A 41947-nucleotide genomic window follows, 5' to 3' on the forward strand; every position below is an offset into this window, starting at 1 on the left:
ATTTTATATTAAAATCATAATAAATAAGAGAGGTGCTTTTTATGGAAAAGGTAACAACGTTGTTTTTAAAATTAGAGGAGGTATAACTATGGACATTAACAATTTGATTGTTGAAAATATTGATAACCCTCATGAGTTGGAGAGAATGTATAGAAAAGACCCGAAAGCCTTTAAAAAGTCATTCTCACAAGCATGGGACCAAAACCCGGATTCTCAGGTTCTAGGTGCTTGGTATGAAAGGTTGCATTTTAAGGAGATGGCAAATACAGAAAAAAAATCTTTGTTTCAAAAAGGTTTCTTATTTATGGGCATTCTAGCTATTCTAGCCGGGTTAAGCACCAGAATCATTTTCCACTTTGTCGAACAGGAAGCAATTGCTCCGATTAACCTGGCTTTTGGTATAATTCCCTTTATTGCTGCCTATTTTGTTTACAATAATACTCCGAAAAAAAGTGTTATTTATTCCCTTGCAGCGTTGTTCCTAATTTCTGGGCTTTATCTTAATATGCTGCCATTAAATTATAAAGACAGTATTATCCTTGCTTATTTCCACCTTCCTATATTCTTATGGGTAGTGGTAGGGCTTGCGTTTACAGGAAATGAATATTCAAAAGGCAGTACAAGATTAGCTTATATTAAATTTAATTTGGAATATTGTATTCTCTACGCCAGCATGGCAGTTAGCGGAATGATACTAGCAGTATTAACCATGCAGTTATTTAGGTTTGTTGACTTGAATATAGAAGACTTCTATTTTAGTAATGTTGTTTTATTTGGTGCTGCCGCTCTTGCTATTGTGGCTGCATACCTGGTATCAATGAATCTGAAACTTGCTAAGAATATTACACCATATATAGCTAAAATTTTTAGTCCTCTTGTCCTGATCACATTGTTGCTCTATCTAATAACGGTTATATGGGTCGGAAAAAATCCATTCTTGGACCGCAATTTCCTGATAGTCTTCAACGGAATACTCCTTGGTGTATTGGCCGTTACCATATTTTCCATTATCGAGAGCGACTCAGACGAGAAAAAGAACATTTCAGATTATATAAATTTTGCCTTAATTGTTCTTGCGCTTATCGTTGACAGTGTGGCTTTGTCAGCCATCGTGTTCAGACTTTCTTCTTATGGGATTACGCCTAATAGACTTGCTGTTTTAGGAGTAAACATACTTATTTGGGCAAATCTAATTTGGATTATGCTCTCCTATATGCGTTTTCTACAAAACAAATCCGGACCTTCAGCTATCCAAGATGCTGTTACGAAGTATTTGCCAATCTACGGACTTTGGGCAGCGTTCGTTATATTTACTTTTCCTATAATTTTTAATTAGAAAGGATCTGTTAATATAACGAAAAGTCAATCTTCTATAACGTATAAAATCTTTAGAGCCGATAATTCAATTTTGCATTTATAGAATTTCTCGACAATAAAAAAACGTCCCAAAGTGGGACGTTTTTTTATTATGCGTATTGCTGCTTTTTCTTAATAAGCAACAACACTTGTGAAACACAAGCAAGTACTGGCAACTCAATCAACGGTCCGATAACGAGTGCAAGTGCGATAAGAGGCTCGTCTGGAAAAGCAGTCACAGCAATAGCGAGCGCAACAGGCGAGTTTCTTGCTAATGTTGTTAAGCTTAAACTTACTGTATCTTTATAAGATAAATGCAGGATGCGCCCGATAAATTGTCCTAGTAAAAAATTAATGATGAAGAACAATAGAACAGGAATGAGTAATAATAAAACAACATTCATATTTTGGAGTAAATATTTACCTTGTGATGCAAACATCGCTACAATTGCCAAACTTAAAAATACAATTTGAGCAGAGCTGAAAAACGGAATAATTTTATTCTCGAGTGTTTCAGCTTTTTTCATTTTATTCATAATGAATTTTGTAGCATGTGCAAGTAAAAATGGTAAGACAATTACGATAACGATACTTTCTACTAAAACAGAAAACGCTACAGTCTTCATTACACCGGCAAATAAAAATAAATATACGGGTAGCAATAATACTTGTAAAATTAAATTTACAGGCAAAATTGCTGTGGAAAGTGCTACGTTTCCTTTCGCTATTTCAGTAAATATTAAGTACCAATCTGTACATGGAGTAACCATTAACATAATAAAGCCAACCCAAAGTGCTGGGTGATCTGAAAGAAATAACGCGCCTAATCCCCAAGCGAGAAAAGGTGTCCATATAAAGTTAATACCTAGGCTTGTTCCGGCGAATTTTAAATTGCGAAATCCGTTTTTAATTTCTTTCAATGGGATGATTAGGAATAATCCATATAGCATGAAAAATAAGAAGGGGACAATAAATTTGTCTGAATACATATGTATGATATTAAATTGTCCGAGTACAATGCCGCATGTAACAGCAAAAAGAATAATAAAAGTTTGAATCTTTTCTATAGTGCTCATGAATAAATCCTTTCTAAATATAAATTTCCCTCTCTAAGTTTATTATACAAGTAATAAAGTTGTATTGGCTGTTTAATTGTATTTTAGTTATTGTTTTTAATCCGAGATGTTATATTTAATTAAAAGTTACTTGACTAAAGTAAGTGGCTATATTACAATCACTTACATAAGGTAATTAAATAATAAAAAGTTTTAGGTTCCTTAAATGAAGGTATCTATTGGAACTTTTTCTTAGAATAAGAATTTTTATGATGATGAATAATGAATATGAAAAGAAAGATTAGGTGAAGAAAATGGGATTATTTAGCTCATTATTTGGTAAAAAAGAAGAAATTACGAAAGTAGAGGAGAATAAAACAATGTCAAAAGTATTATTTGTAAGAGCAAACGATCGTCCAGCGGAGCAAGCAATTAGTTCAAAAATGTATGAAACATTTGTAAGTACTTATAAAGAAGCGAACCCAAATACAGAAATTACAGAGTTAGATTTATTTGCATTAGATCTTCCTTATTACGGAAATATCGCAATTTCAGGTGGATATAAACGTAGTCAAGGAATGGAGTTAACAGCTGAAGAAGAGAAGGCCGTTGCTACAGTAGATCAATATTTAAATCAGTTTTTAGAAGCTGATAAAGTTGTATTTGCGTTCCCATTATGGAACTTCACAGTACCCGCACCATTAATCACATATATTTCATACCTTTCTCAAGCCGGAAAAACGTTTAAATATACAGCGAATGGTCCAGAAGGTTTAGCTGGTGATAAGAAAGTAGTTGTACTAGGTGCTCGTGGTTCAGATTACTCTTCAGAGCAAATGGCTCCTATGGAAATGGCAGTTAATTATGTAACAACTGTACTTGGATTCTGGGGAATTACAAATCCAGAGACAGTTGTAATTGAAGGACACAATCAATATCCAGATCGCTCACAACAAATTGTTGAAGAAGGTTTAGAAAACGTTAAAAAAGTAGCTGCGAAATTTTAATTAATGATAGTAAATGGAAAAACCAACATGGATGACCATGTTGGTTTTTTAGTCTATATTCTATGTTAAAAAATGTATATTTATAAAGTAAAAGAAAAGTTTGAAAATAGTATTGCAAAATATTATATATCAAACTATAATGAGTTCAAGAATAGTTAATACTTAAATTAAATATTCAGAAAATTCAATTAGTTAAAATTGGAAAATGAGATAAGGAAATTTGAATGGGGGTTATATTATGGCGAATAAAGTACCGTTTTCGTTCATAGTAGTTATTGGATTAATGTTGTTTGCACTATTTTTTGGAGCAGGGAATTTAATATTCCCAGCGATGCTTGGTCAATCGGCAGGCGAAAATGTTTGGATTGCTAACGCTGGATTTTTAGTAACAGGAGTGGGGTTGCCACTACTTGGTGTATTAGCATTTGGGATTTCAGGTAAAGACGATTTACAGTCATTGGCAGGTCGTGCTCACCCAGTATTCGGGATTGTGTTTACAACAGTTTTATACTTAGCGATCGGTCCGTTATTTGCAATACCAAGAACGGGTAATGTTTCTTATGAAATTGGTCTTAAGCCGTTCATGCCAGAGGGGTTAGGTTCTACACCTTTAATTCTTTTTACAATTATATTCTTTAGCATCACTTGTTTTTTTTCGCTAAATCCTGCGAAAATTGTCGATATTGTTGGAAAAATATTAACGCCAATTAAATTGACATTCATCGGTATTTTAGTAGTCGTTGCTTTTATTAATCCGATTGGAGAAATGCAAGCACCAGTTGAAGGATATACATCACATGCATTTTTCAAAGGATTCCAAGAAGGATACTTAACAATGGATACGCTCGCATCATTCGTATTCGGAATCATCATCATTAATGCAATTAAAGAAAAAGGTGCGAAAACGAAAACACAAATTATGGTCGTTTGTGCAAAAGCGACAATCATTGCAGCATCTATTTTAGCAATTATCTATACAGCTCTTTCTTATATGGGAGCTTCAAGTGTTGCGAAGCTTGGACATTTAGAGAACGGCGGAGAAGTATTAGCGAAAGTTTCTAACTACTATTTCGGATCATATGGCGGAGTATTATTAGGGTTAATGATTACAGTTGCTTGTTTAACAACTAGTGTGGGACTTGTATCAGCATGTTCTTCATTCTTCCATAAGTTATTCCCAAATATTCCTTACAAAGCAATTGCAATCACGCTATGTGTATTTAGTGCAATTGTTGCAAACGTAGGATTAACACAATTAATCGCAGTTTCTGTTCCAGTATTAACAGCAATTTATCCGCTAGCAATCGTGCTGATTTTCTTAACATTCTTCCACTCGTTATTCAAAGGTAGAGCTGAAGTTTATCAAGTGAGCTTAATCGTAACATTTATCATCAGCTTATTTGATGGATTAAGTGCAGCTGGAGTTAACATTGAAGTGGTAAGCCAAGTGTTCACTAAATTCCTTCCGATGCAGGAAGTAGGATTAGGCTGGATCTTCCCAGCGATTATCGGTGGATTTATCGGATATGGCATTAGCGTTTTAAAAATGAAAAATCAAGTTCAACCAGCAGCTAGAGCAAATAAGAAAATAGGTTGAATTTAAAAAGTTATAGAATTTGATTCTATAACTTTTTTTGTTACTATTAATAATGAGAAAAAATAAAGTAGTAGGGGAAATAAAATGAAAAAAACAATTGATCATATCGGCATTGCAGTTCGAGATATAGATAGTACGATACATTTTTATGAAAAGGTTTTATCAGGAACTTTAATAGATCGATACGTAAGTGAAGCACCAGGTGTGGAAAGCGAAGTAGCTATTCTTGAAGTTGATGGTGATAGAATCGAATTACTTGCGCCAACGAATAATACAACTTCGCCAATAGCACGATTTATAAAGCAAAAAGGGAAAGGTGTCCATCACGTTGCGTATCGTGTAGATGATTTAGATGTAGCTTTAGAAGAATTAAAGGAACAAGGTATTCGAACGTTAGAACATACGCTTCGAATGAATAAACATGGTAGAAGGTTAATTTATCTTAACCCAGCGGATACGGAAGGGACAATTATTGAATATTGTGATTATCCGGAAGTGAAATAAAGGAAGTATATTTTTGTGAAAGGTGTTACGTACTAATGTAACGCCTTTTTATTTGTATACTTTTCAATATTTCGACGAAAGTATTTCGGAATGTTGAATATATATTATGAGAAGCTATCCACTATCCTGTAGGAGTGGGCATGATTTTTTTTAGTATTTGCGAGCAAATGGAGCCGACTATAGGCTAAGAAATCCTCATTTTGCACAGTAATATATGAAAGAAAAAGAGTGCTTTATAACCAACTATATATTTTATGCAATACGTATAATATAAATTGTGAATTTCATGTATTGGAGAGTGGTTATCTGTGGAGATTTCAAATAGTGCTGAAAATTTTAACGTATTATTTGTTACATCTAGTGTTCCTGTCTATTTTCCGGTGCTAGAGGAATCTATATATAATAGTTTGAAAAAGGCAATTCGTAATGTAACGATGGTAACATACGAAAACTTGGTGAAAACGGCTTTAAAGATAAAACCGGCACTCATTATTGTATTTCATGGTTTTGAAGAAGGGATAAGTAAGGGCATTCAAGATTTAAAACAATATAACTTTAAAACTGCACTCTGGCTTACAGATGACCCTTACTTTACAGATGTGACGAAAAACTTAGTGCTTGATTATGATTATGTGTTTACGCAAGATACAGGATGTATTGATTTTTATAAAGATTTAGGTTGTGATAATGTATATTATTTGCCTTTAGCAGCAGAACCTCCTGTATATACGCCGATACTTAGGGAAGAGGAATACATATTTGATATTAGTTTCATAGGGACTGCTTTTGATAATCGGCTCGCATTTATTGATTCAATTGCAGAGTACTTAGTGACTAAAAACACTCTAATTATAGGTTGTAATTGGGATAGACTAAAAAGTTATGAGTTATTGAAAGATAAAATTTTACTTTTACCATTTTTGGTTTACGAAAACAGTATAGAATATTACAAAAAAAGTAAAATCAACATGAATATACATCGCTCGATAGAGGATTTAACATTTAATAGAAATAGAGTAAAAGTAAATGCTTGTTCTATTAATAATCGTACATTCGAAATAGCTAGTACAGGTTCTTTTCAAATGACGGATATTCGTTCAGATTTAGAAAAGTGTTATATTCCAGGGGTACAAATTGAGACATTTACCTCAGCGGTTGATTTTATAGAGAAAGCTGAAAGATATTTATCGAACCCGGCACAAAGAAAGAAAATTGCGATGGAAGGGCTGAAGAGAACGCTAATCGAACATACATATGATAAAAGGGTACAACAGCTGTTGAAAATAATTGAAATGAACCCTAAAAAAGAAAATGAAATTTAAAAATAGGGAAAGAATGTGTTGAAACACAGCATATTTAAAGAACAAGGTATTTGAATGGAAGAGCATACACTTCGAATGAATAAGCAGGGTAGAAGATTAATTTATCTTAACCTAGCGGATACAGAGGGAACGATCATTAATTATTGTGATTATCCGGAAGAGAAGTAAAGGAAGTGTATTATGGAGAAAGGGTGTTGCGTAATAACGTAATACCTTTTTTATTTATCCCGCTATTTGTTGGCAATAAGATTCCCACTTCAAAAGTCGGAGAATGCGAGGGAGTTAGGTGGGAGATCGAATGCCCGTAAAAGTCCCACTGATTAAAGTTTCACTTTATGTATTTCACATTTTCTTCACAAATGATTCACGATAACTTTTCTTATGCGGGAGATAACATAAATATATTTTATGTTATAATAACAATCAGCTTTAAAAATATAAGTTATATATATGAAAGTAGTTACTATTATATTAGAAGTTCAGAGGTGAGGGGTAACTTAAGAGTCGAACTGTATAGAAATTTATACTTAATCAAGTTAACATTTTGCCCTGGATTCAAACTTGAGAAGTAAAAGTAATGAAAGTGTAGCAATGACGAAGAAAGAAGTGAAATGAGTGTGAAAGTAATGAGAAGGATAGGGACATGGCTATTAATTGCGTGCGTGTTGATCATATTGATACCAAAAAGCGCATCTGCTCATGCGTATGTTGTGAAATCAAACCCTACGGAAAATGAAAAGTTGAAGAAAGCACCATCTGTTGTGAAAATTGAATTCGATGAGGATATTCAAGTTTCACATTTTAATACATTGTACGTAAGAGATACCTCAGGTAAAAGAGTAGATTTAAAAGATGCTCATATTGATAAAAGAAATAAAAAATTATTAGAAGCTGGGTTAAAAGAGAATCTCCAAAATGGTCTCTACTCTATTCAGTGGAAAGTTATTTCAGCTGACGGACATCCAATTCAAGGGGTTATTCCGTTCCAGGTTGGATTAGCCGAATCGGGAGCAGAAGATGTACAAGTAGAAGAGATGGGGTATATCCCGCAGGTCGATATGATTATGGGACGTGGGATTCTATATACAAGCTTCGCACTATTTTTAGGAGTTCTATTCTTTAATCTTATTATGTATAAAGAGAATGCAATAGAAGTCCGATCGAGAAGTAAAAAGATAATTTGGATATCATTATTTGGTATATTCATTAGTTTACTATTCAATCTACCATTGCAAGCGAAAATAAATGCTGATGTTTCATGGTTAGAAGCATTCGATCCTTTATTATTAAAAGAAACATTACAGCTTTCTGTTTTTGGTTATGTATGGAAAACTCAAATGGTTCTTATTAGTATGCTTATGATTGTTACATATTTTGCGGTGAAGCGTGAGAAGCTTTCGTCGTTTAAAGTATGGAGCCTTCCAATTGTATTGTTTATTGGGTTACTCGTTATGAAAGCCTTTAATAGTCATGCATATGGTTCAAAGTTTAAAGATGTTGCTGTCGTTATGGATTTTCTACATTTATTCGCAGCGTCATTATGGATTGGTGGTCTATCATCGATTATTCTTCTTTTACGTAAAGAAGATGATAAGTGGACTAAGTATTGGGATGCGATTAAGCGTTTTTCACCATGGGCAACAGGTGCTGTTATTGTGCTATTAATAACGGGCCTTTTTAATAGCACATTTTTCATTCCTGCAATCCATTCCCTATTTGATACGAAGTATGGGTTAGCTTTATTAACAAAGATACTTTTATTCGTTTGCATGGGGATATTAGGGATTTTTCATTATGTGAAAGGGAGAATGGGAGCTCAGAAAAAACTAGGAGCTACGCTGAAAGTAGAGTTTATTGTCGGAATGATCGTTTTCGTAATCGTAGCCTTTATGACAAATGTACAAACCCCGCCGATGCCCCCTGCTGGACCATATACAGAGAGTAAGCAATTAGATAATGGCTATGAACTTACTCTAAATGTAAGTCCTAATAAGGTAGGACAAAATACATTCCATATTACTTTAAAGGATGAGAACGGACAGCCTGTTACTGATATGGAACAAATTGTATTGACGACTCAATCGTTAGATATGAATATGGGCAAAGGTTCATTTAAAGTTTCGGTAGTTACACCGGGAGAATATGAAACGGAAGGGATGTATATTAACATGACAGGAAACTGGAATATACATGTTCATGGATTAACAAAATCTCTTGATAGTTTCGATACAGATTTTAAATTTATTGTAGGCGGCAGATAAGCAGAAGTTATGTATGAAAAGGAGTAAAAGAAAATGAGACGTATAAAAAAATTAGGAACAACAATGATAGCGACAATAATTGCAATGGGGATTTTTTCGTTACCTGTTAGTGCTCACGTAACTGTGCAACCAGCAAATTCGGATGCTAACTCATGGGAAACCTACACAATAAAGGTACCAGTTGAAAAAAATGTGGCAACAACAAAAGTCACACTAAAAATACCGTCCGGCGTTGAGTTTCAACAGTATGAACCAGTGTCAGGATGGAAAGTGGAAGAGCAAAAAGATGGAGCTGGAAAAGTTAAAACTGTAGTATGGGAAGCGACAGGGGAAGGGATTTTATCTGGTCAGTTCCAACGATTTACTTTCGTTGCTAAAAACCCAGATAAAGAACAAAAAATAGCTTGGGATGCATATCAACAATATAAAGACGGAGAAATTGTTGAATGGACAGGCGATGAGAAAGCTGAAAAACCGCATTCAGTTACTACAATTGCAAAAGGTACGTCCTTAACTGGAGAACATGGAGAAGTATCTAGTGTGGGAAAAAATGAAGGTACAAGTAATATATCAACAATAGCAATTGTGTTATCAGTTTTAGCGATTGTATCTTCGGTGGGTACGTTTGTTTTTGTAGTACGTCGTAAAAAGTAAGGTATAAGAAAGAGCCTACAAGCAGTAGGCTCTTTTTCACGTTTATTTATTTCACTTCAACTTGCTGCCTTACAGCAAGTGTTTTCGGCTTTATATTCACAAAACAAATACTCACCACAATAAATAATAGTCCGATGAATAAGCTAATTGTAATGGCCTCATGTAAGAAAATTGAACTTACAATAATAGCGATAAGAGGGATAAGGAATGTATAAGCCCCAACTTTACTTGCCTCACCAGCTCCTACAAGTGTGAAGTAAGCAAGCCACCCCATTGCAATAACGAAGAATGAAATAAAGAGTAGTACACTTACAAATGGTATACTCCAAGCGATGTTAGACCAGCTCTCAAATTCTGAACCAAATCCGATTAAGCAAAATCCGCCAATAATAAGCTGAAGTGTTACCATCCAAATGGCATTAACGCGGTGTCCGGTTTTCTTAATAAATACTGTGCCGAGTGCCCAGCCGATAGCGCATCCTAAAGCAAGTAGTACACCGATAATAGAAATATGTCCAGTTAAACTACTAGAGCTAATAACCCCAACACCAATAAATCCAAGAATAAGTCCGAAAATTTTCAAGCCATACATTGCCTCTTCAAGCCAAATCCATGAGAAAATGCCGAGTAAGACAGGTTGGAGAAATACGATTGCGGAGAAGAGTCCGGCGGGCATGTATTGAAGTCCGACAGTTTGTAGTCCGTAAAACAAAATAATATTGAGTAAAGATGAAATAAAGTATAAATGCCAAGTTTCCTTTAAATTTAATTGTTTGTATTTCGGTAATGCGAAAATAAGTAAGATAAATCCTCCTATTAAAGTTCTAATCCCTGCAAAGAGTACGGGTGGTGTGTAATGCAGAGCGAATTTAGATAACGGCCAATTAATTCCCCACATAATAACGAGAAATGTAAGGATTATTGTCGCTTTAGTTCGAGAAAGCTGTGTCACTGTAAGACCTCCTTGTTGTAATTCATTTCCCTATGATATGATATCGAGTGTAATAAATAAAATGAATCTTTTTTATGGGGAGTATAAGTAATTAGTTATGACCATTACACAACTTCAAGTTTTAATTAAAACGGTTGAATTAGGAAGTTTTACGAAGGCTGCTGGGATGTTGAATATGACGCAACCAGCTGTAAGTCATGCAATTTCAAGCATTGAGTCAGAATTAGGGGTTACCATTCTTATACGTGATAAACGAAAAGGGCTAATCGTTACAGAGGTGGGAAACCGAATTCTTGTACATATTAGAGAAATTTTGAACGGTGTGGAGAAGATTGAGCAAGAAGTTGCGATGGAGAAGGGGCATGAAGTTGGAACGATTCGAATCGGGAGTTTTCCGAGTGCTTCAGCATATTTCTTACCTAAAATGATTAATATCTTTCGTGAAAAGTATCCGAATTTAGAATTAGTTCTTTGCGAAGGTACACTTAAAGAAGTAGAAGATTGGCTATTATCACGAGTAATTGATATCGGAATTGTTATTTTGCCTAATAAAGATATGGAGATCGTGCCCTTAACGAAGGGGAAAATGGTTGTTGTCTTAAGAGAGGATCATCCTTTGTGTAAGAAGAAATCTATTACAATAAGTGATTTAGAGAATGAACCAATCATATTATGTAAGGGTGGATATGAACCTCCCATTATTGATATGTTTAAACAAGCGAACGTACCACTTCGGGCTGAATATGTAATTTCGACAGTTACAACAGCTTTAAATATGATTCAAGAAGGATTGGGAATCGCAATTTTGGCTGAGTTATCTTTAACGAGTTTATCAAAGAATATACAAACGAGAGAATTGGAACCACAAGTATGGAGAGAAATTGCTTTAGCTGTTCCTTCATTAAAGGATTCTTCACTCGCTGTACAGCTATTTATTGAAGAATTCCAAGAGTTATTTGCAGAATAAAAAGAGGTGTCTCATATATCATAATGGGACACTTTTTTAATTTGCTTATAAAAAATCTATAAAAAGGATTGACTTATTTTTCGGTTGTAACTATAATGATTACATCGGGTGGTGATTACGATGAAAATTAGTAGCCGCTTTTCTATAGCTGTTCATATTTTATCTATTTTAAAAAACAATCCATCTTCAGTTTGCACTTCGGACTATATGGCCGAAAGTGTAAATACAAATCCGGTAGTCATTCGTAAAATAATGTCTTACTTGAAACAATCTGGATTTGTTTACGTAAATCGCGGACCAGGTGGCGCGGGATTATTAAAGGATTTACATGAAATCACATTGTTAGATGTGTACCATGCAGTGAATGTAGTAGAAGAAGACAAACTATTTCATTTTCACGAGCAACCGAATCCAGATTGCCCAATTGGAGCGAATATTCAAGCGGTGTTAGAAGTTATTTTAATTCAAGCACAATCCGCGATGGAAGAAGTTTTGAGAAATATTACGATGGGGCAGTTATTTGAATCTTTACAACAAAAAATGAATGCATAATATGATAATCGCAAGTCTCTAAAAGAGAATGCATATTTTTTTCTTAAAATTGTAACTGTTATGGTTACATCTGAAAATAAAAAGAAGGTAAGGTGCAAATAATATGGCTGTGAAAATGAAAGTATACTCAGATTTTATATGTCCGTTTTGCTTTTTAGCAAAAGGTCCATTAGATGAAGTAGCGAAAGAGAAAGATGTGGAAATTGAATGGATGCCATTTGAATTGCGTCCAAGTCCATATTCTAAAATAGATCCTTGGAACGAGCCAGATAAGTTGGGTTCATGGGATTCTTTCATTCTTCCTACTGCAAAAAAATTAGGGGTTGAAATGCGTCTGCCACGTGTTTCACCGCATCCATATACACATTTAGCTTTTGAAGGATGTGAATTTGCGAAAGAACGTGGACTAGGAAATGAGTATCATCACCGCGTATTCACCGCATTTTTCCAAGAAGAACAAAACATTGAAGATATTGATGTGTTAACAAAACTAGCGGTAGAAGTAGGGCTTCCTGAAGCTGAATTTAAAGATGCTTTAGTAACTCGAAAATATAAAGAAAAACATCAAGAAGCAATTCAGCATGCATATGATGAAGCGAATATTATGGCGGTACCAACTGTCATGATTGGTGATGAAGTCATTCAAGGGCTTGCTAGTAAAGAAACGTTACAAAGAGTAATTGATAAAGAAATCGAAAAGGATAAAACAAATTCATTTGAAGGTATGCAATGTAATACGGATGGATATTGCTAATTCGTTTTGCATGAAAGAATCAAGTTGATTTGTTTAAATAAAAATAATAAAACATATATTTGGAGGAATTAAAATGTCAGCAACTACAACAAACTTAAAAGAAGCAATCGTGAACCGTCGTTCAATTCGTAAAGTAACAAAAAGCGATGCAATTACGAAAGAAAGAATTGAAGAAGTTTTAAAAACAGCTTTACATGCACCAACATCTTTCAATATGCAAAGTGGCCGTATGGTCGTATTAATGGATGGAGAGCATGAAAAATTTTGGGATATCGTAAAAGAAACGCTTAGATCACGCGTACCAGCAGAAAACTTTGAAGCGACTGTAGAAAGACTAAAAGGCTTCCATGCAGGTGTAGGAACAGTACTATTCTTTGAAGATCAAGCAACAGTAGAAAAAATGCAAGAAAATGCACCATTATATAAAGATCAGTTCCCATTCTGGTCTCATCAAGGAAATGCAATGTTACAACATACTGTATGGATGCTATTATCTGCTGAAGGAATTGGAGCGTCATTACAACATTACAATCCAATCGTAGATGCTGAAGTGAAAGCAACTTGGAACATACCAGCAGAGTGGAGCTTAGTAGGACAAATGCCATTTGGTGAGCCAAATGAACAACCAGGGGAAAGAACATTCTTACCTACTGAAGATGTAGTGAAATTTTATTAAGAAATACAATTCAAGATCAAAATTAAAAAAAGTTAGATAAATGAAAGGACAGTACATATTAGTCAAATATAATATGTACTGTCCTTTCTTATTTAATATTCACGCCCGATTTGGGAAAATCTTATTGAAGATAAGTATCCTTTTAGCTTAATAATGAAAGGGTTACTGCGAGAACAATTCCTATAATATTGATGGATGTCTTCTCCTACAATTAAAAATCTATTATGTTTATTTTGTCGAAATGACAGTAAACATCCCAGTCATGTTTGGTGAGTAATCTTTAAAATCATATTTTTCATAGAAAGATTCTTTACCTTGTGATGCAAACAAACCGACAAACGCCTTATCAGGGGCATTCTGATTTAAGTATTCAACCAAAATATGCATTATTTCTTTCCCAATACCATTTTTCTGATAATCTGGATGAACCACTATATCTTGAATATAGAAGTAGATAGCCCCATCACCAACAATTCTCCCCATGCCCACAATTTGTTCATTATCCTTGACTGTGATGCAATGAATAGAATTCTTCAGTGATGTTGCCACCACTTCAAAATTCATATAATTAGTCCATCCAACAGACTCGCACAAATATTTGTACTCTTCCAATGTTGGAATGCTATTTTTAAACTCATATTTCTTCAAAATGTATCCTCCAAGTTCTCAATTTCAACAAATAAATAAATTCGACATTTTTTTATCTATTCCTCTTATGCAACTAAACTCCCTTTAGCTATTGAACATAATACCCTCTGTTTAGTCTATTTAATTTAGTACAGCTTATTTGTGTTAATTTATAAGAGTTTAGGGAAGAAATATAAGAAATGATCTGGTGAAAAAGGGAGTGGAAATATGAGTGATGCGAAAAAATATACAGTGGTAGGTACTGATGTCGAGGAAGTAAAACGTTTAAACAGAAATTCAGGGTTAACGTATAACCAAGTGAAGGAATTGTTAGCGAAGCAATTGCAAAAAAGAAATGATTAGATTGAAATAATTAAGCTTTCATTTAGCATTTTTCTAGAGAGAGTTAAGTAATAGATAACTCTCTTTTTTCAATATGAAAAATCTACTAAGGAGCAACAGTTTAAAAATAGACGTTCTCCTAAAATATAGAGTGGAAAAATAGTTTTTAGAAAAGTATTAGATGAAAAATCAGACATAAAAAAAGAAAAAAAGGATTCTTCCTAATTAGTAAGAAAGATTGTCTATAGAAGTTCATAAAATGTAATATATCCAATTTCCATCCATTGAAGGGGGAGGTTAATTTTTAATGAATGAAGTGAAAAATTTCTTTCGAAGTAGAGGGTTTCAACGGTTTCTCGTTTTAATAATATTAGTGCTTGTATTGTATGGATTAAAAAGTATGATTAATTTAATATTAATTACGTTTATTCTCACGTTTTTGATGGATCGATTTCAAAAGTTTATCTCGAAAAAATTGAAAGTAAATAGGAAAGTGGTTATTGCTGGTTTATATATTGTGTTAGTGACGTTTATTGTAACTACACTATATAAATATTTACCTGTACTAACGATACAAATTTCACAATTAATTTATCAATTTAAATTGTTTTTTCAAAACCCACCTGATAACGAGATAATTAAATATGCACTTTCAACAATTAATGGTATGGAAGTATCGAAATACATCGAACAAGGTGTAGATGTCATTTATCAATCGATAGCAAACATAGGAAAAGTTAGTTTACAAATACTACTTTCTCTTATTTTAAGCTTATTTTTCTTATTAGAAAAAGAACGCATTATAGCATTTACTTCGAAATTTAAAGATAGTAAGCTGAAAATTTTTTATGAGGAGATTGCATATTTCGGTGAAAGGTTTGCAAGATCGTTCGGAAAAGTGATTGAAGCACAGTTTTTAATTGCGGTTGTAAATTGTGTGCTCACTGTAATTGCACTTGTCATTTTAGGATTTCCACAGCTTCTTGTATTGGCTGTCATGGTCTTTCTACTCGGTTTGATTCCAGTTGCTGGTGTTATTATTTCCTTGTTTCCACTTTGTATAATTGCCTATAACGTCGGCGGGGTTATGTATGTTGTATACATACTAGTGTTCATTACAGTGATTCACGCTCTTGAAAGTTATTTTTTAAATCCAAAATTTATGTCTGCAAAAACGAATTTGCCAGTATTTTATACATTTATGATTCTTATCTTTTCAGAGCATTTCCTCGGAATATGGGGGCTTATTATCGGAATACCAATCTTTATCTTTTTATTAGATGTACTTGATGTAAATAATGATGAACCGATTAAAGACAATAAATGATAGAAAATGACCGATGTTTTCTCTTGATGAAAACATCGGTCATTTATTATTTTTTCTTTGGCGGAGGTAGCTTAATGAAGGTATTTGCAATTAAAGCTATAATAACAGCAGCAAAAATAAACAATGCAATTACGCCAACTCCCATACCTGCCCATCCGCCTATAAGGAAGATACTTATCGGTATTGCTAACAAGCTTAAAATAATTAGAATCAATCCGAGATTCTTATCATATTTTTTAGTTGGAAATAGCGTTCTGATGATTAAGAAGAGGAAAAGTATTAAGGATGCTACAGCTAGCAAGAGGATTGCAATTGTCCAAGAACCATTCATGAAATCACTCCTTTTTATAGATAATATTACCGTTTAAATTGAGGGGGAACTATAAAAATATAAAAAAGCAATCCAATATAAATCGGATTGCTTTTTTGATTGAAAAATATGATTAAAGAACAGGGGCCATTGTTTCTTTCAATACTTGAACAGAGTGATCGAATTTTAATTCTTCCTCTTCACTTAGTTCAACTTCTAAAATTTCACGAACACCGCCGCGGTTTAAAACAGCAGGTACGCCGATATAAACATCTTGTTGGCCGTATTGACCTTCAAGATATGCTGATACAGTTAATACGCTGTTTTCATTGCTTAAGATTGCTTTCGTAACACGTAAAAGTGACATGCCGATGCCGTAGTATGTAGCACCTTTTCGTTCAATAATGTGATAAGCTGCATCACGAACGTTTACGAAAATATCATCTAAATCTTTTTGGTTATATGTGTTGTCTTTTTCAAGAAGCGTTTGTAGTTTTTGAATACCAATTGATACGTGACTCCACACCGGAAGTTCTGTATCACCGTGCTCTCCGATAATATAAGCGTGAATGTTATGAGGTCCAATATCGAAGTACTCACCTAACATATAGCGGAAACGAGCAGAATCAAGAGTTGTACCAGAACCGATTACGCGTTCTTTCGGTAATCCAGATTCTTTCCAAGTTACGTAAGTTAAAATATCTACAGGGTTTGTTGCAATTAAGAAGATACCGTCAAAGCCGCTATCCATAATGCTCCGAACAATTTGCTTGAAAATTTTAGCGTTTTTCTCAACTAAATCTAAGCGTGTTTCACCTGGCTTTTGTGGTAATCCAGCTGTAATTACAACAAGATCTGCGTCTTTACAATCTTCATAACTACCTTTCCAAACCTTTGTTGGAGCAGGTGCGAAAGGAACGGCATGGCTTAAGTCCATTGCTTCTCCTTCAGCTTTTGCTTCATTTACATCAACTAAAACAAATTCTTCAGCTACAGCTTGGTTAATCATACAGTAAGCATAACTACATCCAACTGCTCCTGTTCCTACTAATACAACACGGTTAATACCTTTTTTCATTTCAAAATTCCTCGCTATTTCATAAATTTTATTATGTAAGATAATACGTCTTACTTCTATAGTTTCATATCTATTTTATTACATTTTATAAAAGATATTCAAGTGATTGAAAATGTATCCACTCAATTACTTGAATGAAACATAGGAATTCTGCTAAACGAATATAATTCAGTAAAATCCTTCGTAAAAGGGGAATTGGCATGGGGAATCCATTATCGATGGAAAAAATGCTTCAAATTATTCATGAAGGGCTTGCCAAAACGAATAACCCCAAACAAATTACAGTTGCCGGTGCAGGGATATCTGGATTAGTTGCAGCATCTTTATTAAAAGAGGCTGGGCACGAGGTAACGATTATAGAAGCAAATAACAGAATAGGTGGCAGGGTGTATACGATTCGTGAACCATTTAGCGCAGGATTATATTTTAACGCAGGTCCTATGCGTATTCCGGATACTCATGATTTAACTTTAGCCTATATTCGTAAATTTAAACTACCGTTAAATCTTTTTATTAATAAAACTTCTTCAGATATAATTTATACGAATAACATTAAAACGAGATTGAATGTGTTTGAAAATGATCCAAGTGTACTTGAATATCCGCTTTTGGATAAAGAAAGAGGAAAAACGGCAGAAGAGCTAATGCTTGAGGTATTAGAACCAATACTAAATTATATTAAGAAGGACCCTAATAAAAACTGGCTTATCGTTGAAAAAAAGTATAAAACGTATTCGCTCGGTGCATTTTTAACCGAGTATTATTCAGATGGAGCAATAGATATGATCGGAGTACTTCTTGATATGGAAGCATATATGGGAATGTCTTTAATTGAAGTATTACGAGAAATGATTTTTTTTACTTCAACGGCGAAATATTACGAGATAACGGGCGGGATGGATGCATTACCAAATTCATTTTTGCCGCAGCTAAAGGATAATATTTTTATGTCCTATAAAGTAGAAAAAATAATACAAGAAGATAATAAAGTAATGATGCAAGTAACACATGAACAAACGTTAAATTCATTTATAGTAACTGGTGACATCGCTATTGTCACAATTCCATTTTCAGCTTTGCGATTTGTAGAAGTCCAGCCATATCATTTATTCTCTTATTATAAAAGGCGGGCGATTCGTGAATTAAATTATATTGCAGCGACTAAAATTGCGATAGAGTTCAAAAGTAGATTTTGGGAAAGAGTGGGGCAGTGTGGTGGGAAATCTATTACGGATTTACCGATACGTTTTACATATTATCCGAGCTATGGCATTCAGTCACCAGGGGCAGCTATCGTTATAGCAAGCTATACGTGGGCAGATGAAGCGTTAACGTGGGATAGTCTCACGTATAGAGATCGTATTCGTTATGCATTGAAAAATTTAGCGCAAATTTATGGGAATGTGGTCTATAGTGAGTTTATTACAGGGGAATCTTTTAGCTGGAGTAAGAATCCGTATTCTTGCGGAGCATTTACAGCTTTTGAACCAGGGCAAGAGCTTGAATTATTTCCATATATTACGCCGCCAGCTGGCAGGGTGCACTTTGCAGGAGAACATACGACGTTAACACATGGATGGATGCAAGGAGCGATTGAGTCTGGAATTAGAGTTGCTCATGAAGTGAATGAAAATGAAACGATAATCTAGCAGTTTTGTTTACAAATAGGTATTCTTTTAATAAAATGATAAGTATAAATCGTAATAATTACGCTTTGAAGAAATTTGAAGTAGAGAAATGGATGGTCGGTCGAATGAGTAAAGTAGAAATTCATATATTAGGTGGTTTTTTAGGTAGTGGAAAATCAACATTGCTGCAAAATTTATTATTAGCAGAAAAGAAGAAAAATCGAAAAGTTGCCGTGTTAATGAATGAAATCGGTGAATACTCGGTAGATACAGATATTATTGGAAAAGAGAATGTGTTAAGGGAACTTCTGAAAGGATGTATTTGTTGTACGTTGAAAGAAGAGCTTGAAATACAATTACATTCTTTATATCAACAAGAAAGACCAGATGTAATTTATATAGAAACAACAGGTGTCGCACATCCAATTGAAGTGTTAGATGCATGTGTATCACCAATTTTAGCTCCTTTCCTTGAAGTGAAATCCATAGTAGTCGTATTAGATGCAGTAAGATGGTTAAACCGAAGTATATTAAGTGCAAATGTACAACAGCTATTACATGAGCAAATGAAATATGGAAGTCATATTCTTATTAACAAATCAGATTTATTAACAGATGAAGATAAGAGAAAAGTATTTGAAGATGTAAAAGCAATAAATAATCATGCGAAATTGTTTGAAACAAAGTATTGTAATATATCTTTAAATGATATAGAAGAAGCTGAATTTGCGAGTGGTGGAGAACATGAGACACTTCATGTTAAACAGCATTTACATATACAAACAATGACGTATCAATTTACGAAATCGATTGATCAAGACAAATTATATGAATGGCTTTCGAATTTACCAGATAGTATTTATCGTGTGAAAGGTTTTGTGAAATTCCATGGAGATAAATACCCTCACCTATTCCAATATTCATTTGGGGTACCGACTTTATTGGAACAAGACTTCGGTTACCCGACAAACTTGGTAGTAATAGGGGAAGGGTTAGATAAGAAGCAATTGGTTGAGGGGTTAGAGAAAGTCGAAAAAAATTAATCATTTTTTTAGGTAAGCTGCAAATAATTGACTTAATGAATTAAGTTAATTATTTGCAGCTTTTTGCGTGATGATTACTGTAATGAAACAGTAATTTCATTTGAACAACGGAATATATATTGATTGTATGTCCGTTTCCATTTAATAGGAAGGTGATTATAGATTTGTGCCGAATGTAGAGGTTACTACAAGAGTTTTCCATTACCAATTTTAAAGACATGATTACAGACAAGGGAATTTGTCGTGTTTGATTCTATCAGAAAGTAAAGTATGGGGAGGATCACAATGTCGATGAAAAAACGTAAATGGCAAAGAACGGTGGTTACTGGTTGTGTTTTAGGGTCGTTATTAGTAACAGCAGCTTGTTCAGGAAAGAAGACAAGTACAGAAGATGAAAAAACGATTAAGGTAGGGGTTCTTGCTTCGTTAACAGGTCCACTAGAATCGTATGGAAAACAAACGGTAAATGGATTTGAATTAGGGTTAGACTATGCAACTGGTGGAACAGGAAAAGTAGAAGGAAAGAAGATTAAGTTTGTTGTAGAAGATACGGAAACGAAAGCAGATGTAGCGGTTAAGAAGGCTACGAAATTATTAGAAGAAGAGAAAGTTGACTTTTTAGTCGGATCATCTAGTTCAAGTGATACATTAGCAGTTTTACCACTAGCTGAAGAGTATAAAAAGATTATGGTTGTAGAACCGGCAGTTGCTGATAGTATTACCGGGAAGAACTGGAATAAATATATTTTTAGAACAGGAAGAAACTCTTCGCAAGATGCGATTGCTGGGGCTGCCTCAATTGCTAAAAAAGATGTAAAGATTGCGACGTTTGCTCCAGATAATGCTTTCGGTCGTGAAGGAATTGCAGCATTTAAAGCGGGAGCGAAGAAATTAGGGGCGAATATTGTAAACGAGCAATACGCAGATACAAATTCAACTGATTTCACTGCAAATATTCAAAATATTATTAGCTCAAAACCGGATTATTTATTTATCGTTTGGGCAGGTGCGAATTCACCGTGGAAACAGTTGAAAGATATGAATGTGGAAGCACAAGGTATTAAAATTTCTACTGGTGCACCTGATATACCAGCATTAAAAACGATGGATGCGCTAATAGGAATGCAAGGGTTTTCCGTTTATTATCACTCACTTCCAAAGAATAAGGTGAACGATTGGCTAGTAGAAGAACATAAAAAACGTTTTAATGGTGCTGTTCCAGATCTGTTTACAGCAGGAGGAATGTCAGCGGCAATTTCTATCGTCGAAGCTGTAAAGAAAACGAAGAGCGATACAGATGTAGATACACTTATTAAGAAAATGGAAGGGATGGAATTTGAGACACCGAAAGGAAAGATGAAATTTAGAGAGAAGGATCATCAAGCATTACAAACTCTATATTCTATAACGCTGAAAAAGCAAGATGGTGTTGATTATCCAGTACCGGTGTTAGAGAGAGAATTAACGATGAAGGAGACAGAACCGTCAATTCAGAGTAAATAGACTGAATTTTCTGTTGTTTTTTCGTATAAAGAGGGGACACCCTCTTTATACTTATTTCTTTCATAAACATGGCTTTCAGTGGGAGGGATTTCATGACACATTTGTTAGAGACGAAAAATCTTTGTGTATCTTTTGGGGATCATCATGTTATTAAGGATGTTAATTTAACGGTACAAAAAGGAAAGCTCATTTCAATTATTGGACCGAATGGTGCTGGAAAGACAACACTATTCAATTTACTAAGTGGGCAAATTTCTCCGACGAAAGGTGAAGTTTATTTTAAAGGGCAGGATATTACAAAATTATCAATTTCAGATCGAACGCGCTTGGGGATTGGTCGCTCTTTTCAGTTGACAAATATTTTTCCAGAGCTAACAGTACTTGAAAATGTGCGTCTAAGTGTGCAATCGTTTGTTCAGGATTATTACAGTTTCTTTCCGAATGCAGCCAAGTTAAAGCAGCAAACTGGAGAAGCGAGACGTCTTTTGAAGACAGTACTCCTTCACGAGAAAGGGGACGTATTAGCTAAAGACTTAGCTCACGGAGAAAAAAGAAAGTTAGAGCTTGCTATGTTGTTAGCATTAAAGACAGATGTATTACTACTAGATGAGCCGACGGCAGGTATTTCAGTTGAGGAAGTTCCGGCTATATTACAAGTAATCGAAAATATTAAAAAGAATCCAGAGAGCACAATCGTACTTATCGAACACAAAATGGATATGGTGCTAGATTTGTCAGATCATCTTATCGTTTTATTTCATGGCGAGTTATTGGCTGAAGGATTGCCGGAAGAAATGATGAAAGACGAGCGAGTACAAAGTGCTTATTTAGGGGGATTATATAGTGGCACTACTACAAGTGAATAATATAGAGACGTATTTAGATCAGTTTCATATTTTACAAGGAGTGTCCCTTTCGGTTGAGAAGGGAACGATTACAGTATTGTTTGGAAGAAATGGAGCTGGAAAAACAACAACATTGCGCTCAGTTATGGGGTTTCACCGGATAGCAAATGGAGAAGTTTATTATGATAACACAAAAGTAAATGGATTATCTACACATTTAATTTCCAGAAAAGGTATAGGTTATGTACCAGAAAATCAAGGTATTTTTCATGATTTAACAGTAGAAGAGACATTCGCACTTGCTAGGGGGAAAAATGGGGAAGAAGCTGAAGAGAAGATAGAATGGATGCTCGAACTATTTCCAGATTTAAAGCAATTTTGGTATAAAAAAAGTGGGCTATTAAGTGGGGGACAAAAACAAATGCTGGCAATTTCAAGAGCATTTATTAATAGTGATGGACTATTGCTTATTGACGAGCCGAGTAAAGGGCTATCTCCAATTATGATAGAAAAATTAATGGTAGCTATTTTGAAAATGAAGGAAAAAACGACTGTTTTACTTGTTGAACAAAATTTTATGATGGCTAGTCAAATCGGTGATTATTTTTACATTATGGATAATGGGCGTATTGTGCATAACGGTTTCATGGAGGAACTGCGAGAGGATAAGGAAACATGTCATAAATATTTAGGTATTTCTTAACATTGATACGGGGGGATAGAACGTGGATGTGCTAATTAACTTATTTGTAAACGGCGTTTCGACAGGGATGCTTATTTTTTTATTAGCGTCTGGTCTATCGCTTATTTTCGGTTTAATGAGCGTACTAAATTTTGCGCATGGCGGTTTATTTGCATGGGGAGCATTTACAGGCGTTTGGTTATTTAATATGACAGATAGTTATTTATTAGCGCTAATTGGCGCAGTCGCTATGGGTATGTTTCTTGGTTTCATTTTAGAAAGATTTCTTATTAGACCAGTGTATGGAAACCATGTTCGGCAGCTTCTCGTTACACTCGGAGGAATGCTCGTTCTTAGCGAGTGCATCAAAATATTTTGGGGCCCTAATCCAATTGCTGCAAAATTACCGTTATGGCTTCAAGGAAGTTTTACATTTGGAGGAGTTATCTTAATAAAATATCGCCTATTCGTTATTTTAGTTGGGATACTAATTTACATCGCTTTACTATTGCTGCTGAAAAAAACAAAGATAGGACTCATGATTCGCGCTGGTGTAATGGATAAAGAGATGGTTCAAGCTCTCGGAATTAACGTAAAAGCGATATTCTCGTTTGTTTTTTTATTAGGAGCAGGGATGGCGGCGTTAGGTGGTTTTCTACTAGCACCATATTCAGGAGTTATTTTCGCTGAGATGGGTATGCAGTATGCAATTTTAGCCTTTATAGTAGTTATCATTGGAGGATTAGGTAGCGTACAAGGTTCAGCGCTCGCTTCTTTAATCGTCGGATTAGCCGGTGCTTTTACAGCGTATTATGTGCCAGATTTATCTCTTGCAATCAATATGTTAATGTTACTATTTTTCTTAATAGTGAAGCCAACGGGACTCGTTGGTGAAAAGGGGTGACATGGTGAACAGCATATCGGGTCGAATTAAAGTATACTTCGGAGTATTTATGCTCATTTGTTTAAGTGTATTTCCATTCGTAAATGATTCACGGAGCTTGTTAATTTTGTTTACTCAAATCTTCATCTTTGCTATTTTCGCTATGAGTTTTGATGTTCTCCTTGGATATACAGGTATTGTTTCATTCGGTCATTGTATGTTCTTTGGTATAGGGGCGTATGGGGTGGCACTCTTGTTTGATCGGCAAGGAGTATCCATAATGAACTTTTTCATAGGAATAGTAGCCGCAATTATTGTATCAGCCATCGTTAGTTATATAATCGGTATGCTTTCATTACGCTTGAAAAGTCATTTTTATGCAATGTTAACGCTCGCTATTTCTCAGCTGTTTTTTGTACTTGCTGAAAAATGGCGTTCGCTGACACACGGAGGAGATGGATTTACATTTCGTGTACCAGATATATTCCGTGATCGTTTTACATTTTATTATATAACATTTATATGTCTAATCGTCATTTTCATCTTGTTACGTCTTTTCACAAAGTCTTCAATTGGAAAAGTATTAAAGGCCATTTCACAAAATGAACAACGTGTTGAAGCACTTGGATATAAAGTTCTTCATTATAAAATTATCGCAAGTGTAGTGGCAGGAGTAGTAGCGGCAATTAGCGGTGGTTTATTCGTTATCACATTGCGTTTTGTAAATACGACGGTATTTTCAATTGAAATGACGCTAAACGCATTATTGATGACAATGATCGGGGGAGTAGGAACGTTAATCGGAGCAATTGCTGGAGCTGGGATTATTGAATCACTGAAATACTATTTATCAGAACTGGCAACGGAATATCCGATTTTTGAAAGATGGACGATTATTCTAGGGTTATTATATATTATCGTTCTACTAGTTTTTCCGAAAGGATTAGTTGGAACGATTAAGAAGTTGAAAAATTTTAAAAGGGGTAAGAAGGAGAAGAGTGCAGGAGTGGAGCAAAACGTGTGAAAAATCGATAGAAGAGAATGTAAGTGGAGTAAGAAAATAAAAATCCCTCCTTTAAGTAAAAGGAGGGATTTTTATTTTCTAGAAAAGTTATAACATATATAATTCGTGAAATTGTTATTTTGTAAAAAAACATTGTTCTAGTTGAATAGTTCAATTGGAATCTTTTTATCGAACTCTCGATTTGTAAAAAAATGAACAGCTAATTTCTCTATTGGAACATCTTCAATTGGAACTAATTTATCATTTCTAATCGGTAAAAAAGCTATCCCATTTCCCTCAACAATAAACTCTTCAATAAGCGAATAAGAATCTAACTGTTGAAGTTGATGCTGGGATAGATTGTTTTCTTTTAGAAATTGTATTGTCATATTTCTAAAAGGGCACTTTTTATCGTTACTAACAAAGAAAAGTTCTTTCGAAAAGTCAATGTTACACTGTTCTTTCGCTTCTAATAAGCCTACAGAAATTGAAGTGGTGAATACTTTTTTAAACGCTGCGTCGGGATAATCCTCATAAGTTATGACCATATCAACTTTTTGTTGCTGTAGTAGTTTTTGTAAATGGCTACTACTTTCTATATATATTTGATAATTCCTGAAATTTTCTTTAATACGCATACTTAAATAATTAGTCAAAATAGATTGTGACGTCGCTATTACATAAGAAGAAGCACTTGTTTTAATTTCATCTTTGGCTTCTTCTAAAAGAGCTAATATTTTATTCGTGTAGTCTAATAAAATGTCCCCAGAAGGTAACAGGGAGACACCTTTGTTATCTCTATGTAGCAAAGGTGTTTCTAATTCTTGTTCTAATTTTTTGATTCGCTCAGTTACATTTGGTTGAACATAACCTAACTCTTTAGCAGCTTTACTTATAGAGCCTTCATTTGCTACGGTTTTAAATATAATAAGATCATTTATTTCCATCCATTTCAACCCCTTACTGGGTATCATTATAAATGATATCAAGCATAATTTATACCTATTTTACACGGATTAAACATTGATTTATCATTATGTATATAATATCGAAAGCGAGTGATAAATATGATTGGGATGCAATATAAGGTCAGTTTGCCAAAAGATTATGATATGGAAATTATTAAAAAAAGGGTAAAAAAGAATGGGTATAAAACAGATGGTTTTCAAGAATTGAAATTTAAGGCCTATTTAATTGCTGAGGCTGGTAAGAATGGAAATTTCTATAATTGTTATGCACCTTTATATATTTGGAATGAGCATGAAGGTATGAACAAATTTATCTTTGAAGGCTATTACGATAATATTTTACAATCGTTTGGATGGCAACAAATAAATATAGGCGTTCCTTTAGTTGTCAATCTAAGTGATGATTTTAAGAAAAGTATATATGTTGTTGAATGTGCAGGAAGTATTTCTCAAAGTAAATCATTAGTTGGGACTCAGTTAAATACAATGAACCAAAAGGTACAAAATACAGAAAAATGTGTAGGGAATGTAGTAGTTTATAATCCAGATAAATGGGGTTATAGTCAATTCAGCTTTTATGAAGAGAAGCCTGAAGTTGAAGCGATGAAGGATGTTACAATATATGAGGTTTTACACATTTCATAATAAAATCTTGTTGAATGCTAAAATAAGAAAAAGGAATGAAATGTATGCCTTTTGTGAACGTGTATTATCCAGAGAATATATTAAATAAAGAAGAGCTGAAAAAGATAAGTGAATGTATCCATCATTCATTAATTGATCATTTTAAAATCCCTGAAAATGATTATTTTCAAATGTTTTTACCTTATCGACTAAACGAATTTTTTTATAATCCATATTATTTGTTAGAACAAGAAGAAAAGAGAACAGAGAACATAATGCATGTTTCTATTACATGTGGACCAGGAAGAACGATAAAGCAAAAAAAGGAGTTGTATCAATCGATATCCTTTAGAATTTCGGAACATTCAAATATTAAGAGTGCTGACATTTTTATTACACTACATGAGACAGCTGCTGAAAACTGGTCATTTGGTCAAGGGGTGGCACAACTGGTGAAAATAAAGAGGGAGGAAAATGATGAATGAACCAATTGAATTTTATATTCAAAAGAAAATGAGAGAAATGGCACCTGCATTTGCTCATTATAGTGAAGAGATATTGTTTGAGGAAGTGTGGCGGGATGCCAATTTAACATTAAGAGAAAGAAGTTTATGTACAGTGTCGGTACTAATCAGTCTTGGTAATACAGAACAATTACCATTTCATTTGCGGCTAGCTAAACAACATGGGATTGCGGAAAATGAAATGATTGCATTAATAACACATATGGCTTTTTATGTTGGTTGGCCAAAAGCTGTAGCAGCTTTAAATATAGCAATGAATGAAATTAAAGGTTAAGAATAATCATAAGAAAGAATTCATCTAAAAATGAATTCTTTCTTATGATTATTTGAAATATATACTGTTGTGATATTTAAATCTTTATACTTGCTTTTTTATCACTTGAGTGGTAAAGTGATAGTAAGATTCACGATAGGAAGTGACAATATATGCGTGAAAATACGATAGGATCGTTAATCTGGTTACGTTTAATACGGTTTACAAACCAAAGTAATCAGATGTCAAATGAGTTTTTGAAACGTTTTGATTTGACGACAGCTCAATTTGATGTACTTATGCAAATACGGATTTATCAGCCACTTACACAAATGGAGTTAGCAGAAAAAGTTACTGTGACGCAGGGTGGTATTTCTAGAATGTTAACACGCCTTGAAAAAGAAGATTATATAGTACGTAAACAAGATTGGAAAACGAAAATGATTAGCCTTACTGAAAAGGGTGAAGCAGTGTTAGAAAGAGCATTACCAGAGCAACTTGCATTCCAATCATCCTTTTTTGATGATGTATTAGATGAGGAAGAACAGAAAATACTATACGCGTTAATGACAAAAGTTCATAAGCATAGTGAAAAAAAAGAATTACCACATGAGTAATTTTTTTTACACAATCAATTGACTAATCAAGTGATAGTTAGAGGGGGAAATATTATGTATACAATTCCAGGACATCACCACATTTCTATGGTGACGAAAAATGCGAAAACAAATAATGATTTTTATCAAAAAGTATTAGGATTACGCCGAGTGAAAAAGACAGTCAATCAAGATAATCCATTTATGTATCATTTGTTTTATGGCGATTTAACAGGGAGTGCTGGAACTGAATTATCATTTTTTGAAATGCCGAATGTAGGAAGAACAATCCGTGGTACAAATGCAATAACACAAATAGGCTTGCTCGTACCTTCAATAGAAAGTCTTACATTTTGGAAGAGACGTTTTGAGTCGCTCCAGGTGGCTCATGGGGAAATTACAACTTACGCTGGAAGAGACGCACTGCACTTTGAAGATCCAGATGGCCTACGGTTAGTGCTGTTAAATAATAACGGTGAAGAGGTGCCTGAATATTGGACTGCATGGGATGAATCTTCTGTAGAGCAGAATCATCGTATTTTAGGTATGGGAACAGTTGAAATGACAGTGCGCAGTTTAAATAAATTATCAAAAACATTAACAGGCTTGTTTAGTTATAAAGAAGTATCTCGTTCAGACGATGAGGGGATTTATCAATCTATTACTGGTCAATCATTTGGAGAAATTTTGGTGAAACAGCAAGAGGGAGAGAGTGAAAGACCTGGAAAAGGAAGTATTCATCATTTAGCTATTCATGTAAAAAATGATGAAGAACTGAGTTATTGGAATGAAGCGGTGAAAGATAAAGGGTTCCAATCAACAGGGATTATCGATCGCTTTTATTTTAAAAGTTTATATTTCCGTGAGTCAAATGGCATTTTATTTGAGATTGCGACGGATGGACCAGGATTTACAGTAGATTCAGCAGTTGAAGAATTAGGAAAAGAGCTGGATTTACCACCATTTTTAGAAGAGAGAAGAAAAGAGATTGAAGAGAAATTAATACCACTTGATTAAAAGGGAGAGAGCAAATATGGAAAAATACCGTATTGATACAAGTAAAGGAATTGAATTTGGATTATATTCAATTGGAGATCATATTTTAAATCCACATAATGGTTCGAAAATAAGTGCAGAAAAAAGAATTCATGAACTAATTGAAACAGCCAAGTTAGCAGATGAAGCTGGAATTGATGTGTTTGCTGTCGGTGAAAGTCATCAAGCGCATTTTACGACGCAAGCTCATACAGTTATTTTAGGAGCTATTGCACAAGCTACGAAAAATATTAAAATCGCGAGTTCTGCAACAGTATTAAGTACGTCAGATCCGGTTCGTGTATATGAGGACTTTGCCACAATCGATTTAATTTCTAATGGTCGTGCTGAAATCGTTGCTGGTCGTGGATCTCGTATTGGAGGATATAGTTTACTTGGTTACGATGTAAATTATTATGAAGAACTATTTGAAGAGAAGCTGGATCTTTTATTAAAAATAAATAAAGAAGAAAGTGTAACATGGAAAGGGCAGTTTAGAACACCACTTGAACATTCGGCAATTATACCAAGAGCTAAAAATAACAATATGCCAATTTGGCGTGCTGTCGGAGGGCCACCTGCTAGTGCAATTAAGGCAGGACGCGCAGGTGTACCAATGATGCTTACGACACTTGGTGGCCCAGCTATTAATTTTAAAGTTTCGGTTGATGCATATCGTGAAGCTGCTGAGCAAAGTGGTTTTGATCCAGCGACATTACCAATTGCGACAACAAGTTTATTTTATACAGCAGAAAATTCACAAGATGCACTGAGTGAATATTATCCTCATATTAATGCTGGTATGCTTGCACTACGCGGTGGTGGGTATCCAAAACAACAATTTACTAATGCAGTAGATCATCGTGATGCGTTAATGATTGGTAGCCCACAACAAATTATTGAAAAAATGCTTTACCAATATGAATTATTTGGACAGCAACGTTTTATGGCACAAATTGATTTTGGCGGTGTACCATTTGATAAGATTGAGAAAAACATTGAATTAATTGCTACTGAAATTATGCCGGCTGTTAGAAAATATACAACGAAATAATGATAAAAGTACCGGGGATATAATCTATTCTCGGTACTTTTTTATTTAGTCAGTTTGGAAAAATGACGAAAAAATGAATTTTTAGTCTAAAAAAAGGAAAGGATTTTTCTATTTGTGAATAACAATATTGTTGATTTGAATTTTGGAAATACATTTTTCTCTTGACAAAAATGTAGCGTGTTTTTGGATTTGATTCGAGGACATTTTTTAAGAGGAAAGTCAAGAGTATGAAGAAGGGAACGTAATAATAATTGATATAAGAGTATGTTATATGTTTGAAAAATACGTTTTTCAAATGTAAGAAATCAAATTCAAAAAAATTACAAAAGACATATTTCAGACAAAATCCTGTCAATAATACGTCAAAAATCACCTGAATTTATTATGTAAGTATATTATACAATTCGATTAACGAATAAAACACTACTGAAATAGTGAAAAGGTAAATCGTATGAAGAAAGTTCTTTTGTAATTATCTAAAAAACTGACAATCTATATTTTCAGAAAGTACATAAACGAATTTATCTTTTTGTATTTCCAAATGATTGAATTGTTCGTTATGAAGTGAATTCATACAATTCAATCGATATTACGATATAAAAAATTATAAAGGAAGTGACTTTAGCATGGAAACGCTCGAATTGGCACGAATACAATTTGCATCTACAACGATTTTTCATTACTTTTTCGTTCCGCTATCTATTGGTTTAGCTTTTATCATTGCGTTAATGCAAACGTTGTATGTGGTAAAGGGACAAGAAGTTTATAAGAAAATGACAAAGTTTTGGACACAAATATTCCTTGTTAACTTTGCAGTAGGTGTTGTAACAGGTATTTTACAAGAATTTCAGTTTGGTATGAACTGGTCAACATATTCACGTTTTGTTGGTGATGTTTTCGGACCGTCACTGGCGATTGAAGGTTTATTAGCATTTTTCATTGAGTCTACATTCCTAGGTTTATGGGTATTCGGTGAGGATAAACTTCCGAAGCGAGTTCACCTTTTATGTATTTGGCTCCTCTCAATAGGAACAATGTTATCAGCATTTTGGATTTTAACTGCAAGTGCATTTATGCAGTCCCCAGTAGGATATGAAATGGCTGCAGATGGACGTGCGCAGATGAATGATTTCTTGGCGATTATTCAAAATCCACAACTATGGGTGCAATTCCCGCATACAATTACAGCTGCACTTGCAACAGGCGCATTCTTTATTGCTGGTGTTAGTGCATGGAAAATTGCAAAACAACAAGAGACTGAGGTGTTTAAGAAGTCTTTCCGAGTTTCTATCATTGTTGGAACAATTTCAACAGCATTGGTATTATTTTTCGGTCATGCACAAGCGCAAAATTTAATTAAGACACATCCGATGAAAATGGCAGCAGCTGAAGCATTATGGAATACGAGTGAGGATCCAGCGCCATTTACAGTATTTGCAAAAATTGATACAGAGAAGAAAGAAAATTCGTTTGAAATTCAAATCCCTTATATGCTAAGTCTATTGTCATACGATAAATTTAGCGGTCAAGTAGAAGGAATGAATCAAATTCAAAAACAATATGAAGAAAAATATGGACCTGGAGATTATATTCCGCCAGTACATACTATGTTCTGGAGTTTTAGAGCGATGGTAATGAGTGGAACATTCATGCTTCTTCTAGGAGTGTACGGCTGGTTCTTATCAAGAAAAGATCGTTTAGCTGAAAAAACTTGGTATTTAAAATTAATGGTATATGCAATTGCACTACCGTTTATCGGAAATACAGTAGGTTGGATTATGACTGAAATGGGACGTCAGCCTTGGGTTGTCTTCGGTGTTATGAAAACAGAAGATGCAGTATCTCCAAACGTTTCATTTGGAGAAGTATTATTCTCTCTTGTTTCATTCACATCACTATATGTAATTATTGGAGGCATTACTGTTTACTTATTCGTTCGTATCATTAAAGGACATGCGAATAAGAAAACGAAAAAGGATTATCAGAGCCATGATCCATTTGATAAGGAGGAAGAGTATGTTATCTCTTAATGAGTTGTGGTTTCTAATTATCTCAACCTTATTCGTTGGCTTCTTTGTACTTGAAGGTTTCGATTTTGGTGTAGGAATCGTTTCAAGGTTTTTAGGAAAGAATGATTTGGAAAAGCGTATATATTTAAATACAATTGGACCGTTTTGGCACGCTAATGAAGTATGGCTTGTTTGTGCTGGTGGCGCTATGTTTGCGGCATTTCCGCATTGGTATGCAACTTTATTTAGTGGGTTCTATATTCCGTTTGTGTTTATGCTTCTTGCATTAATTATAAGAGGTGTTTCCTTTAAATTCCGTGCGAAAATAGAAAACCATAAGTGGAAAAGTTTCTGGGATTGGGGCATGTTTATTGGAAGCATGCTACCTCCTATACTTTGGGGAGTTGCAATTGCAAACTTTATGACAGGTGTACCAATTGATGAAAGTAAAAATATGGTAGGCGGATTTATGAAATTACTTCACCCATTTGCATTACTTGGAGGAGTTATGTTTCTTCTTCTATGTATTGTTCATGGTTTGCAATTTCTTACTATACGTACAACAGGAAAATTACGAGAACGCGCACGTATTGCCGCAGCAAAGATTGCACCTTTTGCATTAATAACACTTCTTGTTTTTGCAGCTGTAGGGTTATGGAAAACAGATATTTTCACTGCACATGGTTCAGAGTGGCTAATGGTTCCGATTGGAGCTTTTGTAGCACTATTTGTTTCTACTTTATTAAATAAAAGAAGAAGAGATGGTTGGGCCTTCTTTATGACGAGCTTAACAATCATTTTGCTCAGTGCAAGTGTGTTCATCGGTATGTTCCCGCGTGTCATGATTAGCTCATTAGGAGCGGTAAATGATTTGACAATTTATAATGCGGCATCAGGACCTTATGCATTAAAACTGATGAGCTATTTTTCTCTTGCTATTTTACCATTTGTTATCGGTAGTCAAATATGGAGTTTCTATGTATTTAGACAACCTGTTAAGTCAGACAAAGATTTGGAGTACTAATGAAAAGAAAAAGAGGACTTCCGTCGTATCCTGGTAGCCGAGCTTTATATGTGACTTTAAGTCTTATTAGCATTTTAGAGGCGTGTAGTATTATTGCACAGACAGTGTTTTTAGCACGAGCGATCACATTTTTATTTCATGGAGAAACAGTGCAAGCTGTGCTAAATGAAACTGTTTATTTTGGGATCACGTTTGCAGCACGCCAAATGTTGGTGCGAACATCGCAAATATTGGTTGAGCGTTTCGCTGAAAAAACAGGATTTGCATTACGTAAACAGTTAATAGAAGCATATTTTACGTTAGGACCGAGATTTGTCCAAACGAATGGGACTGGTCATCTGGTTACTTTATCGATAGAAGGTATTGAGAAATTTAAAACATATATTGAATTGACAATTCCTAAAATGATTAGAAGTAGTATCGTACCAGTAATAATCGTTCTATATGTTTTTACACTGGACATTGAGTCTGGAATCATTTTAGTTGTAACGATTCCAATCGTGATTATATTTATGATCCTTCTCGGATTAGCAGCGCAGAAAATGGCGGATAGCCAATATGAGACATATCGTGTACTTTCTAATCATTTTGTAGATACGTTAAAAGGATTAGAAACATTAAAGTATTTAGGGAAAAGTAAACAGCACGAAGGAAAGATTGAAAAAGTAAGTAAACGATATAGAAAAGCAACGATGCGTACTTTGCGAGTTGCTTTTCTTTCTTCTTTTGCATTAGATTTCTTTACGAGTTTATCAATTGCATTTGTAGCAGTCGGATTAGGGATACGGTTAATAGATGGAACGATAATACTATTGCCAGCTCTTACGATTTTAATTTTAGCGCCGGAATATTTTCTGCCGATAAAACAGGTTGGAGCGAATTATCATGCTACATTAGATGGACAACTTGCAATGGAGCAAATAGAAGAAATTCTACAGAAACAAAAAGAAATAGAAAAGAAAGATTCAAATGTAGATATAGTATGGAATTCTTCTAGCAGCTTGAAATTACAAGATGTAAAAGTAAAGAATGATGAATCTGAAAAGGCTATATTAGAGGGAATTGATTTTACTTGGAAAGGTAACGGTGCTATAGGCATTATTGGTGAAAGTGGGGCAGGGAAATCAACGTTAATCGATGTGTTAGCAGGATTTCTACCTCCTTCGGGTGGGAAGATGTTAGTAAATGGTGTGGAAATTGGTGAATCTACTCGAGAAGATTGGCAAAAAAATATTGCTTATATTCCGCAGCAACCTTATATTTTTCCACTTTCATTAAAAGATAATATTTGTTTCTATGAAACGAATACAACTGATGAAGAAGTTGAGAGAGTTATTAATGAAGTTGGTCTTCGTTCGCTCGTTGCATTATTACCACATGGGATGTACGAAAGAATTGGAGAAGGTGGACGTATGCTTAGTGGCGGACAAGAACAACGTGTCGCTATGGCACGTGCACTTTTAAGTAAAAAGCCAATCATTTTATTAGATGAACCTACAGCACATCTTGATATTGAAACTGAATTTGAAATAAAGCAATCGATGTTACGTCTGTTTGAAGGTAAGCTAGTATTTCTTGCAACGCATCGTCTCCATTGGATGAAGCAAATGGATCATATTCTTATTTTAAATAAAGGGGAAATTAAAGAAAGTGGAACATATGAAGAGCTTTTAAAGAATGAGACATTACATTTTCATAGGGAAGAGAGGGGAGAGCGATGAGTAACTGGATTAAACCTCATATACAGCAAAATAAAGGTAGAATGACGTTGACTATTTTCCTCGGGCTTCTTGGAGTTAGTTCAGGTGCGATGTTACTTTTCATTTCAGGTTATTTAATTTCTAAATCTGCTCTCAGACCAGAAAATGTAATGGTTGTATATGTTCCTATAGTTGCAACGCGTGCGTTTAGTATAGGGCAAGCTGTCTTTCATTATTTAGAGCGTTTAGTAGGGCATGAAGTCGTTCTACGAATTTTAGAAAAAATGAGGACAAAACTATATAGAATTGTAGAACCACAGGCGTTATTTTTGCGCTCAAGATTTCAAACTGGTGATGTACTAGGTGTATTGTCTGATGATATAGAACATTTACAGAATCTATATTTACGTACAATATTCCCTAGTATATTAGCGTTAGTTGTATATAGCATTTTCGTACTTGTTATCGGTGCATTTGACTTAGTATTTGCACTTATCGCAGCTTGTATGTTAGCTGTTATTGTTTTTCTTCTTCCATTCGTATCACTACTTTTGATGAAACGACATCATGTTGCTTTGAAGCGAGGAAGAAATCGTTTGTATCAACAATTGACAGATGCTGTATTTGGGTTATCTGATTGGCAGGCGAGTGGTAGAAAAGATGAATTTATTAATGCGTATGTAGAGCAAAATGTCCAGCTGTTAAAGACAGAAAAGAGAGTGAAACGCTGGTACCATATTCGGGATAGTATCATTCATTTAATAGTAGGTATTGTAGTTATTTCGATGATTTTGTGGACTGGCAATCAAGCGGCAAGTGAACAAATTGCACCTACAGTTATCGCAGCATTCGTATTAATGACATTATCTGTGACGAATGTGCTTATTCCTGTATCAGATGCTATTGATCGAATTCCATCTTATATAGAATCTGTTCATCGGCTTAATGGCGTAGAAAGTGATAGCTCTTTAGATGATGGAAAGGAGTTACCTGGAGATAAAGAATACGTTGTACCAAAACATGTAGATATTGAACTGAGTAATGTGTCGTATAATTACCCGAATAGTAATGAATCCGTATTAAAAGACGTATCATTGCAAATAAAGGCAGGAAAGAAAATTGCTATTTTAGGTAGAAGTGGAACAGGGAAATCTACTTTATTAAAATTGTTAACTGGGGCACTACGTCCGGTGAATGGCCAAGTTATATTGAATGGTGAACAAGCTCATACGGATTTTTTGTCAAAATATATTTCTGTATTAAACCAAAAACCACATTTATTCGATACGACAATTGGAAATAATGTGCGGATGGGTAAACCAGAGGCTAATGATGAAGAGATATGGAAGGCTTTAGAGAAAGCACAGCTAGCACCGCACATTGCTTCTCTTCCTGATGGATTACAAACAAAAATGCATGAAATGGGAAAGAGGTTTTCTGGCGGAGAAAGGCAAAGGGTAGCATTTGCAAGAACTCTTATGCAAGAAGCGCCGGTCATTGTACTTGATGAACCGACTATCGGTTTAGACCCTAAAACGGAATTAGCCTTAATAGAAACAATGTTTTCTGCAACAGAAGAAAAGACTGTTATTTGGATTACACATCATCTTGTAGGAATTGAACATGTAGATGAAGTGATTTTCCTTGATAGTGGCCAAATCGCTATGCAAGGTAGTCACGAACAGCTACTGAAAGAAAATGAGAAATATCGTAGATTATACGAGCTTGATAAAGGTATATAAGAATGAAATGAAAAAAAACACAAATTATTGATAGTTCAAGGTTTGTGTTTTTGTATTTGTGGTGAAATCATATAGACCGTATAAGCTAGTTGAGCATGAAATGGTATATATTTGTTAGAAAGGGTGTTTAAAACCTATCCTTTCAAGGCAATACTGAGCCATAGTGAATGGATTGTTGGAAGGCGTGATTATATGTTTGAAGAGGATGGCATTGTTTTAATTCTGGAGCCTGCTGATGAACGGAATATGAGGAAATTTATTTTTACAGTACCGAAGTCAGTTTATGAAAAAAAAGAGATTTTACTACATTACGGAACACCTTTAGGCCAAGGATATACGGACATTATAGAAGATATTATTAGTGTACATATAGACATAGATATTGTAACGGTAATAGGGCATGTGAGAGGATAAAGAGAAACTTTAATTAGTGGGAATCATACTGACCTTGAAAACAGACGTACTTAAAATAAGTATGTCTGTTTTTATATTTACATGAAGATAGTTTTGAGGTGGAAATGAAAAAGTATATGATAAATTGTTCGAGGTACATGTTGAACAGGATAATAATGATTTCTCTAGAATGTATAAGAGGAAGATTAAAAAGTAAGATATGATGTGATAAGGTGTATAAGAAGAAAACAAAGTGTTTATAAATGAATAAAAGTATGACAATTATTTAGGAGGTAAAAATGAAGTTTATAAAAATAATGTTATTTTCAATTGTAGTTTCAATTGGTTTGATGGGATGCTCGATAGTGGAGGAAGGGAAAAACTCCCTAGATTATGCTCAAAAAGCGACAGACTATGTGAATAAAATAAGTGCATTTGCAAATGAAGCGCCAGCATTAGCTGAAAAAGCTGTTAATGATGGAGAAGCTCGAAAAGAACTAGAAACGAAACTTACTGAAATTAAACAAGATATACCAGCTTTTAATGAATTAACACCACCGGATGTAGCGAAGGATCTTCACCAGCAAATCGTCGGATATAATGAAAAGTTAAATACATTAATTGATACATCTATGCAAAAGATAGAGGAAGGAAAAATGAATGTAGAGCAGTTTAAAAACTCTGAGCTTATGCAGACGATAGAACAAGTTCGTGATTTGAAAGAGAAGGTTCAAAATTTAGGGCAATAATAAAAAGATCCGTTTTTCATAAACGGATCTTTTTATTATTGTATACAATAGACGATCACACCAATGACAATAATAATGTTGCCAATGATTTTCCGTTTCGTTATTTTTTCACCTAGGAAGTACCAACTGAAAATTAATATAATAATATAACTTAATGATTCTAATGCAGATGCTTGCTTTAATGCCAAGCCTTTTAAGGCAATCACATTTAATCCGGCATTAATTACAAATAAAAAGTAGCCGATGATAACATAAGGATTCACATATTCTTTTATTCTAGAATCGTATTGTTGTAAAGTAGCCTTTTTTAATAATATTTGTGAGTAATTGGCTAAAATTATCCCAAATATCAATAATAACATATAACTATTCATCTTTTGTCACCACCACAATTCCGACGATAATAATAGCTGCGCCAAGTATGTGATTCCACTGTATCGTATCTCCAAATAGGAATACTGACCAAAGCATTGACCATAGTATTATTATCCCACGGTGTGAATATGCTCTAGAAATTTCAAAATTCTTAATGACTTGTTGCCATAGAATTGCATATCCGAATAAAAGTACAACAAGTCCGAAGTAAGCAATAAAAAATGAAATTGATGCAATAGGGAATTGAGATGCCCATTTCATGTAAACCATAATGATAGAATATATCAAGAAGGCCACATGTAAAAATACATAGTTTTTAATAGTTGGTTTCATATATTCACTCTCTTTTACATTTATATACATGTATGTAAACTCGATGTATATAATCAATAGCTTCTTATTATATATAAAAGGCATATTGAAATGATTTTTGTTTATTCCTTCACATTCCAAAATATATAGTATCATGTCTTCTAATGTAAAACAATAGAAGGTCCTACGTAGCTATGGAGTTGAAATAGAGGTAGTAGAGTTAGATTTTCCATCGCTCTATAATTTGTATCGTTTTATTTGTTGCATCCATCTCTACTTGAATACCTATTGGCAAAGTAATCATTGGATGCGTATGACAACAATCAAAATCGGCTAGAAAAGGAAGTTTTTGATTTTGTAATACTTCTAATAATATTTCGTAAGGTTTTCGATTTGTACCACAATCATCGAACTGCTCATGTTTTCCAAGGATGATACCTGAAACTTTATCAAAAACGCCGTTAATTTTAAGTGATGAAAAACTTCTTTCGATAGTAGATGCATCTTTTGAGCTATCTTCAATAAAGAGAATGTCACCTTCTTGAATATGCGGCATATAGGGGCTACCCCAAATACCTTGTATAGTATTTAAATTCCCACCAATAATACGTCCAGTAGCTTTCCCACCAATTACTGAAATCCAATTGTTCGGTCGAAGATCTTTTTCTTTCGTTTTTTCTTCCCAATTAATAAATTCATCTGACCAAAATAACGGCTGGTTTATGTTGTAAGGAAGGTGTTGATCAGTTAATAAAGTATCCGCAAAATATTTGTACGTGCAATCTACGAAAGGCTCAAATTCACCAAAAGAGGGAACGAGTGCTGGACCATAAAATGTAGGGATTCCTGTTTTTGCATAAATTCCTAGTAATAACGCTGTTGCGTCTGAATAGCCAATCATTATTTTAGAGTTTTTTTGAAAAGAAGCATAATCAATATAAGGTAATAATGAATTTGAATTCATTCCCCCAATTGTCGACATGATACAAGAAACGTTAGGGTTTCTAATCAATTCATTTAGTTCCTCAGCGCGATCTTTAATGCTCCCTGAACGATAATAATCATATTGACCTGTTAGTGAACCTTCTAATATATGAAATCCTTTCTTTTGTAAGTATAATTTTGCTCGCTCAAATCGCTTTGGAGAAGTATTGGTTACTGGTGAAGAAGGAGAGTAGATGCCAATTGTATCACCATATTTTAATGCTTTTGGAAGTATCATTTGTATAAATCCTTTCTACTATATAGTGTTTTTTCACTTAGATGTTATTGAATATTCTTATATTTCGTTATTTTTAGTGTAACACATATGAAAAAGAGAAAGAGGTTGAAATTATAATTGCTGTAGATGAATAAATATACTTTTTACCTTGACGATATAAAGTAATTGTTGTTATGGTTAAACATGAGTGTATAAAAGGTTTGCTAAAGGAGTTTTAGAATGAAGCGGTTAAAATGGGGAAGATTAACAATCCTATTAGTAGTAATTCTAGGTATATGTTGGTTCTTTTTCCAAGGAGTTCAAAAGAGTGAAACAAATGTAGATACTCAGCCTTTACAAGTGGCAGAGCTACCTAAAACAGGGCTATCTGAAAAAGTAGTTCCACCAAAATATATACCACCAGAAATTGATGCAAAAGCAGCTATTATTATCGATGCGAGTAATGGAGAAGTTATTTATCAAAATAATGAAAATGAAGCTGTTGCCCCTGCTAGTATGTCAAAAATGATGACAGCATATCTCGTTTTAGAGAGTATACATAATGGGAAAGTCCGCTGGGAAGATCCAGTGAAAATAAGTGCGAAATCGGCACAAACAGAGGGTGCAAAAATCCCAATGCAAGTAAATGATACATTAACTGTTAAGGACTTATATCAAGCGTTAATGATTGAATCGGCTAATAATTCGGCTGTCGCTTTAGCAGAATATATAGCTAAGACGGAAAAAAACTTTGTTCAACTTATGAATGAAAAAGCCCAGCGGTTAGAAATGTCAGATAAAGCTAAATTCGCGAATGCTTCCGGATTACAGGAGCCCGACGGAAGTGAAACAAAAATGACAGCAGCTGACGTAGCAAAATTAGCGTATCATCTTATAAAAGACTACCCAGAGATATTAGAAGTGACTCACTTACGTCAAAGTCAGTTAGCATTTAATAATGTTAATGTTACAAGCACAAATGAGATGTTAAACAAAAATAATAAAGCTTTATATATAGAAGGAATAGACGGATTAAAAACAGGATTTACAGATAGCGCAGGGTATTGTTTTACAGGTACTGCAAAACAAGGCGATAATCGCATTATTACAGTTGTTATGGGGACAAAAAGTAAAACAAAACGTTTTACAGAAACACAGAAGCTGATGTCATATGCTTTTCAATTGGTTAATTAGGTGAAGAAGTAAGTTAATTGCTATAAAAAAAGACAGACAGTTTATTTGAACCTTGATTTTGGTGATAATAAGCTGTTTTTTAAATTTTGGGAGTATGAGGGGGAAAACTCAAGTGATATCATTTGAGTTTGTTTTTGTTTGTTGATATTATTAAGTTAAGAACTTATTAATAATAAGTTCAAGGGGCATTATATGCTTCGTACATATGATACTGCCTCAAATGAAAAATTGGAGGGAATTGTAATGGCAAAAGATTTTTACTCAGCAATTGAAGACAGAAGATCTATTTACGCGATTAGTAAAGAGCAAGTAGTTTCTGATGAAAGAATTCAAGAAGTGATTTATCATGCTGTGAAACATACACCTTCGGCTTTTAATTCTCAAAGTGCAAGAGTTGTTGTATTACTAGGTGAACAACACGACAAATTATGGGACGTTACGAAAGAAACGTTACGAAAAATTGTACCTGAAAATAATTTTGCACCTACTGAAGAGAAAATGAATGCATTTAAAAATGGCTATGGAACAGTTTTATATTTCGAAGATAGTAAAGTAGTAGAAAGTTTGCAAGAGAACTTTGCACTATACAAAGATAATTTTCCTACATGGTCTCAGCAATCTTCTGGAATGTTGCAATTTGCGATTTGGACAGCATTAGAGATTGAAGGTTTTGGTGCTACATTGCAGCATTATAATCCGTTGATTGATGAAGAAGTAAGGAAAGAATGGGATGTACCTGGAAACTGGAAGTTAACTGCGCAAATGCCATTTGGTAAACCGGTAGTTTCTGCAGGAGATAAAGAATATCAGCCATTAGAAAATCGTGTGAAAATTTTCAAATAAAATAAAAAATAAAAGGTGAACAGAGATATAATCTGTTCACCTTTTTATACATGGTATGAGTTTTTATGCTGAATTGTTTTCATTTGCTCTTTTAGTTCGTTTTTCTTTGTTTCAATGATTGTTACCTGTTTAAATGTTGTAAACGATAATAAGTGAGTAAGAGCAGAGTAAAGTTCGATATTATTATTTATGTGATCGTCTATTATTTTTTCCACAAATGCAACTCCTCTTTTTATGTGATTATACATATTCTATCAATAAAACCCTAACAATTCCATATTTAGTAGGGAAACAAAATAGTCAATTGTGTTTTTGGGATGGGAGTGCTCTCGAGGGGGGCGTGAAATCTTACAAATCATCACGTTGTTTAAAATCATACATAGTATAGAGAATTCATTTTCTTAAAATATTATACTATTGATT

The 41947-nt window shown here is 34.2% G+C and carries 44 protein-coding genes and 1 pseudogene; 35 read left to right on the forward strand and 10 right to left on the reverse strand.

The window, feature by feature from the left end; translation table 11 throughout:
- Window positions 1-88 precede the first annotated feature (88 nt).
- Window positions 89-1336: a DUF4153 domain-containing protein gene (locus ACFWDE_RS21270; protein ID WP_377894572.1), complete on the forward strand. Its 1248-nt coding sequence runs from the start codon at window positions 89-91 to the stop codon at window positions 1334-1336.
- 130 nt (window positions 1337-1466) lie between these two features.
- On the opposite strand, the gene ACFWDE_RS21275 is transcribed toward ACFWDE_RS21270, so the two are convergent.
- A complete protein-coding gene (locus ACFWDE_RS21275; RefSeq protein WP_377894531.1) occupies window positions 1467-2432 on the reverse strand; it encodes an arsenic resistance protein in 966 nt (321 codons plus the stop codon).
- Between the two features lie 293 nt (window positions 2433-2725).
- On the opposite strand from ACFWDE_RS21275, the gene ACFWDE_RS21280 reads away from it, so the two are divergent.
- The 7 genes and pseudogenes from ACFWDE_RS21280 (at window position 2726) to ACFWDE_RS21310 (ending at window position 9756) form a co-directional block, all read left to right on the forward strand.
- A complete protein-coding gene (locus ACFWDE_RS21280; protein ID WP_002148771.1) occupies window positions 2726-3418 on the forward strand; it encodes an FMN-dependent NADH-azoreductase in 693 nt (230 codons plus the stop codon).
- A gap of 238 nt (window positions 3419-3656) precedes the next feature.
- A complete protein-coding gene (gene brnQ / locus ACFWDE_RS21285; RefSeq protein ID WP_377894533.1) occupies window positions 3657-5015 on the forward strand; it encodes a branched-chain amino acid transport system II carrier protein in 1359 nt (452 codons plus the stop codon).
- Between the two features lie 84 nt (window positions 5016-5099).
- Window positions 5100-5519, forward strand: coding sequence for a VOC family protein (locus ACFWDE_RS21290; protein ID WP_085310475.1), 420 nt, complete (start codon window positions 5100-5102; stop codon window positions 5517-5519).
- Between the two features lie 308 nt (window positions 5520-5827).
- Window positions 5828-6841, forward strand: a complete 1014-nt coding sequence (locus ACFWDE_RS21295; protein ID WP_377894536.1) for a CgeB family protein — start codon at window positions 5828-5830, stop codon at window positions 6839-6841.
- 60 nt (window positions 6842-6901) lie between these two features.
- A pseudogene (locus ACFWDE_RS21300) lies at window positions 6902-7009 on the forward strand (glyoxalase); the annotation flags it as partial.
- 443 nt (window positions 7010-7452) lie between these two features.
- Window positions 7453-9102: a copper resistance CopC/CopD family protein gene (locus tag ACFWDE_RS21305; protein WP_377894537.1), complete on the forward strand. Its 1650-nt coding sequence runs from the start codon at window positions 7453-7455 to the stop codon at window positions 9100-9102.
- 33 nt (window positions 9103-9135) lie between these two features.
- The gene (locus ACFWDE_RS21310) at window positions 9136-9756 is read left to right on the forward strand and encodes a YcnI family copper-binding membrane protein (protein ID WP_377894538.1); all 621 of its coding nucleotides are present in this window, start codon (window positions 9136-9138) and stop codon (window positions 9754-9756) included.
- Window positions 9757-9802: 46 nt separating this feature from the next.
- On the opposite strand, the gene ACFWDE_RS21315 is transcribed toward ACFWDE_RS21310, so the two are convergent.
- The gene (locus ACFWDE_RS21315) at window positions 9803-10708 is read right to left on the reverse strand and encodes a DMT family transporter (RefSeq protein ID WP_002148757.1); all 906 of its coding nucleotides are present in this window, start codon (window positions 10706-10708) and stop codon (window positions 9803-9805) included.
- A 97-nt stretch (window positions 10709-10805) separates the two neighbouring features.
- On the opposite strand from ACFWDE_RS21315, the gene ACFWDE_RS21320 reads away from it, so the two are divergent.
- From ACFWDE_RS21320 to ACFWDE_RS21335, 4 genes are all read left to right on the forward strand, one after another.
- Window positions 10806-11675: a LysR family transcriptional regulator gene (locus ACFWDE_RS21320; RefSeq protein ID WP_377894539.1), complete on the forward strand. Its 870-nt coding sequence runs from the start codon at window positions 10806-10808 to the stop codon at window positions 11673-11675.
- 120 nt (window positions 11676-11795) lie between these two features.
- Window positions 11796-12227: an Rrf2 family transcriptional regulator gene (locus ACFWDE_RS21325; RefSeq protein ID WP_002148752.1), complete on the forward strand. Its 432-nt coding sequence runs from the start codon at window positions 11796-11798 to the stop codon at window positions 12225-12227.
- A 103-nt stretch (window positions 12228-12330) separates the two neighbouring features.
- The gene (locus tag ACFWDE_RS21330) at window positions 12331-12981 is read left to right on the forward strand and encodes a DsbA family oxidoreductase (protein ID WP_078173167.1); all 651 of its coding nucleotides are present in this window, start codon (window positions 12331-12333) and stop codon (window positions 12979-12981) included.
- 73 nt (window positions 12982-13054) lie between these two features.
- Window positions 13055-13657, forward strand: a complete 603-nt coding sequence (locus ACFWDE_RS21335; protein WP_002064868.1) for a nitroreductase family protein — start codon at window positions 13055-13057, stop codon at window positions 13655-13657.
- A gap of 228 nt (window positions 13658-13885) precedes the next feature.
- Here ACFWDE_RS21335 and ACFWDE_RS21340 read toward each other — a convergent pair whose 3' ends face one another.
- Window positions 13886-14305: a GNAT family N-acetyltransferase gene (locus tag ACFWDE_RS21340; protein WP_377894541.1), complete on the reverse strand. Its 420-nt coding sequence runs from the start codon at window positions 14303-14305 to the stop codon at window positions 13886-13888.
- Between the two features lie 207 nt (window positions 14306-14512).
- Here ACFWDE_RS21340 and ACFWDE_RS21345 point away from each other — a divergent pair, with 207 nt between their 5' ends.
- Both ACFWDE_RS21345 and ACFWDE_RS21350 read left to right on the forward strand, forming a co-directional pair.
- Window positions 14513-14647: a hypothetical protein gene (locus ACFWDE_RS21345; RefSeq protein ID WP_002064871.1), complete on the forward strand. Its 135-nt coding sequence runs from the start codon at window positions 14513-14515 to the stop codon at window positions 14645-14647.
- Between the two features lie 286 nt (window positions 14648-14933).
- Window positions 14934-15953, forward strand: a complete 1020-nt coding sequence (locus tag ACFWDE_RS21350) for an AI-2E family transporter (RefSeq protein ID WP_002148743.1) — start codon at window positions 14934-14936, stop codon at window positions 15951-15953.
- 46 nt (window positions 15954-15999) lie between these two features.
- On the opposite strand, the gene ACFWDE_RS21355 is transcribed toward ACFWDE_RS21350, so the two are convergent.
- Window positions 16000-16284 carry a YesK family protein gene (locus tag ACFWDE_RS21355; RefSeq protein ID WP_377894542.1) on the reverse strand — a complete coding sequence of 95 codons (285 nt, stop codon included), beginning with the start codon at window positions 16282-16284 and terminating at the stop codon, window positions 16000-16002.
- Window positions 16285-16396: 112 nt separating this feature from the next.
- Window positions 16397-17341: an L-lactate dehydrogenase gene (locus ACFWDE_RS21360; RefSeq protein WP_002012312.1), complete on the reverse strand. Its 945-nt coding sequence runs from the start codon at window positions 17339-17341 to the stop codon at window positions 16397-16399.
- A gap of 200 nt (window positions 17342-17541) precedes the next feature.
- On the opposite strand from ACFWDE_RS21360, the gene ACFWDE_RS21365 reads away from it, so the two are divergent.
- The 7 genes from ACFWDE_RS21365 to ACFWDE_RS21395 all read left to right on the forward strand — a co-directional run bounded on the left by ACFWDE_RS21365 (window position 17542) and on the right by ACFWDE_RS21395 (window position 24949).
- Window positions 17542-18990 (forward strand): flavin monoamine oxidase family protein, encoded by a 1449-nt coding sequence (locus ACFWDE_RS21365; RefSeq protein WP_377894543.1) that lies wholly within the window; start codon window positions 17542-17544, stop codon window positions 18988-18990.
- 104 nt (window positions 18991-19094) lie between these two features.
- Entirely contained in the window at window positions 19095-20012 is a 918-nt protein-coding gene (locus ACFWDE_RS21370; RefSeq protein ID WP_377894545.1) for a CobW family GTP-binding protein, read from the forward strand.
- Between the two features lie 285 nt (window positions 20013-20297).
- The gene (locus tag ACFWDE_RS21375; protein ID WP_377894547.1) at window positions 20298-21515 is read left to right on the forward strand and encodes a substrate-binding domain-containing protein; all 1218 of its coding nucleotides are present in this window, start codon (window positions 20298-20300) and stop codon (window positions 21513-21515) included.
- A gap of 92 nt (window positions 21516-21607) precedes the next feature.
- Complete coding sequence (locus tag ACFWDE_RS21380; protein ID WP_002135736.1) at window positions 21608-22381, forward strand: ABC transporter ATP-binding protein; 774 nt, start codon at window positions 21608-21610, stop codon at window positions 22379-22381.
- Window positions 22359-23063, forward strand: a complete 705-nt coding sequence (locus tag ACFWDE_RS21385) for a branched-chain amino acid ABC transporter ATP-binding protein (RefSeq protein WP_002200863.1) — start codon at window positions 22359-22361, stop codon at window positions 23061-23063. Before ACFWDE_RS21380 ends, ACFWDE_RS21385 begins: the two co-directional genes overlap by 23 nt.
- A gap of 22 nt (window positions 23064-23085) precedes the next feature.
- Window positions 23086-23946, forward strand: coding sequence for a branched-chain amino acid ABC transporter permease (locus ACFWDE_RS21390; protein WP_377894548.1), 861 nt, complete (start codon window positions 23086-23088; stop codon window positions 23944-23946).
- A 49-nt stretch (window positions 23947-23995) separates the two neighbouring features.
- On the forward strand, window positions 23996-24949 hold the full coding sequence (locus tag ACFWDE_RS21395) for a branched-chain amino acid ABC transporter permease (protein ID WP_377894574.1): 954 nt from the start codon (window positions 23996-23998) through the stop codon (window positions 24947-24949).
- A gap of 137 nt (window positions 24950-25086) precedes the next feature.
- On the opposite strand, the gene ACFWDE_RS21400 is transcribed toward ACFWDE_RS21395, so the two are convergent.
- A complete protein-coding gene (locus tag ACFWDE_RS21400; RefSeq protein ID WP_377894550.1) occupies window positions 25087-25875 on the reverse strand; it encodes a LysR family transcriptional regulator in 789 nt (262 codons plus the stop codon).
- 120 nt (window positions 25876-25995) lie between these two features.
- Here ACFWDE_RS21400 and ACFWDE_RS21405 point away from each other — a divergent pair, with 120 nt between their 5' ends.
- From ACFWDE_RS21405 to ACFWDE_RS21460, 12 genes are all read left to right on the forward strand, one after another.
- Window positions 25996-26541 (forward strand): DUF4865 family protein, encoded by a 546-nt coding sequence (locus ACFWDE_RS21405; protein WP_377894552.1) that lies wholly within the window; start codon window positions 25996-25998, stop codon window positions 26539-26541.
- A 44-nt stretch (window positions 26542-26585) separates the two neighbouring features.
- Window positions 26586-27005 carry a tautomerase family protein gene (locus ACFWDE_RS21410; protein WP_377894554.1) on the forward strand — a complete coding sequence of 140 codons (420 nt, stop codon included), beginning with the start codon at window positions 26586-26588 and terminating at the stop codon, window positions 27003-27005.
- Window positions 26995-27318 carry a carboxymuconolactone decarboxylase family protein gene (locus ACFWDE_RS21415; protein WP_377894556.1) on the forward strand — a complete coding sequence of 108 codons (324 nt, stop codon included), beginning with the start codon at window positions 26995-26997 and terminating at the stop codon, window positions 27316-27318. The genes ACFWDE_RS21410 and ACFWDE_RS21415 overlap by 11 nt, the downstream gene beginning before the upstream one ends.
- Before the next feature lie 152 nt (window positions 27319-27470).
- Window positions 27471-27914 carry a MarR family winged helix-turn-helix transcriptional regulator gene (locus ACFWDE_RS21420; RefSeq protein ID WP_377894557.1) on the forward strand — a complete coding sequence of 148 codons (444 nt, stop codon included), beginning with the start codon at window positions 27471-27473 and terminating at the stop codon, window positions 27912-27914.
- Between the two features lie 54 nt (window positions 27915-27968).
- Window positions 27969-28910, forward strand: coding sequence for a VOC family protein (locus ACFWDE_RS21425; protein ID WP_377894558.1), 942 nt, complete (start codon window positions 27969-27971; stop codon window positions 28908-28910).
- Window positions 28911-28926: 16 nt separating this feature from the next.
- On the forward strand, window positions 28927-29982 hold the full coding sequence (locus ACFWDE_RS21430; RefSeq protein WP_002148719.1) for an LLM class flavin-dependent oxidoreductase: 1056 nt from the start codon (window positions 28927-28929) through the stop codon (window positions 29980-29982).
- 626 nt (window positions 29983-30608) lie between these two features.
- Window positions 30609-32012, forward strand: a complete 1404-nt coding sequence (gene cydA / locus ACFWDE_RS21435) for a cytochrome ubiquinol oxidase subunit I (RefSeq protein WP_377894561.1) — start codon at window positions 30609-30611, stop codon at window positions 32010-32012.
- On the forward strand, window positions 31999-33015 hold the full coding sequence (cydB, locus tag ACFWDE_RS21440; protein ID WP_002148716.1) for a cytochrome d ubiquinol oxidase subunit II: 1017 nt from the start codon (window positions 31999-32001) through the stop codon (window positions 33013-33015). Before cydA ends, cydB begins: the two co-directional genes overlap by 14 nt.
- Window positions 33015-34736: a thiol reductant ABC exporter subunit CydD gene (gene cydD, locus ACFWDE_RS21445; RefSeq protein ID WP_377894563.1), complete on the forward strand. Its 1722-nt coding sequence runs from the start codon at window positions 33015-33017 to the stop codon at window positions 34734-34736. Before cydB ends, cydD begins: the two co-directional genes overlap by 1 nt.
- Window positions 34733-36457, forward strand: a complete 1725-nt coding sequence (gene cydC / locus ACFWDE_RS21450) for a thiol reductant ABC exporter subunit CydC (RefSeq protein ID WP_377894564.1) — start codon at window positions 34733-34735, stop codon at window positions 36455-36457. Before cydD ends, cydC begins: the two co-directional genes overlap by 4 nt.
- Before the next feature lie 192 nt (window positions 36458-36649).
- Window positions 36650-36871 carry a hypothetical protein gene (locus ACFWDE_RS21455; RefSeq protein WP_033718184.1) on the forward strand — a complete coding sequence of 74 codons (222 nt, stop codon included), beginning with the start codon at window positions 36650-36652 and terminating at the stop codon, window positions 36869-36871.
- A gap of 278 nt (window positions 36872-37149) precedes the next feature.
- Window positions 37150-37599 (forward strand): DUF6376 family protein, encoded by a 450-nt coding sequence (locus ACFWDE_RS21460; RefSeq protein WP_377894566.1) that lies wholly within the window; start codon window positions 37150-37152, stop codon window positions 37597-37599.
- Window positions 37600-37634: 35 nt separating this feature from the next.
- On the opposite strand, the gene ACFWDE_RS21465 is transcribed toward ACFWDE_RS21460, so the two are convergent.
- The 3 genes from ACFWDE_RS21465 to ACFWDE_RS21475 form a co-directional block, all read right to left on the reverse strand.
- Window positions 37635-37973 (reverse strand): EamA family transporter, encoded by a 339-nt coding sequence (locus ACFWDE_RS21465; RefSeq protein WP_002200850.1) that lies wholly within the window; start codon window positions 37971-37973, stop codon window positions 37635-37637.
- A complete protein-coding gene (locus ACFWDE_RS21470; protein ID WP_002086172.1) occupies window positions 37966-38307 on the reverse strand; it encodes an EamA family transporter in 342 nt (113 codons plus the stop codon). The genes ACFWDE_RS21465 and ACFWDE_RS21470 overlap by 8 nt, the downstream gene beginning before the upstream one ends.
- 199 nt (window positions 38308-38506) lie before the next feature.
- A complete protein-coding gene (locus tag ACFWDE_RS21475) occupies window positions 38507-39508 on the reverse strand; it encodes a S66 family peptidase (protein WP_377894568.1) in 1002 nt (333 codons plus the stop codon).
- Window positions 39509-39727: 219 nt separating this feature from the next.
- Between ACFWDE_RS21475 and ACFWDE_RS21480 the strand changes: the two genes are divergently transcribed.
- Window positions 39728-40681, forward strand: a complete 954-nt coding sequence (locus tag ACFWDE_RS21480) for a D-alanyl-D-alanine carboxypeptidase family protein (RefSeq protein WP_377894570.1) — start codon at window positions 39728-39730, stop codon at window positions 40679-40681.
- Window positions 40682-40924: 243 nt separating this feature from the next.
- Window positions 40925-41524 carry a nitroreductase family protein gene (locus ACFWDE_RS21485; RefSeq protein ID WP_377894575.1) on the forward strand — a complete coding sequence of 200 codons (600 nt, stop codon included), beginning with the start codon at window positions 40925-40927 and terminating at the stop codon, window positions 41522-41524.
- 44 nt (window positions 41525-41568) lie between these two features.
- Here ACFWDE_RS21485 and ACFWDE_RS21490 read toward each other — a convergent pair whose 3' ends face one another.
- The gene (locus tag ACFWDE_RS21490) at window positions 41569-41739 is read right to left on the reverse strand and encodes a hypothetical protein (RefSeq protein WP_002158267.1); all 171 of its coding nucleotides are present in this window, start codon (window positions 41737-41739) and stop codon (window positions 41569-41571) included.
- Window positions 41740-41947 lie beyond the last annotated feature (208 nt).

Source organism: Bacillus sp. NPDC060175 (assembly GCF_042728695.1).
In the GTDB taxonomy this organism is placed as follows: Bacteria; Bacillota; Bacilli; order Bacillales; family Bacillaceae_G; genus Bacillus_A.

What these genes read in the sequence shown, in the direction of transcription:
- ACFWDE_RS21310 (WP_377894538.1), top strand. Translation starts at nt 9,136, where the DNA reads ATGAGACGTATAAAAAAATTAGGAACAACAATGATAGCGACAATAATT.
- ACFWDE_RS21280 (WP_002148771.1), top strand. Translation starts at nt 2,726, where the DNA reads ATGGGATTATTTAGCTCATTATTTGGTAAAAAAGAAGAAATTACGAAA.
- ACFWDE_RS21480 (WP_377894570.1), top strand. Translation starts at nt 39,728, where the DNA reads ATGAAGCGGTTAAAATGGGGAAGATTAACAATCCTATTAGTAGTAATT.
- ACFWDE_RS21410 (WP_377894554.1), top strand. Translation starts at nt 26,586, where the DNA reads ATGCCTTTTGTGAACGTGTATTATCCAGAGAATATATTAAATAAAGAA.
- cydA (WP_377894561.1), top strand. Translation starts at nt 30,609, where the DNA reads ATGGAAACGCTCGAATTGGCACGAATACAATTTGCATCTACAACGATT.
- ACFWDE_RS21350 (WP_002148743.1), top strand. Translation starts at nt 14,934, where the DNA reads ATGAATGAAGTGAAAAATTTCTTTCGAAGTAGAGGGTTTCAACGGTTT.
- ACFWDE_RS21330 (WP_078173167.1), top strand. Translation starts at nt 12,331, where the DNA reads ATGGCTGTGAAAATGAAAGTATACTCAGATTTTATATGTCCGTTTTGC.
- ACFWDE_RS21455 (WP_033718184.1), top strand. Translation starts at nt 36,650, where the DNA reads ATGTTTGAAGAGGATGGCATTGTTTTAATTCTGGAGCCTGCTGATGAA.
- ACFWDE_RS21380 (WP_002135736.1), top strand. Translation starts at nt 21,608, where the DNA reads ATGACACATTTGTTAGAGACGAAAAATCTTTGTGTATCTTTTGGGGAT.
- cydC (WP_377894564.1), top strand. Translation starts at nt 34,733, where the DNA reads ATGAGTAACTGGATTAAACCTCATATACAGCAAAATAAAGGTAGAATG.
- ACFWDE_RS21475 (WP_377894568.1), bottom strand. Translation starts at nt 39,508, where the DNA reads ATGATACTTCCAAAAGCATTAAAATATGGTGATACAATTGGCATCTAC.
- ACFWDE_RS21395 (WP_377894574.1), top strand. Translation starts at nt 23,996, where the DNA reads ATGCTCATTTGTTTAAGTGTATTTCCATTCGTAAATGATTCACGGAGC.
- ACFWDE_RS21420 (WP_377894557.1), top strand. Translation starts at nt 27,471, where the DNA reads ATGCGTGAAAATACGATAGGATCGTTAATCTGGTTACGTTTAATACGG.
- ACFWDE_RS21485 (WP_377894575.1), top strand. Translation starts at nt 40,925, where the DNA reads ATGGCAAAAGATTTTTACTCAGCAATTGAAGACAGAAGATCTATTTAC.
- ACFWDE_RS21430 (WP_002148719.1), top strand. Translation starts at nt 28,927, where the DNA reads ATGGAAAAATACCGTATTGATACAAGTAAAGGAATTGAATTTGGATTA.
- ACFWDE_RS21325 (WP_002148752.1), top strand. Translation starts at nt 11,796, where the DNA reads ATGAAAATTAGTAGCCGCTTTTCTATAGCTGTTCATATTTTATCTATT.
- ACFWDE_RS21365 (WP_377894543.1), top strand. Translation starts at nt 17,542, where the DNA reads ATGGGGAATCCATTATCGATGGAAAAAATGCTTCAAATTATTCATGAA.
- ACFWDE_RS21345 (WP_002064871.1), top strand. Translation starts at nt 14,513, where the DNA reads ATGAGTGATGCGAAAAAATATACAGTGGTAGGTACTGATGTCGAGGAA.
- ACFWDE_RS21425 (WP_377894558.1), top strand. Translation starts at nt 27,969, where the DNA reads ATGTATACAATTCCAGGACATCACCACATTTCTATGGTGACGAAAAAT.
- ACFWDE_RS21320 (WP_377894539.1), top strand. Translation starts at nt 10,806, where the DNA reads ATGACCATTACACAACTTCAAGTTTTAATTAAAACGGTTGAATTAGGA.
- ACFWDE_RS21355 (WP_377894542.1), bottom strand. Translation starts at nt 16,284, where the DNA reads ATGAATGGTTCTTGGACAATTGCAATCCTCTTGCTAGCTGTAGCATCC.
- ACFWDE_RS21275 (WP_377894531.1), bottom strand. Translation starts at nt 2,432, where the DNA reads ATGAGCACTATAGAAAAGATTCAAACTTTTATTATTCTTTTTGCTGTT.
- ACFWDE_RS21470 (WP_002086172.1), bottom strand. Translation starts at nt 38,307, where the DNA reads ATGAAACCAACTATTAAAAACTATGTATTTTTACATGTGGCCTTCTTG.
- brnQ (WP_377894533.1), top strand. Translation starts at nt 3,657, where the DNA reads ATGGCGAATAAAGTACCGTTTTCGTTCATAGTAGTTATTGGATTAATG.
- ACFWDE_RS21460 (WP_377894566.1), top strand. Translation starts at nt 37,150, where the DNA reads ATGAAGTTTATAAAAATAATGTTATTTTCAATTGTAGTTTCAATTGGT.
- ACFWDE_RS21270 (WP_377894572.1), top strand. Translation starts at nt 89, where the DNA reads ATGGACATTAACAATTTGATTGTTGAAAATATTGATAACCCTCATGAG.
- ACFWDE_RS21360 (WP_002012312.1), bottom strand. Translation starts at nt 17,341, where the DNA reads ATGAAAAAAGGTATTAACCGTGTTGTATTAGTAGGAACAGGAGCAGTT.
- ACFWDE_RS21305 (WP_377894537.1), top strand. Translation starts at nt 7,453, where the DNA reads ATGAGTGTGAAAGTAATGAGAAGGATAGGGACATGGCTATTAATTGCG.
- ACFWDE_RS21405 (WP_377894552.1), top strand. Translation starts at nt 25,996, where the DNA reads ATGATTGGGATGCAATATAAGGTCAGTTTGCCAAAAGATTATGATATG.
- ACFWDE_RS21290 (WP_085310475.1), top strand. Translation starts at nt 5,100, where the DNA reads ATGAAAAAAACAATTGATCATATCGGCATTGCAGTTCGAGATATAGAT.
- ACFWDE_RS21465 (WP_002200850.1), bottom strand. Translation starts at nt 37,973, where the DNA reads ATGAATAGTTATATGTTATTATTGATATTTGGGATAATTTTAGCCAAT.
- ACFWDE_RS21400 (WP_377894550.1), bottom strand. Translation starts at nt 25,875, where the DNA reads ATGGAAATAAATGATCTTATTATATTTAAAACCGTAGCAAATGAAGGC.
- ACFWDE_RS21370 (WP_377894545.1), top strand. Translation starts at nt 19,095, where the DNA reads ATGAGTAAAGTAGAAATTCATATATTAGGTGGTTTTTTAGGTAGTGGA.
- ACFWDE_RS21415 (WP_377894556.1), top strand. Translation starts at nt 26,995, where the DNA reads ATGATGAATGAACCAATTGAATTTTATATTCAAAAGAAAATGAGAGAA.
- cydD (WP_377894563.1), top strand. Translation starts at nt 33,015, where the DNA reads ATGAAAAGAAAAAGAGGACTTCCGTCGTATCCTGGTAGCCGAGCTTTA.
- ACFWDE_RS21375 (WP_377894547.1), top strand. Translation starts at nt 20,298, where the DNA reads ATGTCGATGAAAAAACGTAAATGGCAAAGAACGGTGGTTACTGGTTGT.
- cydB (WP_002148716.1), top strand. Translation starts at nt 31,999, where the DNA reads ATGTTATCTCTTAATGAGTTGTGGTTTCTAATTATCTCAACCTTATTC.
- ACFWDE_RS21335 (WP_002064868.1), top strand. Translation starts at nt 13,055, where the DNA reads ATGTCAGCAACTACAACAAACTTAAAAGAAGCAATCGTGAACCGTCGT.